General features: G+C 60.3%; 54 protein-coding genes (1 of these 54 cut by a window edge). 29 read left to right on the plus strand and 25 right to left on the minus strand.

The genetic code is table 11. The features are described 5' to 3' along the window. Positions 1–427 precede the first annotated feature (427 nt). Complete coding sequence (locus tag MKZ91_RS28165) at positions 428–1,123, plus strand: VIT1/CCC1 transporter family protein (RefSeq protein WP_336174349.1); 696 nt, start codon at positions 428–430, stop codon at positions 1,121–1,123. A gap of 150 nt (positions 1,124–1,273) precedes the next feature. On the opposite strand, the gene MKZ91_RS28170 is transcribed toward MKZ91_RS28165, so the two are convergent. Beyond that, on the minus strand, positions 1,274–1,846 hold the full coding sequence (locus tag MKZ91_RS28170; RefSeq protein WP_336174350.1) for a cytochrome b/b6 domain-containing protein: 573 nt from the start codon (positions 1,844–1,846) through the stop codon (positions 1,274–1,276). Continuing rightward, on the minus strand, positions 1,846–2,127 hold the full coding sequence (locus MKZ91_RS28175; RefSeq protein ID WP_336174351.1) for a PepSY domain-containing protein: 282 nt from the start codon (positions 2,125–2,127) through the stop codon (positions 1,846–1,848). Before MKZ91_RS28175 ends, MKZ91_RS28170 begins: the two co-directional genes overlap by 1 nt. Positions 2,128–2,255: 128 nt before the next feature. Here MKZ91_RS28175 and MKZ91_RS28180 point away from each other — a divergent pair, with 128 nt between their 5' ends. Genes MKZ91_RS28180 through MKZ91_RS28190 form a run of 3 tightly spaced genes read left to right on the plus strand, consistent with a single transcriptional unit; the run spans position 2,256 to position 4,632 of the window. Then, complete coding sequence (locus MKZ91_RS28180; protein WP_336174352.1) at positions 2,256–2,627, plus strand: PepSY domain-containing protein; 372 nt, start codon at positions 2,256–2,258, stop codon at positions 2,625–2,627. Beyond that, positions 2,624–3,289 (plus strand): response regulator transcription factor, encoded by a 666-nt coding sequence (locus tag MKZ91_RS28185; RefSeq protein ID WP_336174353.1) that lies wholly within the window; start codon positions 2,624–2,626, stop codon positions 3,287–3,289. The genes MKZ91_RS28180 and MKZ91_RS28185 overlap by 4 nt, the downstream gene beginning before the upstream one ends. Next, positions 3,286–4,632, plus strand: a complete 1,347-nt coding sequence (locus MKZ91_RS28190; protein ID WP_336174354.1) for a sensor histidine kinase — start codon at positions 3,286–3,288, stop codon at positions 4,630–4,632. The genes MKZ91_RS28185 and MKZ91_RS28190 overlap by 4 nt, the downstream gene beginning before the upstream one ends. Here the strand turns inward: MKZ91_RS28190 and MKZ91_RS28195 are convergent. Together MKZ91_RS28195 and MKZ91_RS28200 are read right to left on the minus strand one after the other, a co-directional pair. Beyond that, on the minus strand, positions 4,587–5,000 hold the full coding sequence (locus tag MKZ91_RS28195) for a hypothetical protein (RefSeq protein WP_336174409.1): 414 nt from the start codon (positions 4,998–5,000) through the stop codon (positions 4,587–4,589). The two genes, MKZ91_RS28190 and MKZ91_RS28195, sit on opposite strands and share 46 nt — an antisense overlap. Further along, entirely contained in the window at positions 4,948–5,874 is a 927-nt protein-coding gene (locus MKZ91_RS28200; RefSeq protein ID WP_336174355.1) for a LysR family transcriptional regulator, read from the minus strand. Before MKZ91_RS28200 ends, MKZ91_RS28195 begins: the two co-directional genes overlap by 53 nt. A gap of 160 nt (positions 5,875–6,034) precedes the next feature. Here MKZ91_RS28200 and MKZ91_RS28205 point away from each other — a divergent pair, with 160 nt between their 5' ends. The 5 genes from MKZ91_RS28205 to MKZ91_RS28225 all read left to right on the plus strand — a co-directional run bounded on the left by MKZ91_RS28205 (position 6,035) and on the right by MKZ91_RS28225 (position 13,450). Next, positions 6,035–7,729 (plus strand): GMC family oxidoreductase, encoded by a 1,695-nt coding sequence (locus MKZ91_RS28205; protein ID WP_336174356.1) that lies wholly within the window; start codon positions 6,035–6,037, stop codon positions 7,727–7,729. A gap of 24 nt (positions 7,730–7,753) precedes the next feature. Beyond that, complete coding sequence (locus tag MKZ91_RS28210) at positions 7,754–10,267, plus strand: CoA transferase (protein ID WP_336174357.1); 2,514 nt, start codon at positions 7,754–7,756, stop codon at positions 10,265–10,267. A 119-nt stretch (positions 10,268–10,386) separates the two neighbouring features. Continuing rightward, entirely contained in the window at positions 10,387–11,388 is a 1,002-nt protein-coding gene (locus MKZ91_RS28215) for an ABC transporter substrate-binding protein (protein WP_336174358.1), read from the plus strand. 102 nt (positions 11,389–11,490) lie between these two features. Beyond that, the gene (locus tag MKZ91_RS28220) at positions 11,491–12,378 is read left to right on the plus strand and encodes an ABC transporter permease (RefSeq protein WP_336174359.1); all 888 of its coding nucleotides are present in this window, start codon (positions 11,491–11,493) and stop codon (positions 12,376–12,378) included. Beyond that, positions 12,371–13,450, plus strand: coding sequence for a quaternary amine ABC transporter ATP-binding protein (locus tag MKZ91_RS28225; RefSeq protein ID WP_336174360.1), 1,080 nt, complete (start codon positions 12,371–12,373; stop codon positions 13,448–13,450). Before MKZ91_RS28220 ends, MKZ91_RS28225 begins: the two co-directional genes overlap by 8 nt. A 632-nt stretch (positions 13,451–14,082) precedes the next feature. On the opposite strand, the gene MKZ91_RS28235 is transcribed toward MKZ91_RS28225, so the two are convergent. Next, positions 14,083–14,982 carry a LysR family transcriptional regulator gene (locus MKZ91_RS28235; protein ID WP_336174361.1) on the minus strand — a complete coding sequence of 300 codons (900 nt, stop codon included), beginning with the start codon at positions 14,980–14,982 and terminating at the stop codon, positions 14,083–14,085. 113 nt (positions 14,983–15,095) lie between these two features. On the opposite strand from MKZ91_RS28235, the gene MKZ91_RS28240 reads away from it, so the two are divergent. The 4 genes from MKZ91_RS28240 to MKZ91_RS28255 are packed head-to-tail and all read left to right on the plus strand — an operon-like array spanning position 15,096 to position 18,825. Next, a complete protein-coding gene (locus tag MKZ91_RS28240; RefSeq protein ID WP_336174362.1) occupies positions 15,096–16,178 on the plus strand; it encodes a 4-oxalomesaconate tautomerase in 1,083 nt (360 codons plus the stop codon). Positions 16,179–16,223: 45 nt separating this feature from the next. Beyond that, positions 16,224–17,225 (plus strand): ABC transporter substrate-binding protein, encoded by a 1,002-nt coding sequence (locus tag MKZ91_RS28245; protein WP_336174363.1) that lies wholly within the window; start codon positions 16,224–16,226, stop codon positions 17,223–17,225. Between the two features lie 12 nt (positions 17,226–17,237). Continuing rightward, positions 17,238–18,068 carry an ABC transporter ATP-binding protein gene (locus MKZ91_RS28250; RefSeq protein WP_336174364.1) on the plus strand — a complete coding sequence of 277 codons (831 nt, stop codon included), beginning with the start codon at positions 17,238–17,240 and terminating at the stop codon, positions 18,066–18,068. Next, positions 18,052–18,825: an ABC transporter permease gene (locus MKZ91_RS28255; protein ID WP_336174365.1), complete on the plus strand. Its 774-nt coding sequence runs from the start codon at positions 18,052–18,054 to the stop codon at positions 18,823–18,825. Before MKZ91_RS28250 ends, MKZ91_RS28255 begins: the two co-directional genes overlap by 17 nt. A gap of 472 nt (positions 18,826–19,297) precedes the next feature. On the opposite strand, the gene MKZ91_RS28260 is transcribed toward MKZ91_RS28255, so the two are convergent. From MKZ91_RS28260 to MKZ91_RS28270, 3 genes are all read right to left on the minus strand, one after another. Continuing rightward, positions 19,298–20,269, minus strand: a complete 972-nt coding sequence (locus tag MKZ91_RS28260; RefSeq protein ID WP_336174366.1) for a threonine/serine dehydratase — start codon at positions 20,267–20,269, stop codon at positions 19,298–19,300. A gap of 5 nt (positions 20,270–20,274) precedes the next feature. Further along, complete coding sequence (locus MKZ91_RS28265) at positions 20,275–21,267, minus strand: ornithine cyclodeaminase family protein (RefSeq protein WP_336174367.1); 993 nt, start codon at positions 21,265–21,267, stop codon at positions 20,275–20,277. A gap of 233 nt (positions 21,268–21,500) precedes the next feature. Then, positions 21,501–22,826: an NAD(P)/FAD-dependent oxidoreductase gene (locus MKZ91_RS28270; protein ID WP_336174369.1), complete on the minus strand. Its 1,326-nt coding sequence runs from the start codon at positions 22,824–22,826 to the stop codon at positions 21,501–21,503. Between the two features lie 232 nt (positions 22,827–23,058). On the opposite strand from MKZ91_RS28270, the gene MKZ91_RS28275 reads away from it, so the two are divergent. Next, complete coding sequence (locus MKZ91_RS28275) at positions 23,059–23,535, plus strand: Lrp/AsnC family transcriptional regulator (RefSeq protein WP_336174370.1); 477 nt, start codon at positions 23,059–23,061, stop codon at positions 23,533–23,535. Between the two features lie 141 nt (positions 23,536–23,676). Here MKZ91_RS28275 and MKZ91_RS28280 read toward each other — a convergent pair whose 3' ends face one another. The 7 genes from MKZ91_RS28280 to MKZ91_RS28310 form a co-directional block, all read right to left on the minus strand. Continuing rightward, complete coding sequence (locus MKZ91_RS28280; RefSeq protein ID WP_336174371.1) at positions 23,677–25,332, minus strand: ABC transporter ATP-binding protein; 1,656 nt, start codon at positions 25,330–25,332, stop codon at positions 23,677–23,679. Further along, positions 25,332–26,195: an ABC transporter permease gene (locus tag MKZ91_RS28285; protein ID WP_336174372.1), complete on the minus strand. Its 864-nt coding sequence runs from the start codon at positions 26,193–26,195 to the stop codon at positions 25,332–25,334. Before MKZ91_RS28285 ends, MKZ91_RS28280 begins: the two co-directional genes overlap by 1 nt. Further along, a complete protein-coding gene (locus tag MKZ91_RS28290; protein WP_336174373.1) occupies positions 26,192–27,142 on the minus strand; it encodes an ABC transporter permease in 951 nt (316 codons plus the stop codon). The genes MKZ91_RS28285 and MKZ91_RS28290 overlap by 4 nt, the downstream gene beginning before the upstream one ends. An 83-nt stretch (positions 27,143–27,225) precedes the next feature. Further along, on the minus strand, positions 27,226–28,836 hold the full coding sequence (locus MKZ91_RS28295) for an ABC transporter substrate-binding protein (protein ID WP_336174374.1): 1,611 nt from the start codon (positions 28,834–28,836) through the stop codon (positions 27,226–27,228). A gap of 69 nt (positions 28,837–28,905) precedes the next feature. Next, the gene (locus tag MKZ91_RS28300; RefSeq protein ID WP_336174375.1) at positions 28,906–29,619 is read right to left on the minus strand and encodes an HAD-IA family hydrolase; all 714 of its coding nucleotides are present in this window, start codon (positions 29,617–29,619) and stop codon (positions 28,906–28,908) included. Between the two features lie 240 nt (positions 29,620–29,859). Beyond that, entirely contained in the window at positions 29,860–31,236 is a 1,377-nt protein-coding gene (locus MKZ91_RS28305) for an aspartate aminotransferase family protein (protein WP_336174376.1), read from the minus strand. Between the two features lie 13 nt (positions 31,237–31,249). Then, positions 31,250–32,086 (minus strand): GNAT family N-acetyltransferase, encoded by an 837-nt coding sequence (locus tag MKZ91_RS28310; RefSeq protein ID WP_336174377.1) that lies wholly within the window; start codon positions 32,084–32,086, stop codon positions 31,250–31,252. A 317-nt stretch (positions 32,087–32,403) separates the two neighbouring features. Here MKZ91_RS28310 and MKZ91_RS28315 point away from each other — a divergent pair, with 317 nt between their 5' ends. Both MKZ91_RS28315 and MKZ91_RS28320 read left to right on the plus strand, forming a co-directional pair. After that, entirely contained in the window at positions 32,404–33,072 is a 669-nt protein-coding gene (locus MKZ91_RS28315) for a haloacid dehalogenase type II (RefSeq protein ID WP_336174378.1), read from the plus strand. A 15-nt stretch (positions 33,073–33,087) separates the two neighbouring features. Next, positions 33,088–34,362 (plus strand): NAD(P)/FAD-dependent oxidoreductase, encoded by a 1,275-nt coding sequence (locus tag MKZ91_RS28320; RefSeq protein WP_336174379.1) that lies wholly within the window; start codon positions 33,088–33,090, stop codon positions 34,360–34,362. A 339-nt stretch (positions 34,363–34,701) separates the two neighbouring features. Here MKZ91_RS28320 and MKZ91_RS28325 read toward each other — a convergent pair whose 3' ends face one another. From MKZ91_RS28325 to argE, 6 genes are all read right to left on the minus strand, one after another. Beyond that, entirely contained in the window at positions 34,702–36,156 is a 1,455-nt protein-coding gene (locus tag MKZ91_RS28325) for an NAD-dependent succinate-semialdehyde dehydrogenase (RefSeq protein ID WP_336174380.1), read from the minus strand. A 19-nt stretch (positions 36,157–36,175) separates the two neighbouring features. Continuing rightward, entirely contained in the window at positions 36,176–37,219 is a 1,044-nt protein-coding gene (locus MKZ91_RS28330; protein ID WP_336174381.1) for a tartrate dehydrogenase, read from the minus strand. A 9-nt stretch (positions 37,220–37,228) separates the two neighbouring features. Then, positions 37,229–38,692, minus strand: a complete 1,464-nt coding sequence (locus MKZ91_RS28335; protein WP_336174382.1) for an aldehyde dehydrogenase family protein — start codon at positions 38,690–38,692, stop codon at positions 37,229–37,231. Between the two features lie 147 nt (positions 38,693–38,839). After that, positions 38,840–39,196: a cupin domain-containing protein gene (locus tag MKZ91_RS28340; protein ID WP_336174383.1), complete on the minus strand. Its 357-nt coding sequence runs from the start codon at positions 39,194–39,196 to the stop codon at positions 38,840–38,842. A gap of 25 nt (positions 39,197–39,221) precedes the next feature. Continuing rightward, complete coding sequence (locus tag MKZ91_RS28345) at positions 39,222–40,145, minus strand: 2-hydroxyacid dehydrogenase (RefSeq protein ID WP_336174384.1); 924 nt, start codon at positions 40,143–40,145, stop codon at positions 39,222–39,224. 22 nt (positions 40,146–40,167) lie between these two features. Next, the gene (gene argE, locus MKZ91_RS28350; protein ID WP_336174385.1) at positions 40,168–41,292 is read right to left on the minus strand and encodes an acetylornithine deacetylase; all 1,125 of its coding nucleotides are present in this window, start codon (positions 41,290–41,292) and stop codon (positions 40,168–40,170) included. A 242-nt stretch (positions 41,293–41,534) separates the two neighbouring features. On the opposite strand from argE, the gene MKZ91_RS28355 reads away from it, so the two are divergent. Next, on the plus strand, positions 41,535–42,428 hold the full coding sequence (locus tag MKZ91_RS28355) for a GNAT family N-acetyltransferase (protein ID WP_336174386.1): 894 nt from the start codon (positions 41,535–41,537) through the stop codon (positions 42,426–42,428). A gap of 233 nt (positions 42,429–42,661) precedes the next feature. Next, a complete protein-coding gene (locus MKZ91_RS28360) occupies positions 42,662–43,216 on the plus strand; it encodes a hypothetical protein (protein WP_336174387.1) in 555 nt (184 codons plus the stop codon). 322 nt (positions 43,217–43,538) lie between these two features. Here MKZ91_RS28360 and MKZ91_RS28365 read toward each other — a convergent pair whose 3' ends face one another. The 4 genes from MKZ91_RS28365 to MKZ91_RS28380 all read right to left on the minus strand — a co-directional run bounded on the left by MKZ91_RS28365 (position 43,539) and on the right by MKZ91_RS28380 (position 45,705). Then, the gene (locus MKZ91_RS28365; protein WP_336174388.1) at positions 43,539–44,063 is read right to left on the minus strand and encodes a GNAT family N-acetyltransferase; all 525 of its coding nucleotides are present in this window, start codon (positions 44,061–44,063) and stop codon (positions 43,539–43,541) included. A gap of 3 nt (positions 44,064–44,066) precedes the next feature. Further along, complete coding sequence (locus tag MKZ91_RS28370; RefSeq protein ID WP_336174389.1) at positions 44,067–44,366, minus strand: type II toxin-antitoxin system TacA family antitoxin; 300 nt, start codon at positions 44,364–44,366, stop codon at positions 44,067–44,069. 418 nt (positions 44,367–44,784) lie between these two features. Continuing rightward, entirely contained in the window at positions 44,785–45,195 is a 411-nt protein-coding gene (locus tag MKZ91_RS31680) for a tripartite tricarboxylate transporter substrate-binding protein (protein WP_442892359.1), read from the minus strand. 42 nt (positions 45,196–45,237) lie between these two features. Then, positions 45,238–45,705: an Lrp/AsnC family transcriptional regulator gene (locus MKZ91_RS28380; protein WP_336174390.1), complete on the minus strand. Its 468-nt coding sequence runs from the start codon at positions 45,703–45,705 to the stop codon at positions 45,238–45,240. A gap of 172 nt (positions 45,706–45,877) precedes the next feature. Between MKZ91_RS28380 and MKZ91_RS28385 the strand changes: the two genes are divergently transcribed. From MKZ91_RS28385 to MKZ91_RS28435, 11 genes are all read left to right on the plus strand, one after another. After that, entirely contained in the window at positions 45,878–46,942 is a 1,065-nt protein-coding gene (locus tag MKZ91_RS28385; protein ID WP_336174391.1) for a homoserine dehydrogenase, read from the plus strand. Next, positions 46,939–48,348 (plus strand): aldehyde dehydrogenase family protein, encoded by a 1,410-nt coding sequence (locus MKZ91_RS28390; protein ID WP_336174392.1) that lies wholly within the window; start codon positions 46,939–46,941, stop codon positions 48,346–48,348. Before MKZ91_RS28385 ends, MKZ91_RS28390 begins: the two co-directional genes overlap by 4 nt. Positions 48,349–48,476: 128 nt before the next feature. Next, positions 48,477–49,256, plus strand: a complete 780-nt coding sequence (locus tag MKZ91_RS28395) for an ABC transporter ATP-binding protein (RefSeq protein WP_336174393.1) — start codon at positions 48,477–48,479, stop codon at positions 49,254–49,256. 39 nt (positions 49,257–49,295) lie between these two features. After that, positions 49,296–50,066 carry a transporter substrate-binding domain-containing protein gene (locus MKZ91_RS28400; protein WP_336174394.1) on the plus strand — a complete coding sequence of 257 codons (771 nt, stop codon included), beginning with the start codon at positions 49,296–49,298 and terminating at the stop codon, positions 50,064–50,066. 108 nt (positions 50,067–50,174) lie between these two features. Continuing rightward, complete coding sequence (locus MKZ91_RS28405) at positions 50,175–50,897, plus strand: ABC transporter permease (RefSeq protein ID WP_336174395.1); 723 nt, start codon at positions 50,175–50,177, stop codon at positions 50,895–50,897. 11 nt (positions 50,898–50,908) lie between these two features. Then, positions 50,909–51,598, plus strand: coding sequence for an ABC transporter permease (locus tag MKZ91_RS28410; RefSeq protein ID WP_336174396.1), 690 nt, complete (start codon positions 50,909–50,911; stop codon positions 51,596–51,598). A gap of 31 nt (positions 51,599–51,629) precedes the next feature. After that, positions 51,630–52,508 carry a 4-hydroxy-tetrahydrodipicolinate synthase gene (gene dapA, locus MKZ91_RS28415; RefSeq protein WP_336174397.1) on the plus strand — a complete coding sequence of 293 codons (879 nt, stop codon included), beginning with the start codon at positions 51,630–51,632 and terminating at the stop codon, positions 52,506–52,508. Positions 52,509–52,666: 158 nt separating this feature from the next. Further along, complete coding sequence (locus MKZ91_RS28420) at positions 52,667–53,881, plus strand: trans-sulfuration enzyme family protein (protein WP_336174405.1); 1,215 nt, start codon at positions 52,667–52,669, stop codon at positions 53,879–53,881. 21 nt (positions 53,882–53,902) lie between these two features. Then, positions 53,903–55,291 (plus strand): aspartate ammonia-lyase, encoded by a 1,389-nt coding sequence (locus MKZ91_RS28425; protein ID WP_336174398.1) that lies wholly within the window; start codon positions 53,903–53,905, stop codon positions 55,289–55,291. Between the two features lie 13 nt (positions 55,292–55,304). Further along, a complete protein-coding gene (locus MKZ91_RS28430) occupies positions 55,305–56,099 on the plus strand; it encodes a phosphotransferase (protein WP_336174399.1) in 795 nt (264 codons plus the stop codon). Then, positions 56,096–56,536, plus strand: partial view of an Lrp/AsnC family transcriptional regulator gene (locus tag MKZ91_RS28435; protein WP_336174400.1) — the 5' portion only. 3 nt of this gene lie beyond the right edge of the window; only the first 441 of its 444 coding nucleotides appear in the window; its start codon is at positions 56,096–56,098; its stop codon lies off the right edge, out of view. The genes MKZ91_RS28430 and MKZ91_RS28435 overlap by 4 nt, the downstream gene beginning before the upstream one ends.

The following is a 56,536-nucleotide window of genomic DNA, read 5'->3' on the forward strand; positions in this document are numbered from 1 at the left end:
GGGGTGGAGCAGCCCGGTAGCTCGTCAGGCTCATAACCTGAAGGCCGCAGGTTCAAATCCTGCCCCCGCAACCAAATTCCCAAATACAATAAGCCCGCTTGGAGAAATCCGGCGGGCTTTTCGCGTCTAATATAAGGCGTAAACGGAAATGATTTCCGCTCTCGGCCGATTTCATAGGAGAAAGCCGGCGTTTTGTCTTCCGAGTGGGCGAACAGTAGGCAACCCAGCTTATGCGGCCTCCAGCGTCGAGGTCACCTTCACGCCGTCCGGCAGGAGGCACCATCGAAAATCACATCGATCGACTATCAATTGGTGATCGTTGCGCGTGAAAGCGAACAGCGCCTCGAATTCCTGGACAAGAACGCCCGCAAGTACGGTACAATTTCCAACATGATCGCCGCCTCGTGGGCGCGATCGGGAGAAAAGTATGAGCCGTCTGCATCCTGAAAATCATCTCGTCTCACGGATAGGGTGGCTACGTGCCGCCGTCCTTGGTGCCAATGACGGCATCGTCTCGACGGCAAGTCTTATCGTCGGCGTGGCTACGGCCTCGGCGGCAAGCTCAGAAATTCTGGTTGCGGGCGTTGCCGGTCTGGTTGCTGGCGCAATGTCGATGGCGGCCGGCGAATACGTCTCGGTGAGTTCGCAGGCCGACACAGAAAAGGCGGACCTTGACCGCGAGCGCACGGAACTGGCAACCGAACCCGAGTTCGAGCGTGAAGAACTCGCCCAGATTTACGTCAAGCGCGGAGTGGACGTCGTTCTGGCGCGGCAGGTCGCCGATCAGATGATGGCCAGGGACGCACTCGCCGCCCATGCCCAGGATGAACTCGGCATATCCGAGATCACCACCGCGCGACCAATCCAGGCAGCGCTGACCTCGGCTGCAACCTTTGCGGTTGGAGCTGCGATGCCCCTTGCCATGGTCTTGATCTCGCCAGCCTCGATGCTCGTCGCGACCGTATCGGTTGCCTCCCTTGCGTTTCTTGCCCTTCTTGGTGCGATCGGCGCGAAAGCCGGCGGCGCGAACGTCGTGCGGGCAACCTTGCGCGTGACGTTCTGGGGCGCGTTTGCCATGGCGCTGACGGCAGGTATCGGTGCTGTCGTCGGAAAGGCCATCTGAACGGCCAACGCGTCCGGCGGAGGCGTGCGACGCGACTTCGTGAACTCCGATCGGACGGGTTCGGCAAATAGCTCCTACGAGATCGTTCCCGCGCACGAATAGCGCGGGAACGTAAGATCGTAGCTCTGGCATTGGTATAGGCACACGATCTCAGTTTCTACGTTTCCAGCCTGTGATCATGGCGCGGACGAGGTTCTCTCGGTGCTCGATGCTGGCGAGCAGGACCCCGAGAATATGAAGAACGATCAGGCCAAGGGTCGAGTAAACCAATGTCTTGTGAATGTCTTCCACCCATTCGACGCCCCAGTAGGTATCGGTCGTCATCATGTAGCCGGTGGCGACCGTGCCCGCGATCATCAGGAGAAGCGCTATCACCATGACGCCGCCTGCCGGATTATGCCCGATGTAGCGTTTGGCGCGCATGCGGGCCGTATCGGCGAGGAAGCCAAGGACGGTCAACGGGCTGCGAACGAAGTTGACGAAACGCGCGTGCTCCGAGCCGAACAGGCCCCAAAGAACACGGATCGCTACAAGGCTGCCGATCATGTAACCCGACAAGATATGCGCCGACTTCCATTCGTCGCCCGTGAAGAACGAGAAGGCGAAAAACGCCACCAGCGCCCAGTGGAACAGCCTGACCACGGGGTCCCAGACCTTGATCCGTTCCGGTCGCTGCTTGCGACCGGTCAGGGAGCCCAGCATTTCGTGCTCGGCGCTACGCATCAATCGTCTCCGTCGACGCCGACCTGAACGCCGGTTTCCGGATTGAAGAGCGCTTCGACCTTCTGGCCGTCCTTGATGCCGTAGACTTCATAGCAGCCGTCTTCGACCTTGATCTGGCGAACGTCGAAGCCCATCTCCGTTGCCTTCGCCTTCAGGGCATCTTGGGTCATCCATTTGTCCTGTGGAGCAGTTCCGCACTTGCCAGCGTCCTCTGCATGGGCAACGCCGGCGAAAACGGAAGTGGCGAACAGGGAGGCAATCAAGATATTTTTCATCGTCATTATCCTTCGTTGACCCGGCCGAGCACCGTTGCTGCGAACCGTTGACTGCAAAGTAGGCGAAGGCAGCTGAGCGATAGCTGACGCAAAATGTCAGCGAAACTTCAGCTTCGCGATGATAGGAATGGAGGATGAGACAGGGATTGTTCGCCAGGATAAAAGGGAGCGCGACAGCGTCGCTGGCGCTTGCGCTCCTGCTTGGCGTGATGCTTGCCCATGTCTCTGCATCACGCGCCGATGACGATCATCAGGATGTCGTCTCGCCGGACGATGCACGTGAACATATTCGCGAACGCGTCCAGAGGGGCGAGATAAAATCGCTGGCCGAACTGAGGCGCATCGTTGCGGGCGAGGTGGACGGCGAGATCGTCTCGACGTCAATTGACCAGGAGCACGGCGTCGCAGTCTACGAATTTCGTGTGCTGAGGCCAGACAACCGGATGGTTGAGGTCGAAGTCGACGCAGCATCGGGTGTCGTGCTTGAAATTGAGAACGACGAATGAGAGTGATGCTTGTTGAAGACGATCCCCTGATCGCCCGCGATGTTGTCACCCATCTCGAGCGCGCCGGCTTCGTCGTTGTTCATGAAAAAGACGGAGAGTCAGGCTGGTTTACAGGTGACGCCGAGGAATTTGCGGCAATTGTGCTTGATCTCGGCCTGCCGAAAATGGACGGTCTTTCCATTCTGAAGCGCTGGCGGGCTGAAGGCCGGGCGACGCCCGTGTTGATCCTGACGGCGCGTGGCAACTGGCAGGAGAAGGTGGAGGGCATTGATGCTGGTGCCGACGACTACCTCGCAAAACCCTTCCAGATGGCGGAACTGCTCGCCCGTCTTCGTGCCATCATCCGGCGCAACGCGGGCCAGGCGAGTTCCACCATGATGTTCGGTGAAATCACCATAGATACGCGGACAAAGACCGTCACACGCCTCGGCCTGCCCATCGATCTTACGCCTCTTGAATACCGCTGTCTGGCATTTCTAGCGAACAACAGCGAGCGCAATGTCTCTCAGATCGAATTGACCGAACAGCTCTACGCACAGGACTTTGAGCGCGACAGCAATTCTGTGGAGGTGCTTGTTGGTCGTCTGCGCCGCAAACTTGGTCGCGATGTCATCGTCACCCGGCGAGGTTATGGATACCGCATCAACGGAAGCGTCGCATGAGGCATTCGATCCGTCGTCGTTTCCTGTTGGTGTCCATCATCAGCGTGATCCTCGCGCTCATCATGGCCAGCCTCGTTTTAATTGACCTGTTCACCCGCAACCTCGAGCGCCGCATCGATGTGGAACTGACCGGGCACATCAACAATATAGCTGGAACGCTTCGCTTCACTGCCGACGGTAGGATTGAACTTCCTGATCGGCCCGTCGATCGCCGCTTCAATGAGCCTTACGGTGGCCTTTACTGGCAAGTGGAGGACGACCTTCGCAACAGGACGTTGCGCTCCGCCTCGCTGTGGGATACCTCGCTTCCCTTGCCAGATGACGACCAGGAAGCAGGTTCCATCCATCGCTATCATCTCGCAGGACCGGAAGGCTCTGACCTCATCGTGCAGGAGCGCAAGATCATATTCGCTGCTCCCGATGGAAAACGGGCCATCCGTGTCGCAGCGGCGGTCGATGCTTCCGTGGTGTCAAAGGCGAGCCGGACCTTCATGTTGGATATTGTTCCCTATATGGTGGCGCTTGCCGTCTTCCTGATCGCGGCCTCGCTGGCTCAGTTGACCTACGGCCTGCGTCCGATTTCATCGGTGAGTGAGGGCCTCGACCGCATCCGCACGCGAAAGGCCGACCGTCTCAACGGCTCTTTCCCAAGAGAACTCCAGCCCGTTGTCGATGCGGTCAATCGGTTGCTCGAAGCCCAGTCACAGCTGATCTCACGGGCCAGAACGCGTGCTGCCGATCTGGCACACGGACTGAAGTCGCCTTTGACCGTTTTGTTCAATGATGCAGAGACACTACGCGAGCGCGGCGAAGTCGAAATCGCGGACGAGTTGGTTCATCTGGCCGGTGTCATGAAATCCCATGTCGACCGGGAGCTGACGCGCAGTCGGATAGCAGGGAGCGCCGCGCTGCGCTCGACTGACGCCGATCTCGCCACATCGCTCAACATAATCTTGCGCACGCTGAGGCGAACGCCACGCGGCGAGAAATTGAGCTGGACCATCGACGTCGCGCCGGGGACTACTATTGAAATGGACCCGAGTGACCTGCAGGAAGTCCTTGGCAACATCTTGGACAATGCAGTGAAATGGAGCCGATCCGCCATTCGGATCAAAGCACAGCGGCAGGACGAAAGGCCCGTTTTGATGATCGAGGATGACGGTCCCGGTGCCAGTCCCGATGGCCTTTCCGCGATCATGAAGCGCGGCATACGCCTCGATCTCAAGACGCCTGGAACAGGCATCGGCCTCGCCATCGTCAGTGACATTGCCGATGTTTATAACCTCTCGATAGATATTCAAAACATCGACAGTGGTGGGCTGCGGATCATAATTCGCTTCTGATTGTGACGAGATAAAGCACCGGTGACCATCGCTACCCACACGATCACGGGTCGCAATCCTTGCGGTCTGAATAGGAGCATGAAATTACAAGTCTCTGCGTCATCAGGCCCCCGCAACCAAATCAAAGCAAAAGCCCGCTTGGAGAAATCCAGCGGGCTTTCGCCGTTCTTCGGATTGGCGAAATGGCAAGGGAGGGGCAGGTCAAGTTCATGAGCCTTATCCGACTGGGGCCCACAGAGCGTATCGGCTTTTCCGTGCCTCGTGGTCCAGCCCGAGGGGGTTACTTCAACGCCGCTTGCAAGCGAATTGATCTGGTTAACCCCAAACACGTTTGATTGCATCAAATGCGGCCACAACAGTTGGATCATCTCTCCGAGCTTCCATGCATATGAAGCTCAATGTCGTCGAAATTTTCACGGCATCGGCGATGAAGAGCCCGTGGGCTTGTTGTTCATGGAGGGCGATCGATTCACGACAGAGGCTCAAGCCAACGCCCGTGCGGACCATGGCCACCATCGACGCTTCCTGATCAACCTGGGAGACGATGTTCTGGCGTAGGCCAAGATCGGTGAACAGGCGTGCCAGCAGTCGGTTATGCACGGAAGCGGGTGGTGTGCCGATCCACGGCAGGGATGCTAGCTGTACCCAATTCGCACCGCGCACGAAGGTGGCGAGCGACGGCGGGGCGACGACGCGATAGGTCAGTTGTGCCAGCTCCCTGCCAAAAAACATCTTGGTGGTAGTTTCATCCGAAAGCTCGGCTACAGGATCATAGTCCCTTGGGTCTCCGAGGAAGAATCCAGCATCGAGTTCATTCCGCCGAAGCCCTTCCGGTACGTCCCCGCTCATGCCATGGCGCAGCGTCGTCTCGATGCCCGGCCCGCTTTCGATCAGCGCCTTCAGAAACGCCCCCAACCGCGTGAACTCCGGGTCGATGATGGTGCCGATCCGTAGTTTCCCCCGCACGCGGGTTGCGAGGTGCCCGGCCGTCTGTCCGAAATCCGTAAGTGCCGCCAGCACCTGCTCGGCCTTGGCGGCAAGGAGAGCCCCCTCCTGCGTCAGCTCCAGACCCGTGGAGGTCCGCCGGAACAAGGTAAGCCCCGTGTCGGCGGCAAGGCGCTTCAATTGCAGCGTGACGGCAGGTTGGGTGATATGCAGTTGCTCTGCGGCGCGCGTGACGTTGCCTTCGCGCGCGACAGTAGCGAATGCCCTTAGTGTTCTCAGGTCAATGGACTGAAGCATATTAGCTTCACTTATAATGCCTTATGCTATTTGTCATTGGATTTCCGCACCGCTCCTCCGCTATTCCTGAAAATAGAGGTGAGGAGGAGGCTAGAATGCCACGACAAATCGTCGAATCTTATGATTGTGCGGCGTTGCATCGCAGCAGGCGGGTAAGCCGATGATCAGCGGCGCTTCTCATCTCGCCGACGAGACGTTTGACTATATCATCGTCGGCGGAGGCTCCGCGGGCTGCCTGCTCGCCAATCGCCTCAGCCGCGATCCATCTGCACGCGTGCTGTTGCTGGAAGCTGGCCGCAAGGACAACTATCCCTGGATCCATATCCCCGTTGGTTATCTCTACTGTATTGGCAATCCCCGCACCGACTGGCTGTTCAAGACCGAACCGGATGCCGGGCTAAACGGCCGGTCTCTGCGGTATCCGCGCGGCAAGACGCTCGGTGGCTGCTCCTCGATCAATGGCATGATCTATATGCGTGGGCAGGCTCGTGATTTCGACGGCTGGGCGGCGCAGACGGGGGACGATGCGTGGTCATGGCAGAATTGCCTGCCCGATTTCAAGGCGCATGAGGATCATTACCGACTGGATGGCGGTGCGGACCCTCAGACCGGCGGCAACAGTAGGTTCTCCGACATGCACGGCCACGGCGGCGAATGGCGGATCGAAAAGCAGCGGCTCAAATGGGATATTCTGGAATCCTTCGCCGAGGCCGCTGTCGAGGCCGGCATTCCGCGCTCCGACGATTTCAACAGTGGCGACAATGAGGGCGTCGGTTATTTCGAGGTCAACCAGCGATCCGGCTGGCGCTGGAATACCTCAAAGGCTTTCTTGCGCCCGGCGAAGAGTCGCCCGAACCTGACGATCTGGACGCAATCCCATGCCGAACGGCTGATCCTTGAAACCGAAGATTCCGGCCGCAAGCGTTGTGTTGGCGTCGCACTTCAGCGGCAGGGGCGGAGTGCGGAGGTCCGCGCGCGCAGGGAAGTCATCCTTTCCGCGGGCGCGATCGGTTCGCCGCAGATCCTGCAACTGTCGGGCATCGGGCCGGACAAACTCCTGAAGCGCCACGGCATCGAGGTCGCCCATGGTCTTCCGGGCGTCGGGGAAAATCTTCAGGACCATCTGCAAATTCGTGCGGTCTTCAAGGTCGGCAATGCGAAGACGTTGAACACTTTGGCCAACAGCTTGTTCGGCAAGGCAATGATCGGGCTCGAATATGCGCTTAAACGCAGCGGCCCCATGAGCATGTCGCCATCGCAACTCGGCGCCTTCACCCGGTCTGACGACAGCCAGGCCCACGCCAATCTGGAATATCACGTCCAGCCGCTCAGCCTCGACGCTTTTGGCGAGCCGTTGCACAGCATTCCCGCCTTCACCGCGAGCGTCTGCAATCTCAACCCGACCAGCGTCGGAAGCGTGCGCATTCGCTCCGGAAAGGTTTCGGACGCCCCGGCGATTGCGCCGAACTATCTCAGCTCGGAAGTGGACCGCCGTATTGCGGCCGAGAGTCTCCGGCAGGTGCGCAAGATCGTGTCGCAGCCGGCACTTGCGAAATACCAGCCGCAGGAATGGAAGCCTGGCTTGCAGTTCCAGAGCGATGAGGAGCTGGTGCGGCTCGCGGGCGATATCGCCAACACCATCTTTCATCCCGTCGGGACGACGAAGATGGGGCGCGACGACGATCCGATGGCTGTGGTGGACAGCCGTCTCAGGGTGCGGGGCATTGCGGGCCTTCGCGTCGTCGACGCCGGCATCATGCCGAAGATCACCAGCGGCAACACCAACGCCCCGACGCTTATGATCGCCGAAAAGGCAGCGGGCTGGATTGTCGCCGATGCTCGTGCGCGGGCCTAGAAAGGTTTTGGGAGGAGAACAGCAATGACATCGATCGCGCATTCAGCGCTTCCGCTTTCCGGCGTGCGTGTGGTCGACTTCGGCCAGTATATCGCCGGCCCGGCCGTCGCCATGATCCTCGGGGATCTCGGCGCGACGGTCGTGCATGTCGATCCGCCCGGCGGCCCGCTCTGGGATAATCCCGCTAACGCGATCCTCAATCGCAACAAACTGATCGTCACTCTCGACCTGAAGACCGCAGAGGGGATGGAACAGGCGAAGGCGCTGGTGGCGGAGGCCGATATTATCGTCGAGAATTTCCGCCCCGGCGTGCTTGCTCGGCTCGGAATCGATTTTGCGGCGCTACGAAAGGCGCGGCCGGAGCTGATCACGCTGTCGATCCCTGGGTTTGCCTCAAATGACCAGCTTCGCCGGGATTGGCGGGCCTTCGAGACGGTGATCGCGGCGTCCTCCGGCGTCTTCACGGATATGGGGCTGAATCGCGTTCTGATGGGCGTCAACCCCTCCTTCTCGCCGCTACCGCTCTCTTCCGCCTACGGGACCATGCTGGCGGCATCCGCGACCGTGCTGGCCCTTCAGGCGCGACTGCGCACCGGGCACGGCGATCACATCGAGGTGCCGCTGGCAAGCGCCGTCATGGAAGGTCTCTCCTATAACTCGATCCTCATCGACGACTATCCGCAACGCTACCAGACCCAGCGCGAACGTGAGATCGAGCGGCGTCGCAGCGAAGGTCTGCCGATGGATATGTCCTACGACGACCTTCAGGAATTCCTTGATCCCTTCTATCGCAGCTACATGTGCGCCGACGGGCGGATGTTCTACGTCGTTTGCCCCAGCCACAAGAACCATGCGAAACGGTGCCTGCAAACGCTCGATCTTTATGACGAGCTGGTTGCCGAAGGGCTGCGCGAGGAAGAAGACACCTATCTGCCGGTCTCGGAATGGTCGTCGGACGTCTCCCTTGGCGTCTATCCGCTCCCGAAATTCTGGGCCGACAAGATCGCGGCCCGCATGAAAGAGGTCTTCCTGACGAAGACGGCCGCCGAATGGGAACGGATCTTCGGGGAGGGATTGTTTCCAGGCGCTCCGCAACGCTGGCTGAAGGAATGGATCGCCGACGACCACGCCAGGGCCGCCGGCCTGATGATCGAGGTGGAAGATCCGATCCTGGGGCGCATGACGCAGCCGGGGCCGATGGCCTGGTTGCAGGAAAGTGGTGAAGCCATGCTTGCGCCGAGCCCGCGCCGCTGGGGAACGGTCGAGGACGCGCTGGCGCTGCTTGCGGACATGGAGTACCCACCTTTGCCGGCTCCCGTGGCCGAAGCCCCTGGCGGCTGGCTGGACGGCATAAAAGTGCTCGACCTCTGCAACGTGATCGCAGGTCCGCACTCGGTCGCCTATCTCGCCCGCTTTGGCGCGGAGGTAATCAAGGTCGATCCGGCAAAGCCGCTCTATGACTGCTGGAACACCGTGATCTTCGGCATGTCGCACATGCGCGGAAAGCAGTCCGTGTTGCTGAACATCGCTTCACCCGATGGTCGCGTTGTCTTCGAGGAATTGGTGCGCTCCGTCGACGTCGTGGTTTGGAACGCTACCGACCGCCAGGTCAAGGCTATGGGGCTCGATGCCGAGAGCCTGAAGGCGCTCAATCCCCAGGCGATCTTTTGCCAGCTGGATTGCTTTGGCGGCGTGCGCACCGGCCCGCGCACTGACTATCTCGGCTATGATGACCTCGTGCAATCGGCGACCGGGATCATGCTACGCTTCGGCGGCTCGATGGAAACGCCGGAGGAACATGCCCACGTTGGCACCATCGATGTCATGTGTGGCTTCGGCGCAGCGCTCGGCATTGCTGCGGCTCTGTATCAAAAATCCAGAACCGGGATAATCGGCCGCCCGCGCACGTCGCTGTCGGCGCTGACCGGCCTCGCGCAAATACCGTTCTGCTACGACTATGCGGGGCGCGACCCCTTCGATGAGCCGTCTGGCCGCGAGATCAAAGGCTATCATGCCCTGTTGCGGCTCTATGAAACCTCATCGGGAGAGCACCTTCTTTTGTGCGCGTCGGAAGCCGACCTGCCGCGTTTTGAAAAGGTTGAAGGTCTGAAGGGGATACCGGAGATGGCGGCATCTGATCGTGAGGCATATCTCGCGAGAGCCTTTATGACCGCGCCTGCGGAGACCTGGCAACGGCGGCTACAGGCGGCTGACATCGGCGTATCGCTCTGCGAGAACATCGAAACGATCCGCAGTCGGAGCGCCCGCATTGCCGACGGGACGCCGGGGACCGACCGCGGCAGCTATTCCTTCTCGATTTTCCCGGACCATCCCAGCGGGCACACCGTCACCCAACTCGACCCCTTCGCCATCCGTCCAACCGTCGGCAAGGTCACGGCTGTCGCTCCGGCAGAGAAGTATGGAGCATCCACACGTGCCGTCCTGAAATCCCTTAACCATTCCGACGCGGCGATCGACCGGCTGATTGCTTCCGGCACGGTCAGCGAGACATGGAGTATGGAATACCTGCCGACTTAGCAGGCAATGGCAGTGTCGGATTCTGAGGAGGATATCGGAGCTGCCGGGCAGCCCGTCCGCGGCAAGCAATGGCGTTGACGGGCTCGAAATTTCAGCATCTTACATAGGGAGGAAGTGCAATGAAGGAACTCTTTGCCTCGACATGCCTTGCAGCAGCGATGCTGGCGTATGGCAGTGCCGCACAGGCGGCGGAGTGCGGCGATGTTACAATCGCAAGCATGAACTGGCAAAGCGCGGAAGTGCTCGCCAGTCTGGACAAGTTCATCCTGAACGAAGGCTATGGCTGCAACGCCGAGATTATACAGGGCGATACGGTCCCGACGATCACGTCCATGACCGAAAAAGGCCAGCCCGACATCGCTCCGGAAGGATGGGTCGATCTTCTGCCTGATGTCGTCAACGCCGGCGTTAAGAACGGAAAGCTCGTGGTCGCATCAACCGTCTTGAGCGATGGCGCGGTGCAGGGCTGGTGGATTCCGAAATACCTCGCCGACGCCCACCCGGACGTCAAGACGATCGATGATGTCCTCAAGCATCCCGAACTGTTCCCGGATCCCGAAGACAAGTCGAAAGGCGCTATTCACAACGGCCCGCAGGGCTGGGGTGGCACGGTCGTCACCAGTCAACTCTTCAAGGCTTATGGTGGCGAGAAGGCCAACTTCACGCTGGTCGACACGGGCTCGGCCGCCGGGCTCGACGGCTCGATCGCCAAGGCCTATGAGCGCAAGCAAGGCTGGGTCGGGTACTACTGGGCGCCGACCGCGCTTCTCGGCAAATACGAGATGGTCAAGGTCGAGCATGGTGTTGACTATGACGCGGCCGAGTGGAAGCGCTGCAACACCGTCACCGATTGCCCGGACCCAAAGAGAAACGACTGGCCGAAGGATACCGTCCAGACACTGGTGACCAAGCCGTTCTCCGAACGCGCCGGTGAGGACGTCATGGCCTATCTCAGCAAGCGCGCCTGGACCAACGATACGGTCAACAAGCTGATGGCCTGGATGACCGACAATCAGGCGAGCGGCGACGACGGTGCCAAACACTTCCTCGAAGAAAACGAAGCCCTCTGGAAGGATTGGGTCTCGCCGGAAGCAGCCGAGAAGATCAAGGCGGCGCTCTGATCCCGTTCAACTGTTGTTGGCGCGCCACGGTGAGCCCGCCGCGTCGGCGGACGAACAGGCGCAACTCGGGGATGCGCGTGCAATTATCGAGGAGGATAGATTTTGGATTGGCTATTCAGCTTTCCACACATGGATGACGGGTCCTTGCGCGATCTCAAAAAGGTGATCGACGAGGGGTTTCGCGGGTTCACCCGTACCTATGGCGACGGTCTTGAGGCGATCTTCGAGCCGCTACAGTTCTTTCTTATCCAGTCCGAGCGCTTTATGACGAAGACGCCCTGGCCGATCATCCTGGTGTTGATCGCGCTGATCGCCTGGTTTGCAAGCCGCAACTGGAAGATCGTCGCCAGCACGGTCGCAACGCTGCTCCTCATCGGTTACTTCGACATGTGGGAGGATACGATGAAGACCGTGTCGATGATCTTCGTCTGCACCGTCCTGTCGATCGCCATCGGCATTCCGATCGGCATCGCCATGTCCCGGTCGGATCGGTTTCAGAACATCGTCAATCCGATCCTGGACGTGATGCAGACGATGCCGAGTTTCGTTTATCTGATCCCGGTCGTGATGTTGCTCGGCATCGGCAAGGTGCCAGGCCTGATCGCCGTCGTGATCTATGCGATCCCGCCGATGATCAGGCTCACCAATCTCGGTATCCGCCTGGTCGACAAGGATGTGCTGGAGGCAGCCGACGCATTCGGTTCGTCGGGCTGGCAGAAGCTCAAGAACGTGCAGTTGCCGCTGGCGCTACCGACAATCATGGCAGGCATCAACCAGACGATCATGATGGCGCTTGCCATGGTGGTCATCGCCTCGATGATCGGTGTTCAGGGTCTTGGCCAGCCGGTGCTGAAGGCGATCGCCAACCAGTACTTCACGCTTGGCATCTTCAACGGGATCGCCATCGTTGGCATCGCCATCATCTTCGACCGCGTGAGCCAGGCCTTTGGCGCACGCCTTCAAAAGCACCGGGAGGTGGTCCATGGGTAACAAGAAGATCGGCGGCTTCGGCATCGAAATCAAAAAGCTCTACAAAATCTTCGGACCAAATGGTGCGGATTGCGTAAAGCTCGTCGAGCAGGGTGTTACGAAGACGGAACTGAACGCAAAACATGGCCATATCCTTGGTCTGAAAGACATCAACATCTCCATGCCTGCCGGTGGTATTCAGGTGATCATGGGACTTTCGGGATCGGGAAAGTCCACGCTCATTCGCCACATCAATCGCCTTATCGATCCGACGTCAGGTGAAGTCGTCATCGGTGACGAGGATGTGGTTAAGATGGATGCCGTGCAGTTGCGCGAGTTCCGTCGGCATCAGACAGCCATGGTGTTCCAGAAGTTTGCACTCCTTCCGCACCGCACCGTTCTCGAAAACACCCTTTATGGCCTGGAGATACAAGGGGCGCCTCGGAACCGGCAGATCGACTGCGCCATACGATGGATCGAACGTGTTGGGCTCAAGGGATTCGAGAGCAAATATCCCAATCAGTTGTCCGGGGGTATGCAGCAGCGTGTCGGTCTTGCCCGTGCGCTGGCGAACGATGCGCCGATCCTGCTGATGGACGAGGCGTTTTCCGCGCTGGACCCGCTCATTCGCGTCGACATGCAGACCGTGCTGCTCGACCTGCAGAAGGAGATCAAGAAGACGATCGTGTTCATCACCCATGACCTTGACGAGGCGCTGAGGCTCGGGGACCGCATCGCGATATTGCGGGACGGGGAAGTCGTGCAACAGGGCACCGGGCAGGACATCGTGATGAACCCGGCCAACGATTACATCGCCAGTTTCGTCCGGGAAGTGAACCGCGCCCGCGTCATCAATGTCGAGACGGTCGCTACCGCGCTGAATGCTTCAACTTGTGACCTGAAAATCTCGGTGGCAGCCGGCGCGAAACTGGAGGAAGCGGCAAGGACGATGACGCTGGCTCGGGAAAATGAGATCGCCGTTGTCGATGCCGGCGGTCAAGCCATAGGTGTCTTGACACTCCCTCAGGCGGTTCACGCCATGGTCAATTCGCAAGTGGCCTGCTCAACGCCCGGCGCAAAGAAAGTCGCGTAAGCAAAACAGGGAAATCCAGGAATGAGAACCTCAGAGGTTTGACGCCGTCCGGATCGAAAAGTCCGACAGCGGGCAGGAGGCCGATCTTTCAAGGATCGATACTTCGCAACTGCACCAAGGCGACGTGCTGGTGGAGTTCGCGTGGTCGACCCTGAATTACAAGGACGCTCTGGCAATCACCGGCGCCTCGCCGGTGGTAGGCCGGTCGACCTTTATCGAAGGAGCGTGGGCGGGAGCGATTGACGTGGCAGGCGAAGTGGTGCTGGCCAATGTGCCGGCTTCGATGCGCTATCGCGGTGTCGCCGCCGCATACGGACTGGCGGGTGGGATGGAAGTACCCACGACCGTCGCGCCCTTCATCTTGCGCGCTGTGACGCTTGTCGGGATCGACAGCGTTGTGTGTTCAAAACCAGAGAGGTTGATCGCCTGGCAACAACTCGCGCACGAACTCGAGATGGCGAAACTCGATGCAATGACGACGGAAGTCCAACTCGCCGATGTTATCGCGATGGCACCGCGATTCCTTGAGGGTACGGTGCGCGGTCGTATTTTAGTGCCGGTTAACCCGCAAATCACCGGGTCAAGAACTTCGCGCGAACCCGGTTTGTTGAACCATTCTCATGGTGGCCCCTTCAATTACTCCCCCATGCCCCCATCAGCATCTCAAGAAATCTCTCTGCCGCCGGCGACAAGATGCCGCCGCGACGGCGCACCACGCCGATTGTACGTGATATCTCGGGATTGCGGATGGGGCGGGTGATCAAGAACGGATGGTCTTCCTGCGGGGTTGCCATTCGTGGCAGGACCGAAATTCCGAGGCCGGCCTCCACCAAACCGAGTGAGGTGGACAGATGGGTCACCTCGTAGAACCAGCGCAGCTTGATGTTCGATTTTGCCAGGGCAGCGTCGAGCAGGGTTCTGTTACCACTCGATCGATGAACGGTAATCAGATGGTAGGGCTCAAGCTCTGCCCAGCCGACTGAGGGTTTGGCGGCGAGGGGATGATCCTTGCGCGCCGCCAACACGAAAGGGTCTTCCACAAGCCGCTCAAAGGTCAGGTCCGGATCCGACGTGCCCATGATATTTATGCCGAACTCGACCTCACCGCGTGCCACGGCTTGGAGGCCGTCGGTCGCCGGTAGGTCGAGGATGCGAAAGCGGATGTTCGGATACTCCTCATTGAACTGACGAATGACGGTCGGCAGGAAATAGAATGCTGCGGTAGGGAGGCATGCAATCGTTACCAGTCCGCCTCGATTGGTACCAACGTCGCGTACGGCGAACAATGAACCATCGAATTCCTCCAACATGCGTCGCACAAGCGGAATGAGTTCTGTTCCGAGCGCCGTCGACGACACATGCCTCGTCGTTCGCTCCAGGAGGGGCGCACCAATCGCCTGCTCCAGTTTTTGAATCCGGCGGCTCAGGGCGGGCTGCGACAGGTGCAGCGCATCGGCAGCGCGATGAAAGCTCTCCAACTCGACCACGCTCAAGAACGCCCGAAGGTCAAGGATTTCGCAATTAATGTTCATTGTGCATCAATTCCACGATTCTTAGCATTTCACAAATCAACCATGGTTCCGATAATTGGATCAAACGCGCCGATTGATACGGCGATGACATAATTCCGGTGGAAGCACAAGCGATGAACGACCTATTGGCGATCCCTTGCGTCCTGATGAGAGGCGGCACCTCGAAGGGTCCGTTCTTCCTGGCAAACGACCTTCCTGCGGACGCCGGCGAGCGGGACAAGATCCTGCTGTCCGTCATGGGCTCCGGCCACCCGTTGCAGATCGATGGCATCGGTGGCGGCAACCCGGTCACGAGCAAGGTGGCCATTGTCGGGCTTGCCACGATCCCTGGTGCTGACGTGGATTACCTCTTTGCCCAGGTGCGGATCGACCAACAGATCGTCGACACTTCGCCCAACTGCGGCAACATGCTGGCTGCGGTCGGCCCGTTTGCCATCGAGGCCGGTCTCGTTCCGGCCCGAGGCGAAACGACGCTCGTCCGGATCCATAACGTCAACACCGGCAAGGTGATCGAAGCCGACGTTCCAACGCCGAATGGCAACGTCTCCTATCTTGGCGAAGCGGCGATCGACGGCGTACCGGGCAGTGCGGCGCCGATTGCGCTGACCTTCATGGACGCAGGCGGCGCGCGTACCGGGCAGCTCTTCCCCACCGGCAAGCCTATCGATTGGATCGATGGTGTGGCTGTCACATGCATCGATTGCGCCATGCCGATGATGTTGGTCGAGGCTGGCGCGATCGGCGCAAGCGGCTTCGCGTCAGCGGCGGAACTCAATGCTGACAAGGAATTGCTAGGACGGCTGGAAAAGCTGCGCATCGCTGCTGGCGCACGGATGGGCCTTGGCGACGTGCGGAACCAGGTAACCCCTAAGCCCGTGCTCATTTCGAGGCCTAAGTCGGGAGGGGACATCAACGTGCGCTATTTCATGCCGAATCAATGTCACCCTTCGCTGGCGACGACAGGTGCCGTGGGGATTGCCACGGCCTGCATCAATGAAGGCACCGTTGCTTCCCTTCTCGTCGGCACGCGCAAACCACCGGTGGTGCTTTCGATTGAGCACCCGAGCGGCCACCTCGACGTCAAGCTTTATGAGAGGGACGGCAAGGTCGTTGCCGGCATCCTTCGCACCGCCAGGCGGCTGTTCGAGGGACATGTTTTTGCAAAACCTGTCACGCAACTCGGTTGCGCGGCATAATGATCGTGGCCGCCGGGAGGGTGCCACCAACAGGAGGAGAATATCATGCACAAGCTCATGCTCGCCCTCGCGGCAACCGTCGCCTTTGCCGGTTCGGCGTTGGCGGATCCTGTCCGCATCAGCGTCGGTTCTTATAATCTCAACAATCTCCCCTTTCCGGTCGCCCAGGGGCTCGGCCTTTATGAAAAGGAAGGCCTGGAGGTGACCGTTGAGAACTTTGCATCGGGCGGGTCGAAGACGCTTCAAGCGCTTGTTGCCGGCTCTACGGATATCGCCGTCGGCTTCTACGACCACACCATCCAGATGCAGTCGCAGAAGAAGGCTGTCGTGGCCTTCGTGCAGCTCGCCCGCAATTCCGGTCTCGTGCTGGCTGGCGGCAAGAACAGCACGTTCGACCCGGCAAAACCAGAAACGATCAAGGGCGCAAAAGTCGGGATTACCTCGCCGGGCTCGTCTTCCGATTTCTTCGTCCGCTACTACCTGCAACGCAACGGCCTGTCCGGGGATGACGTCTCGCTGATCGGCGTCGGCTCCGGGTCTGCGGCCGTCGCGGCCCTTGAACAGGGCAAGGTCGACCTCCTCGTCAACTACGACCCGGCAGCGACCTTCATCGAGGCCAAGGGCGTCGGCAAGATCCTGATCGACGGGCGCAGCGACGACGGTGCCAAGGCGATCTATGGCGGGATTTACCCAACCTCCGTCCTCTATGCCACGCAGAGCTATATCGAGGAAAATCCGGAGACCATCCAGAAGGTCACGAATGCGACGGTCAAAGCGCTCGAGTGGATGAATAGCCACTCCGCGGAAGAGATCGTCGACAAGCTCCCGAAGGAATTCATCTCCGGCGATCGTGAGACCTACATCAAGGCGGTCGAGAACGCGAAGGCGATCTTCTCAAAGGACGGGCGCATCAACGAGGAAGATATCAAGACTCCGCTCGCGGTCCTGATGAGTTTCAACGAAAAAGTCGCTGCGGCTGAAATCGACCTTACGAAAACCTACACGAACGAGTTCGTCGGCAAGGTCGCGAACGTCGCTGCCAACTGACAGGAGGAGGTCATGGCATTGGCCGTAGTAAAACCCGCACCCCCGACGGACAACCCTCATCAAGCAAAGTCGATGGTCGCCCTCGACTCGGTGACCATGGCCTTCGGCGCCTACGTGGCCGTGCAGGATGTGAACCTGAAAGTCTCCGATGGCGAGTTCCTCGCCATCGTTGGCCCCACCGGCTGCGGCAAGAGCACAATACTCAATGCGATTGCCGGCCTGCTGAAACCAGCGAGTGGCACCGTCTCAATCGATGGTCAGCCGGTGCGCGGGATCCAGAACGACATCGGTTATCTCTTCCAGCAGGATGCTTTACTTCCGTGGAAGACCGCGATCGAGAACGTGGAACTCGGTCCCATGTTCAAGGGTGTCGGCGCTACCAAACGTCGCGAGCAGTCGATGAGATGGCTGGCGAAAGTCGGCCTGAAGGGGTTCGAGCATCGCTATCCGCATCAGCTTTCAGGTGGTCAGCGCAAGCGCGTGCAGATGGCCCAGGCGCTGATCACCGGCCCCAAGGTCATCCTGATGGACGAGCCCTTCTCGGCGCTCGACATCCATACCCGCCACCTGATGCAGAATGAGTTGTTGCGGCTTTGGCAGGAGGAACGGCGCGCCGTGGTGATGATCACGCACGACCTCGAGGAGGCAATTGCCCTCGGCGATCGGGTCGTCGTGCTTGCCGCCGGACCGCGATCGCGGGTGATCGACAGCTTCCCCGTCGATCTCGAACGCCCGCGCGACGTCGCCGAAATCAAGCTCGATCCACGCTTCCTGGATCTTTATCGCAACATTTGGTCGTCGCTGCGCGGCGAAGTGGAGAAAAGCTATGAACGCCATGACTGAACGCTTTGTCCAGGCCGTGCTGCTGGTGACGGTTGTCGGCGGCTGGCAACTCGGTGTCGCGGCAGGCGTGATCGACGTCTTCTTCTTTCCGGCGCCTGTCGATATCTTCAACCAGGTTGTCTCCTGGGTGATGGATGCCAGCTTCTATAGCCATGTGGCGATCACCCTGACGGAAACCGTGCTCGGATATCTGGTCGGAACGGCACTTGGCGTGGCGGCCGGCGTTTGGCTCGGTCTCAGCCGTTCGGCCGCGCGCATTCTGGATCCTTTCATCAAGGGCCTGAACGCAATTCCCCGTGTCGTGCTTGCACCAATCTTCGTGCTGTGGCTTGGCCTCGGTCTGTGGTCCAAGGTGGCGTTGGCCGTGACGCTGGTGTTCTTCGTTACCTTCTTCAACGCGATGCAAGGTGTCCGCGAAGTTAACCCGGTGGTGCTGTCGAACGCCCGCATTTTGGGAGCCAAGCGGTCGGACCTGCTGCGCCACGTCTACTTCCCGGCGGCGGCAAGCTGGATCCTCTCCTCCCTGCGGACATCGGTCGGCTTTGCCGTTGTCGGGGCGATCATCGGCGAATACCTCGGCTCTTCGGCTGGCCTTGGCTATCTCATCGCTCAGGCCGAAGGCAATTTCGATGCAGTTGGCGTCTTTGCCGGAATTCTCATCCTCGCCATCTTCGTCCTCATCATCGACAGCGTCCTAGACGTAGCAGAGAAACGCCTCATCAAGTGGCGTCCGAGCGCATCCGAACGCCCGGCTTGAGCGGACCTTTGGCCCGGCACTCGTCAAACCTATCGACGCGCGTTCTCCCTTTCGGTCATGAAGGGAGAACGCTGCGGCATTCGACACAATTCCGCAACCGGTGCACAGGCGGGCGTCCTCAAGGGGCGCATAGGGGAACCTGGGCGCCGTTGGTCACCGGACTCGCTCGAAGCCTTCGGCAGTCGATGCATCCTTCGTAGATGGACGCGGCGAGAAGCTCAGCCGCCTTGATGGGGAGCATAGGACCATATCTCGTCAAAGGCCACTGGGACCAGTAAAGCGAGCTCCCGCTCAAGGCCGGAGCCACCATTCAGGCAATTCGCCTTGTCGTGGGGTCGCAAGCGGTCGTCGCCAAGCTGATCGCCAATGACATGTTTCGGCCGCATTCCGGATCGGCGGAATCTTTCTTTGCAATGAGTATCGCAACGTTCAACTGCAATCGGGTCGGTGAACTAACCGAAGCTGCAACTGATTACCCCGCTACATTGTATATCTCGGCAAGGTCGCGTAGATCCCAGTTCCCGCCAGACAACACCGCACAGACTTTTTCATCGGGCTTGACGTCTATGCTGCCCGCCAGCAGTGCTCCGACGCCAATCGAGGCGGCTGGTTCAGCGATCAATTTCGCATCCTTAGCAAGAGCACGCATCCCGGCGATGATGTTCTCGTCTTCAACAAGAACAATCTCGTCCACATACTTTTCGATAATCGGATACGGGTTTTGACCCGGAACGCTTATCCTCAAGCCATCCGCAATCGTGTTCTTCAAGGGAAGCGATGTGCGCTCCTTGTTGATCCGGCTGTGAAAATACTTCGGCGTCAAGGCAGGCTCTGCCCCGACAACGCGCACCGATGGTTTCGTTTCTTTTATGGCGGTAGCGATTCCCGAGATTAGGCCTCCGCCGCCTACGGGAACAATGACCGTATCTACACCGTCCAGGTCCTGCAGTATTTCACACCCGATCGTTCCCTGACCGGCCATCACGATGGGGTCCTCAAAAGCGTGAACAGCCGCGTATTTGTTTTCCTCAGCGATTTCATACACCCTTTTCCATCTGGCGGCGGTGTCGCCATCGAAAAGAATGACTTCTGCCCCGAGGGCTTTTGTATTTTCGATTTTGATTTTGGGCGTGGTGACCGGAAGCACCAATATTGCTCTTACGCCCAACATCCTGGCAGCATAAGCTAACCCTTGGGCATGGTTGCCCGACGACGTCGCAATCACGCCGTTTGCGATCTCTTCTCTCGAGAGCGAGAGAGCCTTGTTCAGGGCGCCGCGAATCTTGAAGGCGCCAGTAATCTGCAGGGTTTCGGGTTTGAGATAGAGCTGACAACCAACGGACTTCTCGATTTTGTCCGCACGCAACAGCGGCGTGTGCCTGACGTGCGGTCTCAGCCGTTCCTGAGCTTCACGGATGTCCTGAATGGTGGGGTAATTGCGCATGGTCCTCACTCAAAAAACTGAAAGAAGGTGCCGACGCTATTGGCGATGCCGTTCTGATAGATTTTGCTGGCTGTCGTATTGTCTTGTATGGCCATCCCCGTGGAATCGAAAATCGTGATTTCGTCATCACTTTCTCGTCCCGGCTTCCTTCCCAACAGTACCTCGCCGATTTCGCCATGGATGTCGTCTTTGGCGATGATGCTTTTGTTCAGCGGGTGCCAGGTCTCGCCCTTTTCGGCGCATTGCGCAATTGAGTCGACGACTACTTTTGCGTTCCTGAATATCTCTGGATCCAGTTCTTGTTTGCCGCGTTGATCCGTGCCGATTGCAACGATGTGTGTGCCGGGCTTCACCCAATCCGCTTCCACAAGCGACCCTTTTCCGCGGGTCGTCGTAATCAGGATATCGGCCTGCTCAACGGCTTCTTTTTTGGAGTTCGCCATGATCACAGGAATGCCAAACTCGCTTTCGATGTCGGTCTTGTATTTGTAAAGCGTGTCCGCGTGACTGTCCCATGCGTGGATCTCTTCTATTTTCATGATCTCGTTGATCGCCCGGATTTGCATTCCGGCCTGATTTCCTGTGCCGATCGCTGCGATCGTCCTGGCGTTTTTCCTCGCCAGCGCTTTGACGGAAACGGCTCCAGCCGCCCCGGTTCTGAGGCCAAGGATCAAACTTCCATCCATAACGCAAATCAACGCACCGCTCTTGGCATCAAACAGGAGAATGGTCGCCATGCCATTCGGCACGCCGTGTGCCGTCGGGTTATCAACGAACCCTCCAGAAGAGGCTTTCATGGAGATCAATTCATTGGCCTTGTAGTAACCAAGCTTGAAGTCGATCTCCCCACGAGGCGACGGGAGATCTATTCCAATATAGTCAGGTTGTTCCACCTGATGACTGTTAAAGGCTTTGTATGCCTCTTCCACCGCGCCGATGACTTCTGTCATGCCGATTAGCCGCCTTACTTCATCCTTCTTAAGCAGTAGCGTTTTCATGCATGACCTCTCGATTTCTGGTTCATGGGATGCATCGGCACGGCACACCCTGGGCAGAAATCATCATAGTGGGAGAGCGGGGAGACTGGTGGCCGCATTCGCCGCGACCTGAAGCAGATTGTTTTGGATCGCACAGGGGCTTTGGCAGATGGTTGCGGCAGGCGTCCTTCGAGCTTAGGGGAAAATGCTAGAAGAGGCGCTTGCCCAGATTGGTCCCCATGCGGGGATCTCATCTAAAAGTCAGCGACTTGACCCCAGGCGGATTTTCGGAAGCGATCCGGATGGTAGGGGCGGGGATCGACGATCGGCTCGTTACCGGTCACGATGTCTGCGACCAAGTGGCCGGCGCCCGGACCGATACCGAAGCCGTGTCCGCTGAAGCCGGCGGCGAGGATGAGACCCGGTACGGCGGCGATTTCGCCGATACCCGGGACCCCGTCCGGCGTGCTGTCGATATAGCCCGCCCATGCGGCGGCGATGCTGGTGTTCTTCAGGGGAGGCAGGACGGCGAGCGCGCGCGAATGGGTGAGGCGAATGGTGGCCTTATCGACCGCGGGATCAAGGATGCGCATTCGCTCCATCGGCGTGGGGGCGTCCAGTCGCCAGCGGGCCAAGGTCTCATGGCCGGAGCGGAAGCCTTCAAGCCCGCCGGGTGCCAGGCTGCGCCAACGTTTGACGAACATCGGCAGAAATTGCGGCGAGAACCTGAGTTGCTGCGGGGTCGGGTCGACGCGGCCGCGGCCGCTGATGGCCAGTGTATAGCCGCCGTCGGCGCGGCGCGTCACCGAAACAGCGGCTGTATGCAGCGCATCCGGAAGGCCGACGGCTCCTGGCGAGACGGCGAGAATCGACGAACGGACAGACGCTTGGGGAAAGCGGATACCGAGCTGGCGGCAGAAGGAGGAGGCCCAGGCGCCGCCTGCGAGGACGGCCGTTTTCGTGCGGATGGTGCCATGCTCGGTGACGACACCGGATAGGCGACCGCTTTCTGTCTCGATGCCGCGGGCGGCGCAGGACTGGTGCACGGTGCCGCCAAGCTTCAGGATCGCACGCGCGACCACGGGTGCCGCGCTTGCCGGATCGGCGGTGCCGTCGGTCGGCGAAAAGACGCCGCCCTTCCATGGCTTGCCGGTTGCGCGGCCGCGCTCGGTCGCCTGGGCGCTGTCGAGCATATGGGTGGTGACGCCGACGGTCCGGGCGAAATCGCGCCAGCGTGCCCAGCCGGCCAGTTCCTCTTCGCTATTGCTGAGGTAGAGCAGCCCGCCTCGGCGGAAACCGGTGTCCTCGCCGCTCTCGGCGGCGAAACGCTCCCAAAGATCGAGGCTCTTCGTCGCCATCGGCAATTCGCGGGCGTCCCGGTTCTGCTGGCGGCACCAGCCCCAGTTGCGACTCGACTGCTCGGCGCCGATCCGTCCCTTCTCGACGAGTGCTACCTTCAATCCGCGGCGGGCAAGATAGTAGGCCGCGAACACGCCGACAATGCCGCCGCCGATTACCACGGCATCGGCGTCTTCGGGCAACTGCGGCGTTGTGTTGATGAGTTTCAGCAGTGCGGGCATGGCGTGACCTCCGTTACGAGCATAGTCTAGCGGCTTTGGTGCAACGGCGTTGCCGGACTGCGACTGCGCGCAGCAGAAAATTCCGTCTTGCGGGAGCAATGCCGTCCTTTATGCTTTGTCCGATTGTGCCGAACGAAATCGACATGTCTCTCCAGTGTGTTAAGGTCATCGCTGGGAAGGTCGCGGCACAATCTGCTGCCCCGTGGCCACATCAGCGAGGGGAAGGCGCGCCATGAAACTCGACCGGATCGACATCAAGATTCTATACGAACTGCAAAAGAATGGCCGCATCAGCAATGTGGAACTCGCTGAATTGGTCAACCTCTCGCCGAGCCCCTGCCTGATGCGGGTGAAGAAGTTGCAATCCGAGGGTTACATTGAGGGCTATTCGGCGCAGATCAACGTTAGCAAGCTCGGGCCGACTCTGACGGTATTCACCGAAGTTACGCTGAAAAACCATAGGCAGATCGACTTTGCCCGGTTTTTGGCGGCGATAGACAAAGTCGACCAGGTGATCGAATGCCATCTGGTCTCCGGCGGCTACGACTATCTTGTGAAGTTTGTCACCGCCGGCATCGGCGAGTACCAGACGATCATGGAGCGCCTCACCGACATGGACGTCGGCATCGACAAATATTTCAGTTTCGTCGTCTTGAAGTCGCCGATCGTCAAGGCTCATATGCCGCTGACCAGCCTGTTCCGGCTGTAGGATGCTCCGCGCCGCTCGCACAGATTGGTGTGCGTCTTGGGAAACGGGAAGCCCGGTATCGCCGCGAGTCTCCTTCGCGCCGGTCAAGGCTAAAACCGGCTGGCAGGCCGAGGAGTGGTGTCTCGGGAGCGCGCCGGCGCCTTAGCGCCGGCAATAAGCCCGGACCAGCTCCGGATCCTGCTCGAGCGTGTCGAGCCAGGCGGGATCGAGTTTCGGTACCGATGAAAAGAGCAATTGCGAATAGGGATGCTCAGGTGTCTTGACCTTCGCCGGCGTGATTTCCTCTACTTTTCTGCCGCCATACATCACGACGATCTCGTCACAGATCGCTTCCACCACCGAGAGGTCATGGCTGATGAAGATGTAGGAAAGACCGAGCTCGCGCTGCAGTTCCTTGAGGAGATCGATGACGGCGGCGGCGACCACCGTATCGAGCGCCGAGGTGATTTCGTCGCAAAGGATCAGCTTCGGGTCGGCGGCAAGCGCCCGGGCGAAGTTGACGCGCTGCTTCTGGCCGCCGGAAAGCTCGCCCGGGCGGCGATGACGCAAGTTGCGCGGCAGACGCACCATGTCGAGCAACTCGTCGATGCGTGCGCTGCGCGCCTTGGCATTCATCCCGTGATAAAAAGTAAGTGGCCGGGCTAAGATATCCTCGACGGATTTCGCCGGATTAAGCGCCGTATCGGCGTATTGGAAGACGATCTGCATTTCGCGCAGTTCATCCCGCGAGCGCTCGCGGGCGCTGCGACCGAGTTCCTTACCCTCGAAGACGATCTTGCCTACAGTGGCCGGCAATATGCCGGCGATGGTGCGAGCGAGCGTCGACTTGCCGCAGCCGGACTCGCCGATGATACCGAGGTTGCGCCCTTTCTCCACCTTGAGACTGACATTTTCGACAGCGCGCACGAGCGGCAGGCCGTCGGCCTGGGCCTGGCCGTAGCCTGCGATGAGATTTTCGATTTTGAGCAACGGGGCCGGACCATTCTCGGCCGCGCTCGCAGCGCCGCGAGGTTTCGGCTCGAAGGCGGCGAGCAGCTCCCGCGTGTAGGGGTGCTTCGCGCCGTTGAGGATCTCTTCGGTCGCGCCGATCTCCTTGGTCTCGCCGCCCTTCAAGACGACGATCCGATCGGCGATCTGGGCGACCACGGCGAGATCGTGCGAGACGTAAACGCCAGCGATGCCGCCTTTCTTCATGACCGACTTGAAGGCGCGCAGCACCTCAATCTGCGTCGTCACGTCGAGCGCTGTGGTCGGCTCATCGAAGATGACGAGCTTCGGGTCGCCGATCAGCGCCATGGCGGCCGAAAGGCGCTGCAACTGGCCGCCGGAAACCTGGTGCGGATAGCGGCTGCCGATCGTTTCCGGCTCAGGCAGCGACAACGCCCTGAAAAGCTCGACGGCGTGGAGGCGCGCCTCGTCGGCCGACATGAGCCCATGAATTCGGGTGACCTCGATTACTTGGTCCATAATCGTGGCGGCCGGGTTGAATGCGGCGGCGGCGGATTGCGGCACATATGTGACCTCGGTGCCGCGCACCCTGGCGCGCTGCTTTTCGCTGAGTGTCACCATGTCCTTTCCGGCGACGGAGACGCTGCCGGCGGAGATGCGGCAACCGGGGCGGGTGTGGCCCATCAGCGTGAGCGCGATCGTCGTCTTGCCGGAGCCGCTTTCGCCGATCAGCGCCACGATCTCGCCCTCGGCGATGTCGAAGCTAACGCCGTTGATGATCTCGACGCGCCGGCCGGAATCGGTGGTGGCTTCGACTTTCAGGTCGCAGATTTCTACGAGATTGACCATCATTCGCTCCGATCGCGGATCTTCTTGGGCAGGTTGTCGATCAGCAGGTTGACGCTGATGGTGAGGCTGGCGATCGCAAAGGAGGGAGCCATCACCGCCGGTGCGCCGAAGGGCAGGCCGCCGATGTTCTCGCGCACGAGAGCCCCCCAGTCGGCATAGGGCGGCTGGACGCCAAGACCGAGGAAGGACAGGCCGGAAAGCAGCAGAACGATGAAGACGAAGCGGATGCCGAGGTCGGCAAGTACCGGTCCGACGATGTTCGGCAGGATTTCCGCGCGGATGAGATAGAGCGTGCTTTCTCCGCGGATACGGGCGACGGTGATGAAATCCATCGCGTTGATATTGACGGCAAGCGCGCGGGCAAAACGATAGGCGCCGGGGATATAGATCACCGACAGCGTCAGGATCAGCACGGGAATCGACGAGCCGACGGCAGCGACGACCACAAGGCCGAACAGCTTGCTCGGGATCGAGTTGAGGGCGTCGAGGAAGCGGCTCAGCACCGTGTCGAGCCAGCCGCCGGCGACCGCTGCGATCATGCCGAGCATCACGCCGCTGAAGCAGGCGATCGTAACTGCCGCAAGCGAGATGCCGACCGTGTAGCGGGCGCCCATCAGGATTCGCGAGAACATGTCGCGGCCGAGATAATCGGAGCCAAGCCAGAAGTCGCGGCTCATCGGGCCGAAGTAATCGAGGTCGACGATCTCGCCGACAGGGTAGGGGATGATCAGCGGCGCGAAGATCGCGATCAATGCCCAGAAAAGGATGATCGAGAGGCCGACCATGCCGATGATGTTGAAGCGATAGCCGAGCCGGGTTCCGGAAATCCGGTCAGACTTGGTCTCAGAATTGGTCATTGTCATCGGAGCCTCGGATTGGAAAGGATGGCTATGAAATCGGCGGTCGTGATCAGGAGCAGGTAGCCGAGGCAGAAGATCATCGCGCAGCTCTGGATCAGCGGCAGGTCGCGGGTGGCGACGGCGTCGACCATCAGCTTGGCAATACCTGGATAGTTGAAGATCGTCTCGACAATGATGACGCCGCCGAGCAGGTAAGAAAGCGAAAGTGCGACTGCATTGACAATCGGCCCCAGAGCGTTCGGCAGCGCGTGCCGAAACACGATGCGCGGCCTCGAAGCGCCCTTGAGTAACGCCATCTCCACATAGGGCGTGTTGAGCGTCTCGATCACGGCTGCCCGGGTCATGCGGATCATTTGCGCCGAGATGACGAAGGTGAGGGTGATCACCGGCATGGCATAGATACGCAGGAGGTCTGTCAGCGACGTGACTTCGTTCGCAAAGGACAGCGCCGGTAGCCATTTCAGATAAACGGCGAAGATCAACACCGCGGAGGTCGCAATCATGAATTCCGGCACGGAGATGACGCCAATCGTCAGCACGGTGACGACGCGGTCGTAAAGCGAGCCGCGTAGCATCGCCGCGGTGATGCCGAGCGTCAGCGCGATCGGCACGGAAAAGAGCGCGGTGACGCCCGCGAGCTGCAGCGTGTTGATGAAGCGCCCGCCGATGAGATCGGCGACCGGCATCTCATTGGCATACGAGGTGCCGAGGTCGCCTTGCAGCAAACCAGCGACCCAGCGTAGGAAACGGACGATTGCCGGGTCGTCGAGATGCATGGCCTTGCGCAGACCTTCGACTGCCTCCGGCGTGGCGGCCTGGCCAAGCAGGATCGTCGCTGTGTCTCCCGGCAAGAGCGTCGTTGCGAAGAACACGGCGAAGGAGACGATCACCAGCGTGATCAAGGCAATGAGCAATCTGCTCAGGACGAGCGATAGGACACGGTTGTTCACGCGCGTTCCCTTTCGGCGTTCGAGATATCAAACCATAAGGATCGGGGCGCAGCGGCGCGGCTGCAACCCCGATCGTTCGCTCATCAGGCTTCGAGCCAGACATATTCCGCGAAGGCATAGCCCATCTGGCCGCCAAGCGGGTTGGCTTCCAAGCCCTTGAGCTTGGCGGTGATCGCGTCGACATTGGAGATATAGGCCGGGATGATAGTGCCGGCGTCGTTTGCGACCATCACCTGCATCTCATTGTAGATCGCTTTGCGCTTCTCCTGGTCGAGCGAACCGCGCGCCTCGATCAGCATCTTGTCGAACTTCTCCGACTTGTACTGGCTTTCGTTCCACGGCGCTTCCGTAGTGTAGAGCAGCGAGAACAGGATGTCCGGTGTCGGGCGCGGATTGATGTTACCGAAATGGATCGGCGCCTTGAGCCAGTAATTGTCCCAATAGCCGTCGGCCGGAACGCGCTGAACGTCGAGCTTCAGCCCGATCTCGGCAGCGGAAGCCTGGATGATCATTGCCATATCGATCGACGAGTTCGCCGCCTCGGATGCGATCACCGGGATCGACTGACCGAAAACCCCGGCCTTCTCGAGATGGAATTTCGCTTTTTCCGGATCGAAAGCCCGCGGCTTCAGGTCGCCATTATGATAGAAGTTTGCCGGCGAAACCGGCTGGTCGTTGCCGACTTCTCCGAGGCCGCGAAGCGCCGACTTGACGATCTGCTCGCGGTTGACGAGGTACTTCATACCCTCGACGAAGTCCCGTTTGCTACCGGGCTCCAAGTCCATTCGGATGTTGAGATTGGTGTAGTTGCCGGAGGTGGTTTTCGAGAGCACGAAACCGTCGCCTTGGGCCTCGACCAAGCGCATGGAGCGCGGGTTGATCGTAGCGGCGAGATGGATGTCGCCCGAGAGCAGTGCGTTGACGCGCGAGCTATCGTCGCTAATCGCGAAGTACTCGAAGGAATCGACATTCGGGCCGGACTTCCAATAGTTCTTGTTCTTGATACCGACCGAGCGCACGCCGGGCTCGAAGACTTCTCTCACGAATGCGCCGGTGCCGTTGCCCTTGGAAAAATCCGTCGTGCCGTCGGCCACGATCATGAAGTGGTGCATCGACAGGATGGTCGGCAGATCGGCGTTCGGATTTGCGAGCGTGATCTCGACCGTCTGCTTGTCCACAGCCTTGAAACCCGTCATCTGCGCGGCGATCTTCGCGACCTTCGAGCCGACGGATGGATCGAGATGGCGTTTCAATGAGAAGACCACGTCGTCGGCGGTCAACGGCTTGCCGTCGTGGAAAGTGACGCCGCTCCTCAGTTTGACCGTCCAGGTCTTCGCGTCCTTGGACTCGATCGCCTCGGCGAGTTCCATCTGCGGGGTGCCGCTCTTATCGAGGAAGGTGAGACGGTTGTAGAAGGAGCAGCAGCGCACATAGTCGGTGGAGAGCGATGCCTTGGCCGGGTCGAGCGTGTCCGCGGTCGAGGACGACCAGCCGGCCGCCTTGAGCGCGCCGCCGGAGACCGGCGTTGCAGCAACCGCGTTGGAGGCGCGGCCGAGCACGAGACCGCCGGCGGAGAGAGCAGCGCCGCCCGCGAGCATCATCTGCAGCAGTTCACGGCGTGTAGCGCCGCGGCGGATGGCGTTTTCGACCAGGGCGTCGTCGGATCTGGTCCAATTGGTGATCTTGTCGTTCATGTCATTCCCCTTTTCGTTGTTGACGGGCTGCCCGCCTTCCGTGGGCTTAGACCCAATCCGGTGAACTGGTCAGCTACGTGCGACGGCCACGGCATCGGCAAGGCCGGCCATGGAAGTGAAGTGGTAGTCGGGCTCGGTGAACTCGCCCGGCGCTATGGTGCCGCCGTAACCTTTCTGCGCGTGGCGCCGCTCGATCCAGCAGTTGGTCAGCCCAAGCTTCCGCGAAATGCCGATGTCGTGGTACTGGCTCTGGGCGACGTGCAGGACGTCGTCCTTCGAATTTCCTTCCGAGGCGATGAAGTCGAAAACCTTCTGAAAGAAGGCGGGGTCAGGCTTTTCAGTACCGGTATCGTCGGCGGTGAAGGCGGCGTAGAAGGGATTGCCCAGTTCCCTGGCGAAGAAATCAAAGGCCCAGCGGCGGGCATTGGTCATCGCAATGAGCCGATAATCCGTTGCAAGGCTCGCCAGCGCTTCGGCGCTGTCTCCGAAAGCCTTCCAGTTCCCAGCGGAATCCCTGAGACGCTCGCCGTGTTTCCGCTCAGCCGGTAGGCCCAGCTTCGGCGCGATTTCAAGGTAGACGCGCACGAGGTCGTCCGGAAAGAGGTCGGCGTCCTTGGAATAGCGCGCCGCTCGATAAAAGCTCAGCGCCTCCTCGCCGTCAATCGTGACACCAGCCACGGCGGCGATGTCGGTGAGACAATTCTTGAGACCGCCTTCGAAATCAATCAGCGTGCCGACGACGTCGAAGGTCATGTACTTGAATTCCGGAAGGCTCTTGCGCACGTCAATTCCCCAGTTTCTCGCGTCCCGAGCGGAACGCCGGCTTCTTGAAGAAGAATATTCTGTTCCCGTCGGCGGGATGTTTCCCCCGCTCTTGCTGGAAAGGCCGCATATACTGGGATCCGGCCGCTTCCTTGAATTGAGTTTGGCAGTTGTGCCGCGTTAGAGTCTCCGAAAAGGCGCCACAGCGCGGCACAAAATTTCGAATATGGCGGTTTCGCGATATATCGCGTCAGTCGTCCATCAGGCCCTCAAGGCCTGGCGAACATCCGGGTCTTCCAAGGTCTCGTCCAACGTTTGGCGGGTGCGCTCGACGATAGCGTCGATCTCCGCTTCGGTGCAGCAGAGCGGCGGCGCGTAGCCCAGCACGCCATTGGCGAAGGCGCGAATGACGAGGCCGTTTTCCCAGGCACGGTCGAAGATGCGGCGCGCCGGCTCCGCGGCTGCCGGCAAGGAGGTCTTGTTCACTTTGTCGACGACGAGCTCGACGGCGGCCAGCATGCCGCGGCCGCGCACATCGCCGACAAGCGGATGGTCCCTCAGGCTCTCGAGACCTTCCATCAGCCGAGCACCGGCCGTGACGCCGTTTTCCAGGAGGCCGTTCTCGTAAAGCCTCAGCACCTCGAGGCCGACAGCGGCGCTGACCGGATGTGCCGAATAGGTATAGCCGTGTCCGACGGCCGAAGCGCCGGCGCCGTCGGCAATCGTTTGGTAGACGTGGTCGGCCATGAAGACAGCTCCCATCGGCACATAGCCGGATGTGAGGCCTTTGGCCGTGGTGATGAAGTCCGGCACGATCTCGTCCTCGCTTGAGGCAAAGAGCGGTCCGGTGCGACCGAAGCCGGTGATCACCTCGTCTGCAACAAAGAGGATGCCGAGCTCGCGGCAAAGTTCGCGCATCGCCTTCATCCAGCCCTTGGGTGGCACAAGCACGCCGCCGGAGCCCTGAATCGGCTCTGCATAGAAGGCGGCGACACGCTCGGGACCGATTTCCCCGACCTTGCGCCGGAGAGCGGCCAGCGAGGCCTCGATGATCGCCTGCGGGTTCTCTCCCACCGGATTGCGATAGGCATAGTGAGACGGAATCTTATGCTGCCAGTCGAAGGGAATCCCGAAGCCGGCATGGAAGGCCGGCAGCGCCGTCAGGCCGGCGCCGACGGTCGACGAGCCGTGATAGCCTTGCTCCACTGAAATAAACTGATCGCGTTGCGGCTCGCCGCGGGCAATCCAATAATAGCGGATGAAGCGGATCGTGCTGTCGACGGCGTCGGAGCCGCCGAGCGTGAAAAAGACGTGGTTGAGGTCGCCCGGCGCGCGCTCGGCGAGTTCCGAGGCGAGGCGGATCGCCGGCTCGGAGCCGAGCCCGAAATAGGCCGTCGCATAGGGAAGCTCGCGCATCTGGCGGGCGGCCGCTTCGACAATCGCTTCGTGGCCATAGCCGGCATTGACGCACCAAAGGCCGGCAAAGCCGTCTATCAGTTGCTTGCCCGAAGCGTCGGTGACCATCGCGCCTTTCGCCGAGGCAAGCACGCGCACGCCGAGTTTTTCATGGCCGCGATAGGAGGCGACCGGATGGATGAGGTGGGCGCGGTCGAGTTCGGTGAGGGAATTGCTGTACATAATGATCTCCGGATCAGCCGAATGCCTGGTTGGCGAGGGCGAAGGTGATGGCGGCGGGATCGACGGCGCGGTGAACTGGCGGCTTCATCATGGCGATACCGCCGCCGACATGGGCAAGTCCGTATTCGGCAAGCCAGGGCGAAAGGCCCGTGTCGGCAGTGGTATCAACTCGCAGAAAGCGGCCGGTTTTGACGGCGATGAAATGTTGAACGAGCGCCTTGGCGTCATTGAGGTTGCCGGCAACGATGGGGCCGACGACCTCGCCGCGGCCGAAGGCGCGCAAGGCTGCGAAACCGGAGACGCGACCGTCGCGGCGGATGACGGCGAATTCGCCAACCTCGGCCAGATAGGCGATCAGCGCCCCTCGGTCGGCACCAAAGGCAAGACGATCGAGCTCGGCGATCGCCTCGATGTCGGCGGCGACCGTCGCCTCGGCTACCGCTGGCGCGGCCATTTCTTTGGCGATCCCCTGGTGCTGCAGCACGGCACCGGTCATCTCGAAGCCAAGTTTTTCGTACAGAGGCATGCCCTCAGCCGTCGCCACGAGTCTAAGCGGACGATCGGCTGCCAAATCCAACGCGGCGTCCATCAGCTTGCGACCGAGGCCGCGGCCGCGCATCGCCTCGTCGACGATGACCATGTTGATCGTTGCGCAGTCCGACTCGTAAGGGGTCACGAATATAGTGCCGACGACCCGGTCGCCCTCAATCGCGACGACACCTTCGCTCATGGCTAGCGCCATCTGCCAGTCTTCAAGGCGATGTGGCCAGCCGGCTTGCCGAGAGAGCTTGACGGCGGCCTCCAGATGCTCCGGCCCGAAGACGGCAATATCGATCTGAGTTGTCTGCATGGCGTTTCCTTCACTTTCTGTCTGCAAGTCTGAAGGAGTGCTGGCCGGCAGATCGTCTGAAAGCTTTGGCTCGCGCGGTATCTTATTGCTTTACGCCTATCGGTCGCCGCATCTTATGCTGACAAGGAAGGAGCGCCGGGACGGCGCCGGGCCCGAAGGCACTGTTGACGATCAGCAGCCACGCAACCTTCTGCCAAAGCCGGCTCTCGATACGATAGATTCTGCTTCGAACGCCGCCAAATCAGGCGAGGCGATGGGAGGCGCTGCGCCTATGATCCTTACAGAATACCTGGTCCCGTTCTTTCAAGGATACGCACATGACAACGTTCCGTCCGAAATACATCACTTTCGACTGCTACGGCACGCTAACCAATTTCCAAATGGCAGAAGCTGCGCGCGACCTCTATGGGGAGCAGCTCGACGAGGCGAGCATGGTCGAATTCATTAAGAATTTCGCCGCCTATCGTCTCGACGAAATTCTCGGCGACTGGAAGCCCTATGCGGAGGTGGTGCACAATTCGCTGGAACGGACCTGCAAGCGCAACGGCATAAAGTTCCGCGATGAAGCTGCGAAGATGGTCTATGAGCGCGTCCCGACCTGGGGTCCGCATCCAGACGTGCCGGCTGGCCTCGCCAAGGTCGCCAAGGAGATCCCCCTAGTCATTCTCTCGAATGCGATGAATTCGCAGATCATGTCGAATGTCGAAAAGCTGGGCGCTCCTTTCCACGCGGTATACACCGCTGAACAGGCACAGGCTTACAAGCCGCGTTTCAAGGCCTTCGAATACTTGCTCGACATGCTCGGCTGCGGCCCCGAGGACATTCTCCACTGCTCGTCCTCCTTCCGCTATGACCTGATGTCGGCGCATGATCTCGGCATCAAGAACAAGGTCTGGGTCAATCGCGGCCACGAACCGGCCAATCCCTATTACGGTTATGTCGAGATCGCCGACATCTCTGCCCTTCCGGGCGTCGTCGGTCTTTAGAAAGGGCAATCCGCCATGAAGTTCCTGTCCTACTGGCACGACACCGCCCCGGCCTTTGCCGGGGCTGCTCAGGGGCCGGTCGATGGCCACTACGACGTCGCGGTGATCGGCGGCGGCTTCACCGGCCTTGGCGCCGCGCGGCAGCTCGCCAAGGCGGGTGCCAAGGTTGTCGTGCTGGAGGCGCAAAGGGTTGGCTGGGGTGCCTCCGGGCGCAATGGCGGGCACCTCAACAACGGACTTGCGCATAGCTATCTCGCTGCCAAGGCGGAACTCGGCAGGGAGCGGGCGATTGCGCTCTACAAGGCGTTCGACGCTTCGATCGACACGATCGAGGCACTGATCGCCGAAGAAGGCATCGACTGCAGTTTCCGCCGCGCTGGCAAACTGAAGCTTGCCTCGAAGCCCCAGCATTTCGAGGCGATCGCCCGCAACTTCGAGGCGGTCAACGCGGAGGTCGATCCCGATACGGCGCTTCTCAGCGCTGAAGATCTGATGCAGGAAGTCGGCTCGCCCTTCTTCGGGGCGATGCTCTCGAAGAAGAGCGCCATCATGCATATGGGGCGGTATGTCGTCGGACTCGCCGAAGCGGCCACCCGCCATGGCGCCAAGGTCTTCGAGAGCGCGGCGGTTACCGAGCATCGGCAGGCGGGCGGCCGGCACGCATTGAAGACCGCCCGCGGCAGCGTCACTGCGGATGCGGTTCTTGTCGCCACCGGCGCCTACACGCCTTCGACCTTCGGCTATTTTCGTCGCCGCATCATCGCCGTCGGCAGCTTCATCATCGCCACCCGACCGCTGACAGCGGCGGAGATCGCAACGACAATGCCGGGTAACCGCACCTGCGTCACGTCGATGAACATCGGCAATTATTTCAGGCTTTCGCACGACAACCGTCTAATCTTCGGCGGCCGCGCCCGCTTCTCGGCGAAATCCGACCAACGGTCGGACGCGAAAAGCGGTGCCATCCTCAAGGCGAGCCTAGCCGAGATCTTTCCGCAACTTGCCAATGTCGAAATCGACTATTGCTGGGGCGGACTGGTCGACATGACCAAGGACCGCTTCCCCCGCGCCGGTTATCAAGACGGGGTTTGGTACGCCATGGGCTATTCCGGCCACGGCGCGCAGCTTTCGACGCATCTCGGCATGATCATGGCGGACGCGATTCTCGACCGGCCGGACCGCAACCCGCTGAAGGGTCTCGAATGGCCGGCAGTGCCAGGACATTTTGGCAAGCCCTGGTTCCTGCCGCTCGTCGGCATGTATTACAAGATGCTGGACAAAGTCCAGTAGACAGCCCAGGTAAGGAAAAAGGGCGCGGACCGGACAGGTCCGCGCCCTTGCTTGTTTGGAAGATCTCGCCAGGTGTTCTGCTTGAAACGTGCAGCGGGTATTGCGAAAGAGTTGAAGCGCCTCGCGCGCGCTTGAGAGCGGGATGATGAAACACGGCGCCATTTCGCACGCATCCCGCTCTACTCCTTGAACCGATCACGTTTAAGGGTTCGGTTCGATTGAACCAAAGATCGTCGTGACCTACAGCCCGTCGCGTTCAATCGAATTCACGCGACGCGCCGTAGGTCCTTGTTTGTGAATGTCGTTTCCCCAAAAGCCCACACTTTTGGGCCACATGCATTAATCCAGGCCGCCGATGTGAAAGCTCTTCATCTCGAGATATTCCTCGATACCGACCTGGGCGCCCTCGCGGCCGAGGCCGGAATGTTTGACGCCGCCGAAGGGGGCGACTTCGGTGGAGATGGCGCCGGTGTTGAGGCCGACCATGCCGAATTCGAGCGCTTCCGCCACACGCCACGAGCGTTTCAGGCTTTCGGTGTAGAAATAGGCAGCCAGACCGAATGGCGTGCCGTTGGCCATGGCGATTGCCTCCTCCTCCGTCTCGAAGCGGAAGAGCGGTGCAACGGGACCGAAGGTCTCTTCGCTGGCAAGCAGCATCTCGGTGGTGGCGCCGGTGAGCACGATGGGCGCCGTATATTGTCTCCCCTCTGGCACGGAGATGCCGCGCGCCGAAACCTTTGCGCCCTTGGCAAGCGCGTCCTCGACATGGCGGTTGATCTTGTCGATCGCCGCCTCATTGATCATCGGTCCGATCGCATTTCCGGTTTCCGTACCGGGGCCAACCTTCATCGCACGGACGCGGGCGCCGAGCTTCTCGGCGAAGGCGTCGTAGACGCCGGCTTGCACCAGGATGCGGTTGGCGCAGACGCAGGTCTGGCCACCATTGCGAAACTTGGACGCGATCGCGCCTTTGACGGCGAGATCAAGGTCGGCGTCGTCGAAGACGATGAAGGGGGCATTGCCGCCGAGTTCGAGCGAGAGCCGCTTGACGCTGTCGGCCGCGCCTTTCATCAAGAGAGAACCGACGCGCGTCGAGCCCGTAAAGGAGATTTTGCGCACTGTTTCGTTCGCCATGAACTCGTTGCCGATTGCGGTCGGCGTTCCGGTGACGATGTTGATCACGCCGGCGGGAATGCCGGCGCGCTCTGCCAGAACTCCAAGGGCGAGCGCCGAAAATGGCGTGAATTCCGAGGGCTTGATTACCACCGTGCAGCCCGCCGCCAGGGCGGGTGCCACTTTGCGGGTGATCATTGCGTTCGGGAAGTTCCACGGCGTCACGATGGCGCAGACGCCGACTGCCTCCTTCAGAACGAGGATGCGGCGATCGGCAGTCGGAGAGGGAATGGTGTGGCCGCCGATGCGACGAGCCTCCTCGGCGAACCATTTGACGAAGGAAGCGCCATAACGGATCTCGAGGCGCGCTTCGTCCAGCGGCTTACCCTGTTCCATCGTCAGGAGCAGCGCCAGATCCTCAAGGCTTTCGATCATCAGCGTATACCAGCGCTCAAGCAGTGCGGCCCGTTCGGCATGCGTCTTCTTCTTCCACGGTCCGAAGGCGGCATTGGCGGCTGCGATGGCGGCGCGTGTTTCCTCTTCGCCCATGTCCGGAATGGTGCCGAGGCGTGTCTGGCTGGCCGGGTCGAAAACGTCGACGGTCTTGCCCGAGGCTGCGGCCAGCCAGGCTCCGTCGATGAAGCCCTCTTGCCGGAAAAGCTCCCTATCATCCAACTTCATTGTTTCTCTCCTCTAAAGATCAGTTGAGCGCGGCAAGCACCGCCGCCGTGATGGTTTCGGTTTTGTCTTTGCCCGGCACCGTGCCGATCCCGCGGGCGGTCGTTCTTTCGACCGCAGCCAGAACAATGCGCGCAGCGTCGCTTTCTCCGAGATGCTCAAGCATCATCGCGCCGGACCAGATGGCAGCTATTGGGTTGGCGATGCCGAGATGGGCGATGTCGGGCGCTGATCCATGCACCGGCTCGAACATCGAAGGGGCGCCGCGATCGGGATTGATGTTGGCTGAAGCCGCAAAACCGAGACCGCCCTGAATGGCGGCACCGAGATCGGTCAGGATGTCGCCGAAGAGGTTCGAGGCGACCACGACATCGAGGCTCTCTGGCGCCATCACCATTCGCGCGGCCATGGCGTCGATGTGATAGCTCGTCACCTCGACATCGGCATAGTCGGCAGCGAGCTCCCGCGTAATCTCGTCCCAGAACACCATGGAGTATTTTTGGGCGTTGGATTTCGTCACCGAAGCGAGTTTGCCGCGGCGTTGGCGCGCCTGCTCGAACCCGAAGCGCAGGATCCGTTCGACGCCCGTGCGCGTGAAGATCGAGGTTTCGACCGCGACTTCATCGACCGTTGCCTGATGCACGCGGCCGCCGGCACCGGAATACTCGCCCTCGGTATTCTCGCGGATACAGAGGATGTCGAAATTTTCCGCCTTCAGCGGACCTTGAACGCCCGGCAGCAGCCGGTGCGGGCGGATATTGGCATATTGCACGAAGGCCTTGCGGATCGGCAGGAGCAGGCCATGCAGCGAAACGGAGTCCGGCACCTCGGCGGGCCAGCCGACGGCTCCGAGCAGGATCGCATCGAAGCGGCGTAAGAGTTCTATACCGTCTGCCGGCATCATCGCGCCCGTTTCCTTGTAAAAAGCGCAAGACCAGGGAAAGGGCGTGCCGGTGAGCGAGAAGCCGGAATGCCTGGCAACGGTCGAAAGAACCTGCCAGGCCGCATCCGTTACATCCTGGCCGATGCCGTCGCCGGGGATGAGTGCGATCGAATAGGTTTTCATGGAAGGCTCCTAGAGGCTGATGAGAACGCTCTTGCTCTTGCGACTGGCTTGATAGGCTTCGCGTCCAAGGTCCTTGCCGATACCGGAGCGCTTGTAGCCGCCGGTCGGCAGGATGTGGTCGCGTGAGCGGCTGTAACGGTTGACCCAAACCGTGCCGGCCTGGAGCCGCCGCGTCAGCCGTAGGGCGCGTGACAGATCGCGGGTGAAAAGGCCGGCGGCCAGGCCGTAGGTCGGGTGATCGGCGAGCGCCACTGCCTCCTCTTCGTCGGCAAAGGTCTGCATGGTCAGGACCGGACCGAAGATTTCTTCGGTAATCGCTGGCGAGGAGCTGTCGCGCACGGCCATCAACGTCGGCTGATAGAAATAGCCGGGCGCATCCATTGGCGCGCCCCCGAACAGGCATTCGTCGCCCGCCGCGACGGCAGCCTCGAAGATGCCGTGGATGCGGTTCAACTGGCGCTTCGAGATGATGGGCGAGTATTCGCTCGCCTCGTCCCAGGTCGGCTCCGCCTTCGCCAATCTCATGCGTCTGACGATCGCCTCGGCGAGCGGCGCAGCAACGCTTTCCTCAACGATCAGGCGAGAGCCGGCGACGCAGGCCTGGCCGGCATTGGAAAGCATGCTTTGTGCGATCGCGGCGGCAGCCTTGTCGAGGTCCGCGTCGGCGAACACGAGTTGAGGACTCTTTCCGCCGAGTTCAAGCGTCATGGGCTTGACCCCGGTGCGAGCGACGTTAGCCATGATGGCCGAACCGGCGCCGGTGGAGCCGGTGAAACTGACCTTGGCGATGTCCGGATGGCCGGTGAGGGCCGTGCCGGTCACCGGACCATCGCCCAGCACGATATTAACGAGGCCAGCCGGCACGCCGGCGCGGATCGCGAGTTCGGCGAGATAAACGGTTGAAAACGGGGTCATTTCGGAGGGTTTCAAGACAACGGCATTGCCGGCTGCAAGCGCGGGGCCGAGCTTCCAGGCGGCCATCGAAACCGGAAAATTCCATGGGGTAATGGCGGCGACGACACCATAGGGCTCAGTCATGACCATGCCGAGACTACCGTCGTCGGTCGGCACGAGGTCGCTTCCTTCCTTATCGGCGAACTCCGCAAAGAATCGGATCTGCTCAGCGCTGACGGCGATATCGCCGGTGATTACGTGTCCGACCGGGCGGGTCGAGGAAAGCGCCTCGAGCTTGGCGAGGGTTTCCGCCTCCCTTTCGATCAGGTCGGCCCATCGTTGCAGCACGACTGTCCGCTCGCGCGGACGCACGCCGCCCCAGTTGCTAACCTTCAGCGCGTTCTTGGCGGTTTCGACAGCGCGGTCGACAAGTGCCTCATCCGCGAGCGGACAGCCAGCATAGGCTTTGCCGTCGGATGGACGATGCATGTCGATGACCCCGTCGGCAGGGATCATCCGGTCGCCGATGAAGTGACCGATAGGGAGGTGGACGGTGTCAGGGTCGAAACTCAGTGCCATGCGGATACCTCGGATAACTGCAGTCGAAGCTAGCAAAACTGAGGTAGTCGCTTGGTTTGTTGGTGGAGGTGGCGCGGCGGAAAACACCGTTTTGCAGCCGCCGCGCAGTGTATTGTTTGGCGGGGTCGGATAACCCCGCCCCGTCGCTCAAGCCATCACTGTCACGTAGATCTTGCGCACCGTCTCGATCGTCTTCCAGATGCCGACGAAGCCCGGCTTCATGACGAAGCTGTCGCCGGCCGTGTAAGTGACCGGCTCGCCGTCTTCGGGCGTGAGTTCGATAACGCCCGAAAGGATATGGCAGAACTCGAAGGTCTCGCCCTTGATCGAGCGCGTCTCGCCGGGCGTCGCTTCCCAGATTCCGGTGTGGATCATTTCGCCACCGGCGACATCCTGAGCCCATGTCTTGAAAGAGGGGTCGCCGGAAATGAGGCGCTCCGGAAGGGGACGGGACTCGCGCGGCGCGAAGGAGGGGTTGGTGTCGATGGTCTTCAGGAGCGACATGGCTTTCCTTTCCTGGGGTTGGAATTCAATAGCCGCGGCCGCGATCAACGAGCCCAACCGGTTCGAGACCCGAGCGGTGGCGTCTGATGTTCTCGATCACGGCCCTGGCGGCGGTTTCGGGTTGAGTCACGCTTGCTATGTGTGGCGTCAGCAGAACCTTCGAATGGCGCCAGATGGCATGGTCCGCCGGCAGCGGCTCGGGGTCGGTGACGTCGATGACGGCGCCGGAGAGATGGCCACTGTCGAGTGCGTCGAGAAGTGCCTGGTGATCGAGCTGCGGACCGCGGCCCACATGAACGAGTGCCGCACCGGTCGGGAGCTTGGCGAAGAGCGCGGCATCGAGGAAACCGCGCGTCTCGTCGGTTAGAGGAATGAGACAGATGAGGATATCGGTGTCGGCCAACAGATTGTCGAGACCGTCAGCACCGTGCAAGCATCTGACACCCTCGAGTTCGTGCGCGCTGCGGCTCCAGCCGGATAGGGAAAAGCCGAAGGGCCTCAACCGTTCGAGAACCGCGGTGCCGAGCATGCCGAGGCCGAGCACGCAGATGCGACGTTCCGACGCCTGAACCTGGTAAATGGCCTGCCAATGCTGGCTGCGCTGATGGTCCAAATAGGCCGGCAAGTTGCGATGGAGCGCAAGCACGGCAAGTGTCACATATTCCTGCATCATTCTGATGATGCCGTCCTCGACCATCCGCACGACCTTCACATGCGGCGGAACCGCCTCGATGCGGAACTGGTCGACACCGGCGCCGATCGAAAAGAGGATTTCAAGATTGCGATAGCGCGAGAGATCTTCCGGAACCGTCCAAGTGATCAGGTAGCGCACCGCATCCGGATCGACCGCCGCCGCATCCGTGACGAAAGGAACGTCCGGAAGCTCACGCGAAAAAGCTTCGGCGAAGATCGCACCGCGTTTTGCGTCGGAATTGAAGAGGAAGGTCATTGGGCGTCTCCGTCTTGATGCCTCAGGCGTGACAACGCTCACCGAGCCGCTCGATCATCGCCTGGCAGGCCGCGAGTTCGTCGATGAGGATGTATTCGTTCGGCTTGTGGGCGCGGTCGATTTCGCCGGGACCACAGATGATCGCGTCGATGCCGGCTCGTTGGAAAAGCCCGGCTTCGGTGCCATAGCTGACGGCGGGGAGCGGCTCGCGGCCGGTCAGTTCCTCCACAAGCGTCGCGAGCGGCGCATTGACGGGGAGAAAGAGCGCCGGATAGGCGCTAAGCTCTTGCCATTCGACTGCGAAGCCACGTTCCCTGAGTTTCTCTGCAGTCCCTCGCACGGGGCTTAGCAGGTTCGCCGGATCGACGCCGGAAACCGCGCGCGCCTCGAATTCCGCCTCGCAAGTCTCAGGAATGATATTGACTGCTTGGCCGCCCTGCACAGTGCCGATCTGGAGGGAAGAGTAAGGCGGCTCAAATACGTCTTCAAACGGGCCGCGGGTCAGCCGGTCAGCTTCTCCGATAGCAGTGGCAAGCACTTCTGCCATGGCATGGATGGCATTCAGCCCCTGGTCGGGGCGCGACGAATGGCCGGAGCGACCCTTGACGGTGAGTCTGGCGGCAGCCTTGCCCTTGTGGCCACGTATCGCGCGCAAACTGCTTGGCTCGCCGATGATCGCGCCGAGCGGCGTTGCGCAAAGTTCCGGCAGACGCGCGATCATATGCGGCACGCCGCGGCAGCCCGCCTCCTCGTCATAGGAGAAGGCGAGGTGCAACGGCCGGCGCAAGTGCATCTCGGCGAGCTTTGGCGCGACGGCGAGGGCGGCGGCCAAGAAACCCTTCATGTCGGTGGCGCCTCGTCCATACAGTCGGTCCGCCTCTTGCCGCAGACGGAAGGGGTCGCCCGTCCAGCCGCTTTCGGCCGCCGGAACGACGTCCATGTGACCCGACAGAATATAGCCCGGCACCTCTTTCGGACCGATCGTGGCGAACAGGTTAGACCGATCGCCTTCCGGGCCGGGAAGCAGGGTGACGGCGATGCCGTGGCTTTGCAGATAGTCGCGGATCCAGACAACGATGTCAGCATTGGGCATGCCGACGACGGTGGGGAAGCCGACGAGCTTTTCGAGTATTTCCACTGCCTGCATCTTGTCCTCACAGCATCCCGGTTCGCTGGGGTCAGCGTCGTCGACGATGCCTGGTACTTTAGAAGCCTGCCCAGGCTTTACATGCTGAAAGCGCGGCGGATTTGGAGGATTGTGTTGCGTCAGGCGGCCTCTCAAGTGAATTGTATCGAGCGAACCGTCTTAGTCTAATGGACAAGAGTTTTGGCCGCGGGCCGGTTGGAAGGCGGGCGAGACACGACGACGGCACGAACGGGAGGCAAGGGGTGGACGCACCGACATCCGAATCCAAGGTCATTGACAGTTTTGAGATGCGCATAGCCGGGATCGAGAGCGCCGATCTCGAGCAACTGCACGCGCTGTCGGTTTCCGTCGGGTGGCCGCTTCGCTCCGAGGACTTGCAGTTCCTGCGCGAGGTTGGCCGAGGCTATATAGCGCTTGACGAAATCGGCAGGCTGACAGGTTCGGCCATGTGGTTTCCGCACGGCGATGATTTCGCGACCATAGGCATGGTGATTACTTCGCCGCGGCTGCAGACAAACGGCGCCGGGCGATGGCTAATGGACCACGTGCTTTCGGACTGCCGGGGACGAGATCTGAGGCTCAATGCGACAAGGGCATCCCGCCGTCTTTATCATTCGCTCGGGTTTGAGCCCGTACGGACCATATACCAATGCCAGGGCATGGCCCGCCGGTCGACCGACTTTGTTACGGCAAAGGAGGAGCCGGTGGTTCGGCGACTGGAAGGGGAGGACCTTGCCGCTGTGGTTGAGCTGGATGCAGGGGCATTCGGCGTTTCGAGGGCGGCGCTGATCGGCAAACTCTTCGCACAATCCATAGGCTGCGGCTTGTTTTCCGGGGATCAGCTACGTGCTTTCGCGCTTTGCCGTCCTTTCGGTAGGGGGCATGTCATTGGCCCGGTCGTGGCAGAAAATGATGCGGATGCCATCGCCGTGATACGGCATCATGTCGCCGCCCACGAAGGTCAATTTCTGCGGCTCGACACACCGGTCGAGGCCGGCGCTTTCGCCACATTCCTCTCGCAAGCCGGCCTGACCGTCTTCGACACAGTGCTCGCGATGTCCCGGCAAGGTAAAGGCCGCGCGATCGTAGTACCAGGATCAAACCTCTACGGGCTGGCAAGCCACGCGCTTGGCTGAGCCTCTACGGCTGCCGGATCACACGCATTCAAGCCCGCAGCAACTTTGGTCCTCGGATTGGATGTCCCTGTTATTTCAGTCGAGTGCCGGCGCGCGCTCGATCACGAGGCGCAGGTTCTCCAGACAGCGAGGAAGCAGGCTCCATCGGATTGAAGATAACGGGGCGGAACCGTAATGTTTACGGGCTCTTTGCGGCGATAGTGGGGGGCGGCATCTGGCGATTGACGCTGAACATGGAAAAGACCCATGTCACTCACGTCAGTGTCGGCTTCGTCTTTCTGGGGCACCGGATCATTCGCAAGCGAGGGGCGCACGGGCGGATGTCCGTCATCACGACGATACCCAAGGAAAAGGCCAAGGGGTTTGTTCGCAGACTCACCGAAACCCTTTTCGGCAATCATAGTGTCAGCACGGTCGACATGATCGCCAGCCTGTACCTCCAGTTCGTGGGATGCGCGGCGTTCTGCAAGCTCACCGACTTCACGGCGTACGTATTCCAGCGCATCGACCATGTCGTGTTCTGGAAAATGGCGCATTGGCGCGGTTCAGCTGCGCCGTCGCCTTGCCGCTCACAGGCTATGGCGCCGATATCCTGGAAATGCTGGCGCTCTCACCTGCCAAGCTGCCGTTCGATGCCCTTCTCAGGTTTCAAACTGATCGTCGCCGCACTCGCCTGGCATTTCTCGTGGCTAAAATCTGACTTTGAGAGTGTATGGACTGAGAAGCGCCGTGACGGCCAGGTCTTGAACAAACTCGTGCAGCAGCAGGTTCTTGTCGCGGACATTTAGTTCTTGAATAACCTTGCTCTAAGCCTCCAGACGCATCGTGATACCGGTCAGGTGATTGATCCCGTTGGCAAGGTCTAGTGCGGCATCATCGGCCAGATCGCGATAGATTATCTGCCTAAGGCCAAACTCCGTATCGAGCCGAATGGTTTTCGGTGGCTCGAACACCCCGTATGGCATAAATGGCGTGCATGGTTCCACATCTCGGAGATGATTTCCGGTATTCAGAGTATTTTGAAACGAAAAAGTCGTCTTCCTGGTCCATTACCAAATGCATTCTTTACGGGCTTTTTGCCGATTTGCCTGAATATGCGAAACCTTCAGGTTATTTGCGTTGCTCGTGCAGCCGCGCTTCCGCCAGCGATGCGGCGATTGCAGCGATCGAGCGAAACAGCACGAGCGGGTCGTCCTTGGAGGGCGCAAAACCCCGCCGCTGCCAGAACTGAGCCGCTTCGTGATCGACGGCATTGACCATCAATGCTCGCCCGCCGATCAGAGCCGCTGCCTGGACGCATCGCTCAAGGGCATGTTTCAATAGACCTGTGCCGATACCGTGCCCAGCCCATTCCGTGTCCGCGGCAAGCTGGCCGAGAAGAAGACAGGGAACCGGATCGGGCGGTTGCCCGGTGCGGACCGAGCGCGGCAGGATCGAAGGAATAATGGCCGTCGGCGCCAGTCCGTAATATCCGATGACGCGCCCGGCCTCGTGGACGACGAGGACCGCCGTGAAGCCCTTTTCGTGATTGGAAAGCGCGCGCGTCTTCAGCCAATGATCGAGTGTTGTCTTGCCGCAGGAGAATTTGGAAACATCATGCGCGGCAGACAGCGGTTCTGGAGCCGATAAAGCCACGGCCTACCGCTTCGGCGCGTAACCGGACTCCCATGGGGCGGGCCGCTCGAGCACTTCCACGATTTCCGGAACGATCGTTGGCGGCTGGGACAGGATCTCCATGAAGTCGGCGAACCCTTCGGGGCTCATACGGATTAGCCCCTGTTCCATGACGATCTCCTCGGCGGCGCGCACAGCGGCGTCCCGCACGAAATCCGTGCGCGAGCGGCCACGCAGGCTTGCCGCGCGATCGATCATTGCTACGTCCGCTTCAGGCAAACGCATCGAGATCGGGTATTCCTTACGTTCGGCGGTGGCGGCCATGATTTATCTCCTTGCAAGCAAGATATTACCCAGTATCGCAAAATGCAATACGAGGCCATGAGTTGCGTGCGAAGTATGTCCTGTCTCGACAAAGGGCGAAAAAGAACGGCGGCCGAGGAGTTCACATGCGCCAGGAGACGATTTCGCGGAAATTACGTAGGCTATTTCACGACGCCAGCGTACGCTTTTCTTCGCCAGCACACTCCATGACGGGCGCCGCAAAGTTCTGGCGCGCGAGCTGCCGACCGAGTAGGCGCGCGAGTTTGATGAGGCGAGGATCGGATCGCCGCGCGGCGTAAAGGTCAGTTCTGGCGTGTCGGCCAGCACGAGCGACCTGTTCGACGTCTGGTGCGGCTTCTGGCAGGACGCCGTCCTTGACTATTCCAGAGAAGGCACGCGGATCGCTGCGCGGCGGCAATCACGGGCATGCCGGCTTCCACTGCCGGCTCTCACGAACCGTAATGGGCCTGCCTCGCTGGATGCCGAAGTTCCATGCCCATCGGTCCTTGCGGGCCTTGTCGCTCAGGTATTTCGCCTCAAGCCAGGCATCAAACTCATGAAGCTTGTCGCCGGTGACTGCGAGCGCCTTCAGCGTGTCGCTTTCAATGAGGCCGATGGCTGACGGAGTAGTCGTGACAGTGAAGCCGATATGTCCGCCGACGAGATCGTTCACCGCCGGACCGGCGCCCTTGTTAGGCACATGCTTCACTTTGATGCCGGCCGTTTGGCCGAGCAGCGGCGCGCCGAGATGCCTGGCCGAAACATTGCCCGCAGACCCGTTCCTTGGTTTTGGCGGCTTATCCCCTGGAAGGCGCCTCCAACCGCAAATCTGCGGTTGGCTTGCGTGCTTGTAGCTGCGGGAGCGCTTGGACTAGCTTGCGACCGGCACGAACATCCCGAGCTTGATATCCTTTAACACGACATTGGTGTGAATGCGCTTGATTTGCGGGTTTTCTGACATCAAATTGGCCGTGATTTCGTCGTACTGGTTGACGTCCCGAGCGGTAATAATGGCGATTAAGTCCACCGCACCGGTCACATAGTAGACCTGTTGAATATGTTCCTGCTTGGCAAGCCAGACGCGAAATTTCGACAGGGCGTCGTAGTTCTCGCGTTCGATCTCCATTCCGGCGATAAACGTCATGGGGTTGCCGGCGACTTTGCGGTCGATGATAGCAATCTCGGCGGTAATGATGTTTAAGTCCCGCATACGTTTCAGGCGACGTTGCACGGCTGATGCGGACAGCCCCACCAAGTCGCCAATGGCCTCCGCCTTCATCTGGCAGTCAATCTGAATGATGCTCAAAATCCTGCGGTCGAAGTCGTCAATCGGTTCCATTCTCTCATCCTAGGCAGTTCCTTGGCCGCGTCTGCACTACCACGCTTTCTGCACATTTGCGCAGTTGTCGCGCACGCTTGTCAAAGCGGCCAGATCTTTGGCCATTTCGGAACCTTCCTGCTGCGCGTGCCTGCCGTCATGCTCTTCCCATCGCCTATGATGAGGAACCGACATGGTACAGTACAACGTAGCTCTTATCGGATTCGGTGGAGTCAATCGCGCGCTCGCGCAGCTCGTGGCCGAGCGAAACGACCTCTGGCAGTCGGAACTCGGCTTCCGGCTCAACATTGTGGCAGTGACCGACCTTAATCTCGGTTCTGTCGTCTCGCGAAACGGCATTGACGCACGAATGCTCGTCGAAACCAATTTCGAGAAGGGCGGCTTCGCCAGGCTTTCCGGTGGATCGGCAGACGCGGACAACGAGAAGGTCATCCGGGCAGCGCCTGCAGACATTGTTGTTGAAGCCACATTCACGAACCCCCATGACGGAAAGCCGGCCGTTTCCCATTGCCGCTGGGCGCTCGAGAGCGGCAAGCATGTTGTGACCACCAATAAGGGTCCGGTGGCGCTCGCAGCCGCCGACCTGAAGGCGCTGGCTGGTCGTAACCAGGTCCATTTCGAATATGAAGGGGCCGTGATGAGCGGAACACCCGTCATCCGCTTGGCGAAGACCACCCTTGCTGGAGCCGGACTCGGCGGTTTTGAAGGCATCCTCAACGGCACCTCAAATTTCGTCCTCGGTCGCATGGAGGCTGGGCTCGGCTTTTCCGAGGCGGTTAAAGAGGCGCAGGCTCTTGGTTACGCCGAGGCCGATCCTACCGCTGATGTTGAAGGTCACGACGTGCGGCTGAAGGTGGTCATTCTGGCGAATGAACTCCTGGGTGGTGCGCTCAAGCCGACCGATGTCTCCTGCCACGGGATTTCGGCGCTCACGATCTCGGACATCGACACTGCCGCGAAAGAAGGGTGCCGCTGGAAGCTGATCGGGTCGGCAGTGCGCCGCGAGAACGGTAGCATCGAGGCAGCTGTCGCGCCGCGCCGTCTGCCGCTCGAGCACCCTCTCGCGGGAGTGAGTGGCGCTATAAATGCCGTATCGTTCACCACTGAGATGCTCGGTTCAGTGACGGTAACGGGTCCGGGAGCTGGCCGGATCGAGACCGCTTATGCTCTTCTCTCGGATATCATTGCTATCCACCGCTCAGTCGCGGCCGGTTCGATCAAGGAGGCCGCGGAATGACAAACGTCAAGCTTCAAGTCGCCCCGGCTACCGAATTGATCGACGTTTTCAATCCTTATGACGGCAAGGTTGTCGGAAGCGTAAGAGCCAGCACGTCCGATGACGTTGGTACCCTTCTTGAGCGTGCCAAGCGGGGGGCGGCGGTATCGCGAGCGCTCCCAAGGCATCGCCGGGCCGCCATTCTGGAACTGGCAGCACGGCTCGTTGGGGAGCAGCTCGAGGATTTCGCACGCACGATTGTCTGCGAGGCGGGCAAAACGATCACGCAGGCCCGCAAGGAGGCTTCGCGTTGCATGAATACGTTGAAGCTCTCTGCGGAGGAAGCCAAGCGCAACGCCGGCGAGATCATTCCGTTCGACGCCTACGCGGGCTCCGAGGCGCGTCAAGGCTGGTTCACACGTGAACCGCTTGGAATCATTGCTGCGATCACCCCCTACAATGATCCGCTGAACCTGGTTGCGCACAAGCTTGGCCCTGCAATCGCGGGCGGCAACGCAGTCGTTCTGAAGCCGTCAGAACTCGCCCCCCTATCGGCTCTCAAGCTGGTTGGGACGTTGATCGAAGCGGGCCTGCCGGAGGAAATCGTCACTGTCGCCGTCGGCGGCGCGGATCTCGGGCGCGCCATTGTGTCAGCCCGCGACATCCGTATGGTGTCGTTCACCGGTGGCTTTGCGACCGGCGAGGCAATCACGCGGACGGCCGGTCTGAAGAAGCTCGCCATGGACCTGGGCGGCAATGCTCCGGTTATCGTCATGGCAGACAGCGACATTCAAAAGGCGGTGGAGGGCTGCATCTCGGGCGCCTATTGGGCGGCCGGCCAGAACTGTATCGGCACGCAACGCATTCTCGTCGAAACCGCCTGCTACGAAAGGTTCCGCCACGCATTTGTCGCCGGCACGAGCAGCCTTCGTGCCGGAGACCCGCGCCTTGAGTGTACAGACGTCGGCCCCATGATTTCCGCCGCTGCTGCCGAACGGACCGAAAAAGCCGTGGAAAGAGCCGTATCTGGTGGCGCGAAGCTGCTGTGCGGCCATCGCCGCGAAGGCGCCATCTACCACCCAACCGTGCTCGAAGGTGTTTCGCGCGACAATAGTCTCTGGAAGGAGGAGGTTTTCGCACCGGTTGCGATACTCGAACGCTTTGAGACGCTTGCGGACGCAATCCGACTGGCGAACGAACCGGACTACAGCCTGCACGCCGGCGTCTTCACCAACAACCTTGCCGTGGCCCTTGAGGCCGCAGCCGGTATTGAGGCCGGGGGAGTCATGATCAACGATTCCTCCGACTATCGGTTTGACGCCATGCCGTTCGGAGGTTTCAAGCACGGTAGCATGGGCCGTGAAGGCGTGCGCTTTGCCTACGAGGACATGACCCAACCCAAAGTGATCTGCATCAACGGGCAGTGACGCGGAAAAATCGCGACTTCTAGCAACGCACCGGGGAAAAAATCCTCAACAACACACGATTGCGCGGAAAGGCCGCGCAAGCAATTGCTAAATTGCGCCAAAACAAGCCACGAAAAAGTGGGGAACCAATGACAACGAGCATTTCATGCGCACTGCGCGTCGACGACGTACACAAGAGTTACGGCACACACGAAGTGTTGAAGGGCGTATCGCTTGCCGCGGGCAAGGGGGATGTCATCTCGCTGATCGGGTCCTCAGGATCCGGCAAGAGTACCTTTCTTCGCTGCATCAACTTTCTCGAGGTTCCGGACCGCGGCCGTTTTATCATCAACGGCGAGGAAGTTCTTATGAAGACTGGATCCGCTGGTCGCATACATCCTGCCAACTGGCGGCAAGTGGAGCGCATCCGGACTGGTCTGGGTATGGTTTTCCAGAGTTTCAATCTTTGGGCACACATGACTGTCCTTGAGAATGTCATCGAGGCACCAGTCCACGTACTCGGCATGAGCCGCAGGCAGGCGACCGAGAAAGCTGAAGCGCTGCTGCATAAAGTCGGGCTCTACGAGAAACGCCACGTCTACCCCGTCTTCATGTCAGGTGGCCAGCAGCAGCGCGCATCAATAGCGCGGGCACTGTGCGTGGACCCGTCCGTAATGCTGTTTGACGAACCGACTTCGGCTCTTGATCCCGAACTCGTTGGGGAAGTGCTCAAGGTCATCCGAGATCTCGCGGACGAGGGCCGCACGATGCTGCTCGTAACGCATGAGATGAAGTTCGCCCGCGACGTCTCAAGCCACGTAATGTTCCTGCATCAAGGCCGCGTCGAGGAAGAGGGCAAACCAGAACAAATCTTTGGCGCTCCCATCAGCGCGCGGTGTCGTGAATTCACGAGCTCGTCACGCCATTGAGCGCGGCCGTGCACCAATCAAAAACGAAAGGGAACTGACATGAAGACTGCAATTTACCTTGTTGCCGGAGCAGCTCTACTCGCCTCGGGCGCCGGCGCGAGTGCGGAAGTGCGCTTTGGCATCATGAACGAAGCCTACCCGCCGTTCTTTACCAAGGATGCGTCGGGCAAATGGATCGGCTGGGAGATCGATCTGATGGATGCGATCTGCGCAGAAATGAAGGAAAGCTGCTCGATCGTTGACATGTCTTGGGACGGGCTCATCCCCGGTCTTCAGTCAAAGAAATTCGACGTGATCTGGTCTTCCATGTCCATCACGGACGAACGTAAGAAAACAATCGCCTTCACAAACAAGTACTACAACACACCAAGCAAACTGATTGGCGCACAAGACGGCAAAAGCGGCACCACCGCCGATGACGTCGCCGGCAAAACGATTGCCATCCAGGTCTCCACGGTCCAGACCGAATACTACAAGAAGCACTTTGCGAGCGTGGCCGACGAGAAGACCTATGCAACACTGGATGAGGCTTTCCAGGACCTCGCAGTCGGCCGCGTGGACTACGTGTTCGGCGACTCCATTCCGCTGATGACATTCCTTGGATCGGATTTTGGCAAGGATTGTTGCGAGGACAAGGGTAATGTCCAGGATGACCCTGATGTTCTGGGGCAGGGGATCGGCGGCGGATTGCGCAAGGAAGATTCCGAGCTGCTCGCCAGGTTGAACGCCGCTATCGCAGCCATTCGAGCTAACGGAAAATACGCCGAGATTTCCAAGAAGTATTTCAACTTCGATCCCTACGGCGATTAGCCGACGTAGCGGGCGTCAAGGCGACCCGCTGTTCCGCCGATTGCACCCTCTCAACGACAAAGCGTTCGAGCCCAATGATCCTGCTCAGACGCCGCGGAGCTGTTGTTCATGCAGACAAGCTTATCCATTTTCGAACTGCTTTCGCCCAGCCCACCGGGATGGGGCGGGGTGCTGCTTTCGGGCGCGGCCTCGACTGTTATGATTTCGCTCGGAGCGTATGTGGTCGGCATATTGATCGGGCTCGCGGCTGCGGCTGGCAAACTCAAGGGGAGACGTGCTGTCGCCACCTTGCTTGATCTTTATACGACGGCCGTGCGCGCTATCCCGGAACTGATCCTGATCATTGGCCTCTATTATGCCGGGACGGATGGCATCAACAGGCTGCTTTCCGCACTCGGCTTCCCGCCAATCGAAATCAACGGCTTCCTCGCCGCTGTTCTTGTGCTCGGGGTCGTGCAGGGCGCCTACATGACCGAGGTGCTGCGCGGTGCAATCCTTGCCATTCCCGCGGGCCAGATCGAAGCCGCCAGCGCCTTCGGCATGCGACCCTGGCTGCGCTTCCGCCGGATCGTTCTGCCGGCGCTGATGCCAAATGCGATCCCCGGCATGGCCAATCTCTGGATGTCGGTCACCAAGGACAGTGCGTTGATCGCCGTTGTCGGCTACCAGGAACTGGCGCTTGCGACACGCCTCGCCGCCGGTAACACCAAGCATTACTTCCTGTTCTTCTTGGCCGCCGCCGCGATCTACCTGGCGATCACGGTGGCCTCCAATGTCGTGTTCGGTAGCCTGGAAACCTATTTCCGGCGCGGACAGCCGAGAGCGGCCTGAGGAGACGCACAATGGATTTCTCGTGGGTCTTCACCTATTGGCCGCTCATCGCAGCAGGCGCTTTGCAGACGATACTTCTGCTGTTCATTTCGGTCACTCTCGGCTTCGTTCTGGCGATCGGCCTTGCGCTCGCGCAGGTGAGCGGTCCCCCTTGGCTGCGATGGTGCGCAAAAGCGTACTGCACGTGCTTGCGTGGCACGCCCCTGCTCATCCAATTGTGGCTACTCTACTATGGCGTCGGGTCCTTGCTGCCTATGATCCCTGGCCTGCGCTCAAGCTTCCTGTGGCCGATCGTGCGCGAGGGCTTCTTCTTCGCGGCGGTGAGCTTCACGCTCAATTACGCGGCCTACGAGGCGGAGGTGCTGCGCGGCGCGTTGCTCGCCGTTCCAAAGGGAGAACTGGAAGCCGGGCGCGCCTTCGGCATGACGCGATGGACCCTTTTGCGGCGCATATGGCTGCCACGGGCGATCCGCATCGCCCTGCCGACGATCACCGGCGAGGTGGTGCTGCAGCTGAAGGCGACACCGCTCGCCTTCACCGTCACCGTGATGGATCTCTATGCCGTCGCCTACAAGATCAGGCAGGACACGCTGCTCGTCTACGAGCCTCTGGTCGTCGTCACCGTCTTCTATGTCTGCCTCACCCTCATCATCACGCGCGCCTTCCGCATCGTCGAGATGCAGGTGCCGATACGGCGCTGACATCGCCGGTGGAAGTTAAACGGAGATTGCGATGTTTAAAGGATCAATCACGGCTCTTGTCACACCGTTTCAAAACGAGAAGGTTGATGAAGAGGCCTTTCGGTCGCTCGTCGAATGGCAGATTGCGGAAGGCACCAACGGTCTTGTCCCCTGCGGAACGACCGGGGAGAGCCCGACCCTTTCACACGCCGAGCACAAGCGGCTGGTTGAACTGACTGTGGACATAGCGAGGGGACGAATTCCTGTGATCGCTGGCGCCGGATCCAACAGCACTGATGAGGCGATCGACTTTTCCCGGCACGCGCAGGCGGCGGGCGCCGATGCGCTGCTTGTCGTCACGCCCTATTATAACAAACCCACGCAAGAGGGACTCTACCAGCATTTCCGCGCCGTTGACGCGGCGGTTTCTATTCCGATCATTGTCTACAACATACCGCCACGCAGCGTCGTCGACGTCTCCGTGGACACGCTTGCCCGTCTGGCACGGGATTGCCGAAACGTAATCGGCGTCAAGGACGCCACCGCCAATCTCCTGCGTCCTTCGTTGGAACGTATGGCCTGCGGTCGAGATTTCAATCTGCTATCGGGCGAGGATGGCACAGCTATTGGCTACATGGCGCATGGTGGACACGGCTGCATATCCGTGACCGCAAATGTCGCGCCGCGACTTTGTGCGGAGTTCCAGGCCGCGTGCCTTGCGGGTGATTTCCGTCGCGCGCTTGAGTTTCACGACCGCCTGATGCCTCTGCACCGCGCGCTTTTTCTGGAAACAAACCCGACGGGTCCGAAATATGCCCTTTGGCGCCAGGGGCGCATGCATCGCGATGTGCGTCTGCCGCTCGTGACGGTCACGCCCGCGGTGGAAGCCGAAATTGATAGTGCCATGCGACATGCCGGTCTTTTGGTCTGATCTGCCGATCGCTCGCCCAGATTGTCTTAGGCAGCAACGGCAATGTCAGCGCAAACGACGCCAACATCCCTAGTCAGGGACTGAATGCCCAGGAGGATTCCCCGATGGCAACGACACTCCCAGCTCTATTCGAGCGCGAGCCAGCCCACAACAAGAGCATGCCCGAGGCCACAAAGGGCCTCAGTCGCGAAACCCTCGCTCTGAACGGCGGACTCGTCATCGATCCGTTGACGAGAGCGATCGCCCCCAATGTTTCCATGTCCGTCAACAATGTGTTGGCACCCGGTGACGGCGCTTTTTCCGCGGATGGCGTTGACGATCTGACCGCGCTGCCGTTCCTTTATGCGCGCTGGACCAATCCTACGGTGCGCCAGCTGGAGCAGCGGCTTGCCGCACTCGAAGCCGCCGATGATGCGGTTGCCACGGCAACGGGCGTTGCGGCAATCGGCGCAACGTTCCTGACCTTCTTGAAGAAGGGCGACCACCTGATTGTGAGCGACGTTTGCTATGCCGGTGCCAACGAACTTGCCCGGCGCATATTGCCGGACTACGGCATTGAGGTGACGCCGGTGAACATGTCGCGCACCGAGGAGGTTGCCGCCGCATTCCAGCTCAATACCAGGCTCGTCCATTGCGAAAGTCCGTGCAATCCGATCCTGCGCCTGACCGATCTTGCCGCCATCGCCGGCCTTGCACGAAGGCACGGTGCTCTGATGTCGGTCGATTCAACGCTAGCCACTCCTGTGGCCACGCAGCCGCTGACACTCGGAGCCGATCTCGTCATCCATTCCCTGACGAAGTTTATCAACGGGCACGGCGATGCGTTGGGTGGCGTCGTTTGCGGACGCAAGGAGCTGGTGGAAAAAATCCGCTCACGCGCCGGCGTATACCTCGGTGCGTCGATGCCGGCCATGAACGCCTGGCTCATCCTTCGCGGCATCGACACGCTGTTTGCCCGCATGCGGACGATCTCTGAATCCGCGGCAAAGATCGCGACGTTCCTGCAGGGTCATCCGGCGGTGGCGGCTGTAGCCTATCCAGGATTGCCCTCCCACCCGCAGCATGACCTGGCAAAGCGCCAGATGGATCTGTTCGGCGGAGTAGTGACCTTCCAGGTACGAGATCCGGCGGCGGTGGCCCGGAAGCTCGCTGAGCGCCTCAAGGTTGCTCACTATGCCTTCTCGCTCGGCCATCAGCGCTCGATTGTCGTGCTGCTCGACACGCAAGAGATGATGAAGTCGACCTATGGGCTCACTGGGGAGCAACTTGCTGACTACCGTCGCTTCGCAGGGGACGGGGTGTTCCGGCTGTCGGTCGGTCTAGAAGCGACCGACGATCTCATTGCCGACCTCGACCAAGCGATCAGTGCCTGACCCTGAGCGCAGAGAAAGATCATGACAACGACACGCATCGAAACTGACCTGCTCGGATCCCGGACAATACCGGCAAACGCCCTGATTGGGATCCACACCCTACGAGCAACGGAGAACTTCGACGTATCAGGGATCAGGCTCCAAGATTTTCCCGAGTTCGTGCAATCCTTAGGAATGGTCAAGCAGGCCGCCGCCGCAACCAATCTCGAACTTGGACTTCTTGAACCTCGTCTCGCACGGGCAATCCAGCGGGCCTGTGACAGACTGATCGCCGGGGACGTTCTCGCGCCGCATTTTCCGGTGGACATGATGCAGGGTGGGGCGGGAACCTCGACCAACATGAACGTTAACGAGGTCATTGCCAATCTTGCATTGCAGGACCTGGAGCGGCAGCCCGGCAGCTACGATGCCATCAACCCAAACGACCACGTTAACCTTTCCCAGTCGACAAACGACGTCTATCCGACCGCAATTCGGCTGACGGTGCTGCGGGAAGGCGAAAAACTGACTTCAGCTCTGTCGGCATTGGCCGCCTCGTTTCGATGCAAGGGAGAAACCTTCTCTGACATCCTGAAAGTTGGCAGGACGCAGCTCCAGGATGCCGTCCCGATGTTCCTTGGGCAGGAGTTCGAAGCCTTCGCAGAGACGCTGGAAGAAGACGTCGCACAATTTAAAAGCGCCGCCGAACTGATGCGCGAAGTCAATTTAGGTGGCACGGCGATCGGTACGGGCGTCAATGCGCCCGCGGAATTTTCCGTTGCTGCCTGCGCGCATCTGTCTCGCATCTCTGGCGTCACCCTTCGACCCGCGCGCAACCTCGTCGAGGCGACGTCGGACACCGGCGCCTTCGTCTCGATCTCGGGCTCCCTCAAACGCATGTCGGTGAAGCTTTCGAAGATTTGCAACGACCTGCGGCTTCTGTCGAGCGGTCCGCGCGCTGGCTTCGGCGAAATCCGGCTTCCAGTCATGCAGGCGGGCTCTTCAATCATGCCGGGCAAGGTCAATCCGGTGATCCCCGAAATGCTGAACCAGATCGGCTTCCAGGTGATCGGCAATGACCTCACGGTCACACTTGCAGCCAGTGCCGCGCAACTCCAGTTGAATGCGATGGAGCCGGTCATCGTGCTCAACATCCTCCATTCCATGCGGCTTCTGACGAGAGGCATGGACGCACTGCGTATCCGGTGCATTGAAGGGATCGAGGCCGATGCAGAGCGGTGCCGGTCGCTTCACGACCATTCCCTCGTTCTTGCCGCAGCCCTCAATCCTTTCATCGGATATGCCAAGGCCGCATGCCTTGCCCAAACAGCGCTGGCAGAACGGATATCGCTGCGCGAGGTGATCAAGCGCGACAGCGGTCTGTCTGCGGCACAGATCGACACGATCTTTGGTGAACCGAGGCGGCACTGAAGGGAGCGGAAGAATGGCTGTTTTCACAGATCTGACGGAGGTTGAGTGTCGCCAAATCGCCACGGCCTACCGTCTCGGAGGCCTGACATCGGTCATCGGCATCGCCGACGGCGATGCCGAGACCACCTTTCTCTTCAGGTCAGAGCGCGGCGAGTTCATTGTCACATTGTTTGAAAGTGGCGCCGATCCCTTCGATCTCGAGCGGGCCTTTCGCACGATGGAAACCCTTTCTGCCGCAGGCGTACCCTGTCCAACGACGTTCCGAACCGATGCCGGTGCAGCGACGGTCACCGTGTCAGGCAAGCTCGTTGCGGTTGTTGGCTTCATGCCCGGGTCACGAGCGAATGAAATCACCCCAGAGAAGAGCCGGGCGCTGGGGCGCTGCGTTGCACGCATCCACCAGACCCTGAGGCGTTCCTTTGACGAAGGGGGCTCAGGCCTTCCGAAAGGTCCGGTGCACGGAGCCCTCAACCGGGACAATGTCTTCTTCCTCGGCGAGGCCGTGAGTGGCGTCATTAATTTCCGATTGCGCCACGACGACTTTCTGGTCGCGGAACTCGGGCAAGTCTTGATGCGTTGGACCGCGCGAGCGGACGGTATGCTGGAGAATAGGCTCCTCCGCCCCTTGCTCGCCGGGTACGAAGAGGTTCGTCGTTTGACTGCACCAGAATGGCGCGCCTTGCCGGCCTTCGTTATGGCCGCTGCTGCTGCCGAGTTTGGAAAAGATTGCAGGTTCACGGATTTTGAAGCGGGCACGTTCAAGGCCTTTCACTCCGCCAAGGCATGTACCGAGGAGCTGCAGCCATGAAGCGGGTTCTCGACCGAGCAGATGAGCGCATCCTGACCGAGCTGGCCCGAAATGCCCGAATCCCGCACGCCGAGTTGGCGGAGGTGGTCAATCTGTCGCGCAACGCAGTGCGCCAGCGGATTGATCGATTAGAGCGGGACGGTCTTATTCAGGGATATACGATCATCGCTGGCGAGGGTAGGCCGCCCACGGCAGCCGTCACCGCGATGATGTTCGTTTATCGACACGACCGCATGCGCGGCGGTGACGTCATCCACGCGCTCAAACGGCTGCCAGAGGTGGTGTCCTGCGACGTCATGAGCGGCGAGTTTGACCTGGTCGTTCGAGTTGAAGCGGGCGCCACCGACCGCATTCGCGAAATCTGGCAGGAAATATCAGCACTTCCTGGCGTTCGAGACACCCTCACAGCGTTCGCATTGTCTTCGATGATCAAGCGA

Origin of the sequence: Ensifer sp. MJa1 (assembly GCF_037026475.1) — a bacterium.
In the GTDB taxonomy this organism is placed as follows: domain Bacteria; phylum Pseudomonadota; class Alphaproteobacteria; order Rhizobiales; family Rhizobiaceae; genus Ensifer.

Coding starts and splice junctions, on each gene's coding strand:
- MKZ91_RS28165 (WP_336174349.1), top strand. CDS start 428: ATGAGCCGTCTGCATCCTGAAAATCATCTCGTCTCACGGATAGGGTGG.
- MKZ91_RS28170 (WP_336174350.1), bottom strand. CDS start 1,846: ATGCGTAGCGCCGAGCACGAAATGCTGGGCTCCCTGACCGGTCGCAAG.
- MKZ91_RS28175 (WP_336174351.1), bottom strand. CDS start 2,127: ATGACGATGAAAAATATCTTGATTGCCTCCCTGTTCGCCACTTCCGTT.
- MKZ91_RS28180 (WP_336174352.1), top strand. CDS start 2,256: ATGAGACAGGGATTGTTCGCCAGGATAAAAGGGAGCGCGACAGCGTCG.
- MKZ91_RS28185 (WP_336174353.1), top strand. CDS start 2,624: ATGAGAGTGATGCTTGTTGAAGACGATCCCCTGATCGCCCGCGATGTT.
- MKZ91_RS28190 (WP_336174354.1), top strand. CDS start 3,286: ATGAGGCATTCGATCCGTCGTCGTTTCCTGTTGGTGTCCATCATCAGC.
- MKZ91_RS28195 (WP_336174409.1), bottom strand. CDS start 5,000: ATGATCCAACTGTTGTGGCCGCATTTGATGCAATCAAACGTGTTTGGG.
- MKZ91_RS28200 (WP_336174355.1), bottom strand. CDS start 5,874: ATGCTTCAGTCCATTGACCTGAGAACACTAAGGGCATTCGCTACTGTC.
- MKZ91_RS28205 (WP_336174356.1), top strand. CDS start 6,035: ATGATCAGCGGCGCTTCTCATCTCGCCGACGAGACGTTTGACTATATC.
- MKZ91_RS28210 (WP_336174357.1), top strand. CDS start 7,754: ATGACATCGATCGCGCATTCAGCGCTTCCGCTTTCCGGCGTGCGTGTG.
- MKZ91_RS28215 (WP_336174358.1), top strand. CDS start 10,387: ATGAAGGAACTCTTTGCCTCGACATGCCTTGCAGCAGCGATGCTGGCG.
- MKZ91_RS28225 (WP_336174360.1), top strand. CDS start 12,371: ATGGGTAACAAGAAGATCGGCGGCTTCGGCATCGAAATCAAAAAGCTC.
- MKZ91_RS28235 (WP_336174361.1), bottom strand. CDS start 14,982: ATGAACATTAATTGCGAAATCCTTGACCTTCGGGCGTTCTTGAGCGTG.
- MKZ91_RS28240 (WP_336174362.1), top strand. CDS start 15,096: ATGAACGACCTATTGGCGATCCCTTGCGTCCTGATGAGAGGCGGCACC.
- MKZ91_RS28245 (WP_336174363.1), top strand. CDS start 16,224: ATGCACAAGCTCATGCTCGCCCTCGCGGCAACCGTCGCCTTTGCCGGT.
- MKZ91_RS28250 (WP_336174364.1), top strand. CDS start 17,238: ATGGCATTGGCCGTAGTAAAACCCGCACCCCCGACGGACAACCCTCAT.
- MKZ91_RS28255 (WP_336174365.1), top strand. CDS start 18,052: ATGAACGCCATGACTGAACGCTTTGTCCAGGCCGTGCTGCTGGTGACG.
- MKZ91_RS28260 (WP_336174366.1), bottom strand. CDS start 20,269: ATGCGCAATTACCCCACCATTCAGGACATCCGTGAAGCTCAGGAACGG.
- MKZ91_RS28265 (WP_336174367.1), bottom strand. CDS start 21,267: ATGAAAACGCTACTGCTTAAGAAGGATGAAGTAAGGCGGCTAATCGGC.
- MKZ91_RS28270 (WP_336174369.1), bottom strand. CDS start 22,826: ATGCCCGCACTGCTGAAACTCATCAACACAACGCCGCAGTTGCCCGAA.
- MKZ91_RS28275 (WP_336174370.1), top strand. CDS start 23,059: ATGAAACTCGACCGGATCGACATCAAGATTCTATACGAACTGCAAAAG.
- MKZ91_RS28280 (WP_336174371.1), bottom strand. CDS start 25,332: ATGGTCAATCTCGTAGAAATCTGCGACCTGAAAGTCGAAGCCACCACC.
- MKZ91_RS28285 (WP_336174372.1), bottom strand. CDS start 26,195: ATGACAATGACCAATTCTGAGACCAAGTCTGACCGGATTTCCGGAACC.
- MKZ91_RS28295 (WP_336174374.1), bottom strand. CDS start 28,836: ATGAACGACAAGATCACCAATTGGACCAGATCCGACGACGCCCTGGTC.
- MKZ91_RS28305 (WP_336174376.1), bottom strand. CDS start 31,236: ATGTACAGCAATTCCCTCACCGAACTCGACCGCGCCCACCTCATCCAT.
- MKZ91_RS28310 (WP_336174377.1), bottom strand. CDS start 32,086: ATGCAGACAACTCAGATCGATATTGCCGTCTTCGGGCCGGAGCATCTG.
- MKZ91_RS28315 (WP_336174378.1), top strand. CDS start 32,404: ATGACAACGTTCCGTCCGAAATACATCACTTTCGACTGCTACGGCACG.
- MKZ91_RS28320 (WP_336174379.1), top strand. CDS start 33,088: ATGAAGTTCCTGTCCTACTGGCACGACACCGCCCCGGCCTTTGCCGGG.
- MKZ91_RS28325 (WP_336174380.1), bottom strand. CDS start 36,156: ATGAAGTTGGATGATAGGGAGCTTTTCCGGCAAGAGGGCTTCATCGAC.
- MKZ91_RS28330 (WP_336174381.1), bottom strand. CDS start 37,219: ATGAAAACCTATTCGATCGCACTCATCCCCGGCGACGGCATCGGCCAG.
- MKZ91_RS28335 (WP_336174382.1), bottom strand. CDS start 38,692: ATGGCACTGAGTTTCGACCCTGACACCGTCCACCTCCCTATCGGTCAC.
- MKZ91_RS28340 (WP_336174383.1), bottom strand. CDS start 39,196: ATGTCGCTCCTGAAGACCATCGACACCAACCCCTCCTTCGCGCCGCGC.
- MKZ91_RS28345 (WP_336174384.1), bottom strand. CDS start 40,145: ATGACCTTCCTCTTCAATTCCGACGCAAAACGCGGTGCGATCTTCGCC.
- argE (WP_336174385.1), bottom strand. CDS start 41,292: ATGCAGGCAGTGGAAATACTCGAAAAGCTCGTCGGCTTCCCCACCGTC.
- MKZ91_RS28360 (WP_336174387.1), top strand. CDS start 42,662: ATGGAAAAGACCCATGTCACTCACGTCAGTGTCGGCTTCGTCTTTCTG.
- MKZ91_RS28370 (WP_336174389.1), bottom strand. CDS start 44,366: ATGGCCGCCACCGCCGAACGTAAGGAATACCCGATCTCGATGCGTTTG.
- MKZ91_RS28380 (WP_336174390.1), bottom strand. CDS start 45,705: ATGGAACCGATTGACGACTTCGACCGCAGGATTTTGAGCATCATTCAG.
- MKZ91_RS28385 (WP_336174391.1), top strand. CDS start 45,878: ATGGTACAGTACAACGTAGCTCTTATCGGATTCGGTGGAGTCAATCGC.
- MKZ91_RS28390 (WP_336174392.1), top strand. CDS start 46,939: ATGACAAACGTCAAGCTTCAAGTCGCCCCGGCTACCGAATTGATCGAC.
- MKZ91_RS28395 (WP_336174393.1), top strand. CDS start 48,477: ATGACAACGAGCATTTCATGCGCACTGCGCGTCGACGACGTACACAAG.
- MKZ91_RS28400 (WP_336174394.1), top strand. CDS start 49,296: ATGAAGACTGCAATTTACCTTGTTGCCGGAGCAGCTCTACTCGCCTCG.
- MKZ91_RS28405 (WP_336174395.1), top strand. CDS start 50,175: ATGCAGACAAGCTTATCCATTTTCGAACTGCTTTCGCCCAGCCCACCG.
- MKZ91_RS28410 (WP_336174396.1), top strand. CDS start 50,909: ATGGATTTCTCGTGGGTCTTCACCTATTGGCCGCTCATCGCAGCAGGC.
- dapA (WP_336174397.1), top strand. CDS start 51,630: ATGTTTAAAGGATCAATCACGGCTCTTGTCACACCGTTTCAAAACGAG.
- MKZ91_RS28420 (WP_336174405.1), top strand. CDS start 52,667: ATGCCCGAGGCCACAAAGGGCCTCAGTCGCGAAACCCTCGCTCTGAAC.
- MKZ91_RS28425 (WP_336174398.1), top strand. CDS start 53,903: ATGACAACGACACGCATCGAAACTGACCTGCTCGGATCCCGGACAATA.
- MKZ91_RS28430 (WP_336174399.1), top strand. CDS start 55,305: ATGGCTGTTTTCACAGATCTGACGGAGGTTGAGTGTCGCCAAATCGCC.